The organism is Roseomonas sp. CECT 9278 (assembly GCF_918698155.1).
Taxonomy (GTDB): Bacteria; Pseudomonadota; Alphaproteobacteria; order Acetobacterales; family Acetobacteraceae; genus Neoroseomonas.
In genome coordinates, this window is the sequence record NZ_CAKKLX010000019.1 from 1 (window position 1) to 57,154 (window position 57,154).

The window sequence follows — 57,154 nt, forward strand, 5'->3', positions numbered from 1 at the left end:
GCGCGGGGCACCGGCGGGGGTGCCACGGGGCGCGGTGGCTCGGCGGCGGGCGTGCCTTCGGCGGCCAGGGCGGGCGGCAGCGCGCCGCCATAGACGGCGCGCAGGTGCTGCGTGCGCGACGCCGGGTCGCGCAGCGCGCCAGCCGGTGCCAGGCCCCAGCCGGTCAGCACGGGGCGGTCGTCCAGCGCCAGGATCGAGTCCGGCCCGGCCAGCACCAGCGCCCCGCGCAGCAGCGGGTCGTTCATCAACGGCGCCAGCGCGGCGAGGTCGGCGGCCAGGCGCTGTTCCACCACTGCCCGTCGTGCGGGCGGCAGCGCCGACAGCGGCACCGGGTCGCCTGACGCCTCGGCATACCAGGAGACCGACCCGGCATTCCGCCCATTGCCCCAGGTGACCGTGGGTTCGGCGAACAGCGCCGCGCGGTCGGGGCCGACCAGCGCGCGCAGCCGCGCATCGGCGTCGAGCACATTCGCCCCGCCCACGGCGACGGGCTCCAGCCCCTGGAGGTCGGTCTTCAGGATGAAGCGCGGACTCGCCATGGTGTCGTCGGCTCCGGGGACGGGACTCGCCGCGCCGGAGGGCGTGGCGAGGCGACAGTAACGGCCAGCATGCTGCGCGAGAATGGCCGCAGCGTGGCGGACCGATCCTACGCCCTGCCGCGGCCTGCGCGCTGAACGCCTTCATCGACCCTGCGCCGGCGCACGGCCAGCCCGGGCCGCCGCGCGGCGGCAACCGGACGGGCGCCGTGCGGCGTCAGGCTTCGATCACGACGTAGGAATCCTCGATGCGCACCGGGAAGGTCTCGGCGCGGTGCGGCCCCTCGACCAGCGTCGCCCCGGGTTCCACATGCGCCGGGAATGGCCGCACCTTCACCCGGCGCGGGTCGAACCACGACTTTCCCGTGCGGATGTCGAATTCCCACTGGTGCCAGGGGCAGCGGATGAACTCTCCGGCGCGCGAGAAGCGATACGTCCCCGGCTCCTGCGACTGCGTCAGCCCGCACAGGATCCCGCCCGACAGCGGCCCGCCCTGGTGCGGGCAACGGTCGAGCAGCGCGAAGAACTCGCCATCCAGGTTGAACACCGCGATCCGCTTGCCCGCGGCCTCGACCACCTTGCGCCCGCCGGGCGGGATTTCCGCCACCGGCGCCACCACGTGCCGCGCCATCAGAGGCCGTACAGCCTGCGCGCATTGCCGCCGAAGATCGCCGCGCGCTTCGCCTCGGGGATGAAGGACGGCACCGCCAGGCGCGGGTCGTCGAAATCCCAATGCGGATAGTCCGAGGCGAACAGGATGTTGTCCCAGCCGATCCACTCCATGGTGTCGAGCAGGTGTTCCGGCCGCTCCGGCTCCTCGATCGGCTGGGTCGAGACGAAGACGTGCTCGCGCATGATCTCCGACGGCGCGCGTGTGAGGTGCGGCACCTCGTCGCGCAGCCGCTTCCACGCGCCATCCAGCCGCCAGGCCAGGGACGGCATCCAGCCGAAGCCGCATTCGATCATCAGCACGCGCAGGCCGGGGAAGCGGTCGAAGATGCCCTCGACGACCATGGAGGCCACCTGCGCCTGCGCGCTGGTCGCGTGTTCCTGCACTTCCTCGATGTAGAAGGACGGCCAGCCGCCATTGGTCATGGCATGGCCGGAATAGCCGAAGGCATGGATGCCGACCGGCAGCCCGGCCTCGGCGGCGGCCTGCCAGATCGGCCAGTAGCGCGCGCGGCCGAGGGGTTCGGACGTGCGGCTCATCAGCAGCACCTGGCAGAAGCGGTCGTCGCCGGCCCAGTGGCGGATCTCGGCGGCGGCGGCGGCGGCGTCCTCGTACGGCACCACGATCGACCCGCGCAGGCGGGGTTCGTGGCGCAGCCAGTGCTCGACCTGCCATTCATTGACCGCACGCGCCATCGCCACCGACAGCGGGTCGTTCACATCGCCCTGGCCCGAGGGCTGCAGCGGGTTCAGCACGCCGATGTCGATGCCGTGCTGGTCCAGCAATTGCGCTTGAAGAAACGGCAGGTCGGAGGCCGGCGGCCCGCCCCCCGGCGGCCAGGCATCGCGCCGGCAGGCCAGCGGCGCCGCCTTCGGAAAGGGGTAGCCCTTGGCGAAGCCGTGCCGCGCATGGATGCCGTAGGTGACCAGCCGATGCCAGGCGGCGTCGGACAGGAAGGGCCGGAACTCCGCCAGGTCGCGCACCCGCGGGTGGATGTCGCAATCGAACAGGCCGAGCGTGGCAGCCGCCGGACGGCCCGGCGCGGCGATGGGGCGAACGAGGTTCATGCGCTGGCTCCTTCCCTCACGCGAGAATACGTCGCCAGCGGATTCTCCACCATGATCTTCGGCAGCAGGGCTTCGGGCAGGCCGGGCGGGATGATGGCGTCGCCCTCGAAATGCGCGTGCGGCCAGTCGGTCGACCACAGCAGCATGGCGTCGGATTTCAGGTGGTCCATCAGCCGCGCGATGGTGTCGGCTTGCTCGGGCGCATCCAGCGGGCGGATGGTCAGGCGCACATGGTCGCGCACGATCTCGGCCGGCGGGCGGTCCACCCAGGGCACCTCGAAGCGCACGCCCTTCCAGGACTTCGTCAGTCGCCACAGGAAACCCGGCAGCCAGGACACGCCGGATTCGACCAGCACCACCTTCAACCCCGGATGCTTGCCGAACACGCCCTCGGTCACCAGCGACGCAAGGCTGGCCTGGAAGCCATAGACGTTCGAGGTGTATTCCTCGACATGCCAGGACGGCCAGCCCACCGACGTCGGCGGATGCCGCCAGGCGCTGCCGGCATGGATGCCGAGCGGCAGGCCGTGCTTCTCCAGCGCCGCATGCACCGGCCACCATTCGCGCCGCCCGATCGGGATTTCCCCCATGCACAGCGTCAGCGCCTGCACGAAGCGACGGTCGGGGGCCAGGCGCTCGATCTCCGCCACCGCTTCCTCGATGCCGTTGGGCAGGAGGATAGAAGCGCGCAGCCGCGCGTCACGGTCGAGCCATTCGGCGCGGATCCAGTCGTTCACCGCCCGCGCCATGGCCGCCGACATGTCGCGCGAGAACGGCAATTGCACCGGGAACAACGGGTTCAGGATGCCGGTCGTGGTGCCCCAGCGGTCCAGCGCCTGCGCCTGCAAATCGCCCACGCTGGAGGGCGCCTGCCCCTTCGGCCCGCGCCAATCCGCCCGCACGGTGGATGGCGCATGGGGCGGGTAGGAGGCGCTTTCCAGCACCTCGATCCCGCGTTCCACCAGCGTGTGGCGCCAGTATTCGTCCATGTAGGGCAGCAGGGTGGCCACACCCGGCACGGCGGGATGCAGGTCGCAATCGATGGCCGTCACGTGTCCTCCGCGCCACTGTTTGCGACAGGTTCGGCCGGTTCGGCGCGCTCGGCAATGGCAGCCATGCCCCGCGCGGGGTTGAGCCCCCCGCCGCGCCGCGCCACCCTGGCCGCGCATGGACATCGAACCCCCCTCGCCCGGCCAGGCCCAGGAGATCATCCCGGGCCTGCGCTGGCTGCGCTTCCCCCTGCCCTTCCCGCCGCATGACGTGAATGTGTGGCTGCTGGAGGATGGCGAGGGATGGCTCGCCATCGATGCCGGCATGGGCAATGACGAAACCCGCGCCCATTGGCGCACCGCGCTGGCCGGCGCGGCCACCGGCAACCGCCCGCTCACCGGGTTGCTGGTCACGCATTTCCACCCCGACCATGCCGGGCTGATGGGCTGGCTCGCGGCCGACCACGGCCTGGTGCCGATGATGACGCGCATCGAATGGCTGACGGCGCGATCCCTGTGGTTCGACACCGGGGCCGAGATGATCGACCAGCAGGTGGAATTCGCCCGCATCGCCGGCGCGCCGGCCGACTACGCCGCCTTCCAGCGCGCACGTGGGGCGCTGTACCAGCGGTCGGTCACGCCGCTGCCGCGCGCCTTCCGCGCCATTGCCGATGGCGACACGCTGACCATCGGCGGGCGCGACTGGCGCGTGCTGACCGGCCAGGGCCACGCCCCCGACATGGCCTGCCTGTTCTGCGCCGAGGCGCGTGTGCTGATCGCCGCCGACCAGATCCTGCCGCGCATCACCCCCTATATCGGCCTGCATGCGGGCGAGCCGATGGCCGACCCGCTCGGCGCCTTCCTGGCCACGCTGGAACGCTTCCGCGCGCTGCCGGAGGATACGATGGTGCTGCCCTCGCATGGCGCGCCCTTCGCGCCGCTGCACAGGCGGCTGGATGCGCTGGCGGCGCATCACGCGGATCGCCTGGCCGCGCTGGAGGAAGCCTGCCGCGAGCCGCGCACCACGCATGCCCTGCTGCCGGCGCTGTTCCGCCGCCCGCTCGACCATCGCAGCCTGGGCTTCGGGCTGGGCGAGACGCTGGCGCATCTGCGCCGCCTGGAAGCGATGGGCCGCGTGCAGCGCCTGCCCGATGCCGAGGGTGTCATCGCCTGGGGAAGGACCTAGCCATGCCGCGACCGACCCGCCGCATTCCCACGCCGCGTGCCATGATCGTGGCCCCGCAGCCCGAGGCTGTGGAGGCCGGTGCGGCCGTGCTGGCAGCCGGCGGCAATGCCATGGATGCGGTGGTGGCCTGCGCGCTGACGCAGGGCGTGGTCGACCCGATGATGTGCGGCATCGGTGGGCTCGGCGTGCTCACCATCCATGATCCGCGCAGCGGCACGCAGGTGGTCTTCGACGGCCTGTCCCCCTGCCCCGCCGGCGTGCACGCCGAGATGTGGTCCAACCTGTTCGAGCGCGAATGCACCGATGGCTACGGCTTCGTGCTGCGCGGCGCGGTGAACGAGATGGGGCGCACGGCAGTCACCGTGCCGTCCATCCTGCGCACCTTCGCCGACGCCCATGCGGCGTTCGGGCGGATGCCGTGGGCCGGCCTGTTCGACGGCGCGATCGCCTGCGCGCGCGATGGCTGGATGGTGCGCCCGCACGTCCACACCATGATGGCGATGGACGAGACCGCCTATGGCCGCGTCAACACAGCCGAGAAGCTGAAGCTGACCGCGGATGGCGCGCGGCTGTATCTGCGCGCCGACGGCACGCCGAAGCGACCGGGCGACCGGGTGGTGAACCCGGAGCTGGCGACGACGCTTGGGGTGATTGCCCGCGACGGCGCGGGAGCCTTCTACACGGGCGAGATCGCGCGCCGCATCGCCGCCGACATGGCCGCGCATGGCGGGCTGATCACCGAGGCTGACCTGGCCGGCGTGCGATCCCGCCGCGTGGCACCGTTGCGCGTGGCCTATCGCGGCCGGACGCTGGTGCTGCCGCCGCCGCCCGCGGGCGGTGTGTTCATCGGCGAGGTGCTGCGCATCCTCGAACATTTCGACCTGCCGGCGATGGGCCATAACAGCCCCGCCATGGTCGCCGTGCTGGCCGAGGCGATGAAGATCGCCGGCATCGACAAGGACACGCATGTGGGCGATCCGGACTTCGTCCCGGTGCCGCTCGACCTGCTGCTGGGCGATGCGCATACCGCCGCCGCCGCCGCGCGCATCCGCGCGGGGGAGCGCGCCGACCTCACGCGCGTGGGCGTGGAGCCGAAGGGCACCACGACGATTTCCTGCGTCGATGCCGACGGGCTGGTGGTGAGCGTCACGCATACGCTCGGCGTGCCGTCCGGCGTGGTGGTGCCGGGGCTCGGCTTCATGCTGAACGGGGCGATGAACTGGTACGACCCGCGGCCGGGGCGGCCGACCTCGATCGCGCCGGGCAAGCGGCGCTATTCGTCGATGTCGCCGCTGATCGTGATGGAGGGTGCCACGCCCGTGGCGACGCTGGGCGCGCCCGGGGGGGCCTGGATCGGCGTGGCGCTCGCGCAGGTGCTGGTGAACCTGCTGGATTTCGGCATGGGGATCCAGGAGGCGGTGCTGGCGCCGCGCATCAGCGCGACCAGCGCAACGCTGGATATCTCGCTGCGGGTGCCGCGCGCGGTGGAAGCGGCGCTGGCCGCGGATGGCTACGCGGTGAAGCGCGTGCCCACCACCTACGCCTTCGCCGGCGTGCATGGCATCGCGATGTGGGATGGCGTGCTGGAAGGTGCTGCCGATCCGCAGCGCGACGGCTATGCGGCGGGCGTGGCGTGATGGACCTGGCCGCCTTCTGCCGCGCGCTGCCGAAGGTGGAACTGCACGTCCACCTGCTCGGCGCCATCCGGCTGGAGACGCTGGCCGAGATGGCGGCGCGCCAGGGTGCCGGCTACACGCCCGCGGAGGTCGCGGACCTCGCGCGGCGCGACGCGAAGCCCAAGGGCGTGCTGCACATCCTGCGCGCGCTGGAACAGCGCATCCTGCGCGGGCCCGAGGACCTGCACCGCATCGCCTATGAATACCTGGCCGATGCCGCCGCGCAGGGCGTGCGCCATGCCGAGATCTTCTGGAACCCCACAGGCACGGCGCGCGACAGCGCCATTCCCTATGCCGCCGGCGCCGATGCCATCCTGGCCGGCTTCGACGACGCCAAGCACGACCACGGGATATCCGCGCTGCTGATCCCCTCCATCGACCGCGAGGCCACGCCCGAGGAAGCGGTAGAGATGGTGGGCTGGATGGAAGCCCACCGGCGCGAGCGCATCATCGGCCTGGGCATCGACTACCGCGAGAATGACGGCCCGCCCGAAGCCTTCTGGAAGGCGTATCGCGACGCGAAGCGCGCCGGCTTCCGCCTGACCGCCCATGCCGGCGAATTCGGCTGCCACTGGCGCAACATCGAGACCGCGATCGACCTGCTCGGGGTCGAGCGCATCGACCACGGCTATACCGTGCTGGACAACCCCGCGCTGGCCCGGCGCTGCGCGGATCGCGGCATCGTCTTCACCGTGGTGCCGACCAATTCCTACTACCTGCGAACCCTGCCGCCCGACCGCTGGGCGGCCGATCACCCGATCCGCCGGATGCCCGCCGCCGGGCTTCTCATCCACCCGAACACCGACGACCCGCCGCTGCACCGCATCGACCCGCAACGCTGCTGGTCCATGATGGTCGGGGATTTCGGCTTCACCCTCGACGATCTGCGCGGCTTCATGCTGAACGGCATCGACGCCGCCTTCATCGCGCAGGCCGACAAGCCCGGCCTGCGCGCCACCTTCACCGCCGAATTCGACCGCCTCCGCGCCATACTGGACCAGCCCGCATGAACGCCACCGAGACCATCGCCGCCATCCGCGCCGATGCCCGCTTCGCCACCGCAACCGCCACGCTCGCGGCCGAGCACGAGCGCACCGTCGCCGACGTCATCACGCTGACCGAAATCCCCGCGCCGCCCTTCGCCGAGGAACGGCGCGCCGCGGCCTACCTGGAGATGCTGCGCGCCCATGGCCTGGAGGAAGTCGAGCAGGACGCGATCGGCAACGTGATGGGCATCCGCCGCGGCTTCGGCAATGGCGATGTGCTGGTGGTGGCCGCGCACCTGGACACCGTGTTTCCCGCCGGCACCGATGTGCGCGTGCGCCGCGAGGGAACCAGGCTGTTCGCGCCAGGCGTGTCGGACGACACCTGGTCGCTGGCGGTGAACCTCGCCTTCATCCGCGCGCTCGATGCCGCGGGCATCCGCACGCGCCACGACCTGCTGTTCGTCGGCGATGTGGGCGAGGAAGGGCTGGGCGACCTGCGGGGCGTGCGGCACCTGTTCGCGACATCCCGCCACCGCCCGCGCATCCGTGCCTTCCTGACCGTGGACAGCCCGCAGGTGGACCACATCGTCTCGGGCGGCGTGGGATCGCGGCGCTATCGCGTGACCTTCCGCGGCCCGGGCGGCCATTCCTACTCCGCCTTCGGCCTGGTCAACCCGATGTATGCCATGGCGGAAGCCGCGCGCGCGCTGGCGGCCGTGGAGGTCCCGATCGACCCGCCGACCACGCATTGCGTCAGCGTGGTGTCCGGCGGCACCTCGATCAACGCCATCGCCAATGCGGTGACGATCGAGGTCGACCTGCGCTCCGCCTCCGCGCTGGAACTCGAACGCCTGGACCGGCGCTTCCTGGCCATCGTCGAGCAGGCGGTGGCGGGCGAGAACGCCGCGCGCGCGACCGCGGCCGGCGCCATCACCGCCGAGATCGCACGCGTCGGCGACCGCCCGGCCGGCGAGACGCCCCCCGGGTCGCCGATCCGCGACATCGCCGCCGCCGCGGTGGCCGCGGAGGGCTACGCGCCGGCCTTCGAATTCTCCTCGACCGACGCGAACGTGCCCATGAGCCTGGGCATCCCGGCGCTCAAGGTCGGCGCCGGCGGGCGCGGCGGGCGGGCGCATTCGCTCGAGGAATGGCTCGATGTCGAGCCTGTCGAGAGCCTGCGCGGCATGCGGACCACCCTCGCGGCCATCCTGGCGCTGGCCGGGATGGAGGGGATCGGCTGACGCGGCACGACAGCGGGCTTCCGCAGCCGGTCCACATCGCACTAGGCTTGCCCCAGCCCGCGCCACAAGCGGGCGGGAGGAAGCGCATGAGGTTCTTGCCGACCGTGATGGCCGCGGCGCTGCTGGGCGCGGCGGGGCCTGCCCTGGCGCAGGTCCAGATGCTGGTGAACTTCGCCGCCGGCGGCCCCACCGACATCGTCGCCCGCATGATGCAGAACGAGATGTCCGCCGCACTCGGCCAGCCCGTGGTAGTACGCAATGTCGCCGGCGCCGCTGGCACCATCGGCACCGCGGAAGCGGCGCGCGCCAGGCCTGATGGGCAGACCATCCTGTTCTCGCCGGTCGGCCCGGTGGCCATCCAGCCGCATTTCCGGCGCGGCCTGTCCTACTCGATCGATAGCCTGGCCGCGATCTGCCAGATCGCCGACAGCCCGGTGGTGATGATGACGCCGAAGACGTCCGGGTTGCGGACCGTGGCCGACGTCGTGGCGCGCGGCCGCGCGCAGGGCCAGGGCTTCCCCTTCGCCTCCACCGGCGCGGGCACCATCCCGCACATCGCGCAGGTGGCGCTGATGCGGCTGGCGAACATCGAGATGAACCACGTGCCCTATCGCGGTTCGGGCGAGGTGATGCTCGCCTTCCAGCAGGGCCAGGTGCAGCTGTTCACCGACCAGACGCTGCTGATCCGGCAATACGACCTGCACCCCATCGCCTTCCTGACGCAGGCCCGCAACCCCGACTTCCCCCAGGTGCCGACCATGCGCGAGGCCGGCTACGACCTGGTCTACACGATCTGGTCGGGCCTCTATGCGCCGGCAGGGGTGCCGGAGGCGGTGATGGCGCGGCTGGAAGCGGCCTGCGAACGCGCCATCCGCCACCCCGACGTGGTGGCCGGCATGGCGCGCGTGGCGCAGCCCATCCTGCATCGCAACCGCGCGGACTTCGCCGCCTTCACGCGCAGCGAAAGCGAGAAGTTCCGCGCGCTGATCGAGGCCGCGGGGCTGCGCTCGGCGGAGTAGCCCGCGGCGAGGGAACGCCACACGCGCCCGGTGGCATCAGCGATGCGGCCAAGGCCGGCCGCACCGGTGGCGAAGCGATGCCGCCCGCGTCACGCGTCGGGCGGCAGCGTGTCCGCGCCGTTGATCTCCAGCGCCTCCAGCACGCGCGAGACGCAGTTGTAGCCGGCGATGGTGGCGGTCAGTTCCACCAGCTGGCGCGGCGGAAAAATGTCGCGCACGGCGCGCGCCACGTCGTCGGGCACATGCACCTGCTGCGTCATGGCGTCGCAATAGGCGAGCACGGCGCGGTCGGTGGCGTCGAAGGCGTCGCTGCCCTGCCAGTCCCGCAGCGCGTCGAGCTGCGCCTGGGTGGCACCCTCGGCCAGCGCGATCGGCGCATGCGCTTCCCATTCATAGGACGCGCCGTTGATGGCGGCGATGCGGCAGATCACCAGTTCCCGCAAGCGGCCCGACAGCGTGGACTTCCAGCGGATGGCGTCGAACATCGTGATCCAGCCGGTGGCGATCGGCGGCGCGTGCAGCAGCATCCGGTGCAGGTGGCCGACCTTCTTGCGGGAGGCGCGGATTGCCGCCGCCGCCTCGGCATGGTCGGGATGCTTGGTGTCGGCGTAGGGAATGCGGGCCATGGGATCCTCCGTTGCCGCGCAGTGTGGCGCGCAAGGATGCCCGCGTGAAGTCAGGGGCGTCGGCGCAGCAGGTAGCGCTGGCGGCCCTCCATCACCAGCACGCCCTTCTGGTTGTGCACGGTGCTGCGCAGGCCGAGCACGCCGGTCGTGCGTTGCGGCGTGACTTCATCGACTTCCAGCGCGGCATAGAGCGTGTCGCCGACGAAGACCGGGTGCAGGAAGCGGGAGGATTGTTCGAGGAAGCCCTTCAGGCTGTCCTCGACCAGGTGCGGGAAGATGCCGGCGCCGGCCGCGGTCTGGATCGCCACCTGGAAGCCGTGCGCCAGCATGTGCGGCATACCGCGCGCGCGGCAGTATTCGACATCGTAGTGGACCGGGTGGTTGTCGCCGGAGGCGAGGGCGAAGGCGGCGAAGATCGCCTCGGTCATGGTGCGGCTGGGCAGGATGAAGCGCTCGCCGAGGGTGAAGTCGTCGAACCAGCGCTGGTCCGGGACCATGCGGTGCGCGGCGGGGTCGAAGGTCACGCGCGCTCCCGCGCGACGTAGCCGAGTTCGCTGTCGCGCGCCGCCGCTGCCGGGTCGCGCGCCGCCGGATCGCCGAAGCCGCCGCCGCCCGAGGTCTCCAGCCGCACGATGTCGCCCTGAACCAGCCGCACGCCGTCCGACTTCGGCGCGATCGGCGTCTCGATCCCATCGCGGATGCGCACCAGCCGCCCGAGGCTGCCCGGCCCGCCGCCCGCCAGCCCATAGGGCGGGAAGCGGAAGCGATCCATGTTCGCGGTGAACACCCCGCCAGGGCTGTCGAGCCGCCATTCGCGATACAGCCCAAGCCCGCCGCGATACGCGCCAGCGCCACCCGATCCCGGCAGCAACCCATAACGCGTGATGGTCAGCGGCATCTGGCTCTCGACCATCTCGATCGGGATATTGGCGTTGTTGTGCATGCCGAAGGACCAGGCATTCACGCCATCCTTCGCCGGTGCAGCGCCGGTGCCGCCGATCTCGATCTCGACCAGCACTTCGCGCGATCCGTCCGCGCCCTCGGTCTGGAAGGTGGCGACATAGGAGCCGCCGTAATAGGCCGCGGGCATCCGGTCGGGCAAAGCCTGGTGCAGGCAGCCGAACATGACGTTCGCCAGTCGATGCGACACAGCCACGCGATGCGCGACGGAGGCCGGCGCGCGGCAATTCGTCACGCTGCCTTCGCGGTGCGTGATGCGGATGGGCCGGTAGCAGCCGGCATTGGCCGGCATGGCGCCATCCGTCGCGGCGATGATGGCGTAGAAGACCGCGCAATTCGACATGGCGGGCGTGCAGTTGATGGGGCCGCGCTGCTGGTCCGCGCAGCCGGTCAGGTCCACGGCGATCTCGTCCCCCGCCACGGTGACGACGGCGTGCAGGCGCACGGGCACGCCGGAGACGCCGTCCTCATCGAGGAAATCCTCGAATTCATACCGCCCATCGGGCATGGCGCGGATGGCGGCGCGCATCGCCGCCTCGCTCATGTCGAGGATGCGCGCGGTCGCTTCCACCAGCCCCGCCGCGCCATAGCGCGTCGCGAGCCGCCGAATGGAGGCCGCGCCGACATCGAGCGAAGCCAGCTGCGACTGCAGGTCCCCCAGCATCAGCGCCGGCTTGCGCACATTCTGGCCGATCATCTCCCAGACCGGGCGGTTCAGCCGGCCATTCTCGACCAGTTTCAGTGGCGGGATGCGCAGCCCTTCCTGGAACACCTCGGTGGCGGTGGCGGCGTAGGAGCCCGGCGCCATCCCGCCCATGTCGATGTGGTGGCACAGCGCGCCCACATAGGCGACGCGCCGGCCCTCATGCATCACCGGCTTGAAGACCAGCACGTCGTTGAGGTGCTGGGCGCCGCAATACGGGTCGTTGGTGGCCACCACGTCGTCCGGCCCCCATTCGTCGGCGACGACGAAGCGGTCGAGCAGCGTGCGCAGCGCCGCACCCATCGAATTGAGGTGCTGCGGGATGCGCGCCGATTGCGCGACGTTGTTGCCCTGCGCGTCGAACACGGCGGTCGAGTAGTCGAGCAATTCGCGCACGATGGTGCTGCGGCTGGTGCGCCAGATGGTGATGTCCATCTCGGCCGCCGCGGCGGTCAGCGCGTTGCGGATGACCTCGATCTCGATCGGGCCGAGCGTCATGGCGTTTCCCTCCGCGCGATCAGCGTGCCCGCGGCCCCCAGGCGCGCCGTCCAGCCGCGCGTGATCCAGTGCGTGGCGAAGGCTTCCTCGACGATGGCGGGGCCTTCGATGGTGTCGGTGGCGGCCATGGCTTCGCGGTCCCAGACCGGGATGTCGCGCCAGGCGCCGGCTTCATACGCGCGGCGCGCGCCCTTGCGGGCGGGCCGTTCGGCCGGCGGCGGGTCGCCAGGTTCGGGCTTGTCGAGCAGCCCCGTGGCGATGGCGCGCAGCGTGACCAGTTCGACCGGGTCGCCCGGGTTCGCGTAGGAAAAACGCTGGCGATGCATGGCGTGGAAGCCTTCGACCAGCGCGGCCAGCGCGGCGGCATCGGGTGCGCGCACCTCGCCCCAGGGCACCAGCAGTTCAAACGCCTGGCCGTGGTAGCGCATGTCGACGGCGATGGTGACGCGGCGGCGTTCCGGCGCGATGCCGTCCTGTGCAAGGCGCGCATCGGCTTGTGCGCGAAGGGCCGCGATCGTCTCGGCCAGAACCGGCAGGTTGGCGGCTTCGGCGCGCATCACGCGCGAGCGCGCAATGTCCTGCGTGAGGTCGGAGAACAGGATGCCATAGGCCGACAGCGTGCCCGGCTCGCGCGGGAAGGCAACTTCCGTGATGCCGAGTTCCGCCGCCACATCCGTCGCGTGCAGCCCGCCGGCGCCGCCGAAGGACAGCAGGCAGAAATCGCGCGGATCGAGCCCCTTCTCGAACAGCGACAGCCGGATCGCCGCACCCAGGTTGGCGTTGGTGACGGTCAGCATGCCCTCCGCCGCCTGTTCGACCGACAGGCCGAGCGGTGTCCCCACCCGCGCCTCGAGCGCCGCGCGCGTGGCGGGCATGTCGAGCTTCATCATCCCGCCCAGGAAGAAGTCGGGATCGAGCCGGCCGAGGGCGAGGTTCGCGTCGGTGACGGTGGGTTCGACACCGCCGCGCCCGTACGCGACCGGCCCGGGACGCGCCCCTGCGCTGCGCGGGCCGACCGTGAGCCGCCCGCCCGCATCCACCGCGGCGATCGACCCGCCGCCGGCGCCGATGGTGCGCATCTCGACCATCGGCAGGCGCACCGGCAGGCGGTCGATCTCGCCCTGGGTGATGACCGCCACGCGGCCATCCTGCACGACCGAGACATCGAAGGACGTGCCGCCCATGTCCACCGCGACCATGTTCGGCCGCGACAACAACCCCGCGAGCCGCCCCGCCGCCAGCGCGCCGCCGGATGGTCCCGACAGGAGCAGCCGCGCGGGCTGTTCGGCGGCCATGCGCAGGCTGCACACGCCGCCATTGGACTGCACGAGGAAGACCAGCGGATGGAAGCCGCCCTCGCCGAGCCGCGCTTCCAGCCGGTCCAGATACGCCTTCACCACCGGCACCAGCAGCGTGTTGAGCACGGTGGTGGAGGTGCGTTCGTATTCGCGGATCTCGGGCGAAATATCGGATGACAGCGATACCGGCAGGTCGGGCCGCGCGGCACGCAGCATGGCCGAGACCCGCTGTTCATGCGCCGGGTTGGCATAGGCGTGCAGGAACGAGACCGCGACGCATTCCGCGTTCAACGCCGCGATGCGCGCCAGCAGCGCAGGAATCGCCGCCTCGTCCAGCGGCTGTTCCGCCGTGCCGTCGGCGCGCATGCGCTCCGGCACACCAAGCCGCCGGTCGCGCGGGATCAGCACCGGGAAGGGATCGGGGGCCAGGCCATAGATGTCGCGGCGGACATGGCGGTTGATCTCGAGCACATCCTCGAAGCCCGCCGTGGTCAGCAGCACGCCGCGCGCGAGCTTGCGTTCCAGCACCGCGTTGGTCGCGATGGTGGTGCCATGCAGCAGCAGCCCGACATCGGCCAGCGCGAAGCCGAAGCGTTCGGCCGCCTCGCCCACGCCGCGCAGCAGGCCGATGGACGGGTCCTCCGGCGTGGTCGGTGTTTTCCAGGCGCGCGCGATGCCGGTGCGGGCATCGAGGACCTGCAGGTCGGTAAAGGTGCCGCCGATATCGACGGCGATGCGCACGGGGCGCGATTCATGGTCCACGCGAAGGATTCCCGTTCAGCCCATCAGCGCCGGCAGCCAGAGCGCCAGCCCGGGGAAGATCATGAGCAGGATGACGGCCAGCAGATAGACCCCGAGAAAGGGCATCACCCCGATGAACACGTCGGTGATCGGCCCGGCGCGTTTTCGCATCCCCTGCAGCACGTACATCACCGTGCCGTCGGGCGGGCTGATCTGCGCGATCTCGACCAGCATGGTCACGATCACGCCGAACCAGATCGGGTCGTAGCCGAGTGCGACCACGATCGGGAAGATCACCGGCACGGTGGTGATAATCATGGAGAAGCCCTCCATGAAGGTGCCGAGTGCCACATACAGCATGATGATGCACAGCATGATCCCCCAGGGCGGGATCGGCAGCCCGGCGATCATCCCCGCCAGCGCCTGCGGCACGTTGATGATGGTCAGGATGTAGTTGAGCAGGTAGGCGCCGAACAGGATCAACCCGAGCAGCGCCGTGTTGCGCGCCGTCGCCTCGGCGGAGGCGTTCAGCATCCGGAAGGACAGCTTGCCCTCCAGCGCCGCGAAGAAGGCCGCACCGACCACGCCGAGCGCAGCCGCCTCGGTGGGCGTGGCCAACCCGCCATAGATCGACCCCAGCACCAGCAGGATCAGCAGCAGCGTCGGGATCAAATCCACCAGCGCGCGCAGCTTCATGGACAGCGGCAGGCGCGCGGGCTTCTCCATCGGGTGGCGCAGCCCATGCGCCAGGATCACCAGGATGAACAGCCCAGTCACCAGCAGGGAGGGAATGATCGCGGCGATATACAGCGCGCCGACCGATGTCTCGGTGATCAGCCCATAGATGATGAAGGTGATGCCCGGCGGGATCAGGTTGCCCAGCGCCCCGCCGGCGGCGAGCGAGCCGAGCACCATGCGCTGGCTGTACTTGGTGTCCTGGAAATACGGCAGCGCGACCGATCCCATCGTCGCCGCGGTCGCCACCGACGACCCGCTGATGGCCGAGAACACAGCGCAGGAGACGATGTTGGTGTGCAGCAACCCGCCCGGCATCCGGTTCAGCCAGACGTTCAGCGCCTTGTACAACCGGTCCGACAGGCCCGCGCGCAACAGGATCTCGCCCATCAGCAGGAACAGCGGCACCGCCACCAGTACGAAGTTGCTGGACGGCCCCCACAACGTCTGCCCCAGGAAGGCCCACCACGGCCGGTCGGAGAACATCAGCCCCGTCAGCACGCCGAGCGCGCCCAGCACGGCCGCGATGTAAACGCCCGATCCGAAGAACACGACGAAGACCGCGACCAGCATCAGGATCTCGGCGACCGGCACCGCCTGGCCCGTGGTGGACGCGGCGAAGATGGTCACGCCCAGCAGGCCGATCAGGAAGACGATGGCGATCATCGGCGCTCGCCCTCATGCGCCATGGCCACGGCTTCCAGCGCTTCCTCCGTCTCGTCCTCCAGCGTGCGCGACCCCAGCAGCCCGTCGAGCGTGGCCCCCTGCCCCGCCGCCAGCGCCAGGCAGGCTTCCAGCAGCAGCACGCAGCAGGTCAGCACGAAGGCGGAAATCCCGACCGCCCAGATGCCCTGCGGCCAGACCAGCAGGATGCGCAGCGCCGAATTGTCATGCGCGTCGAACAGCGCGCTTTCGTCCACCAGTTCCCAGGCCGACCAGGCGATCAGCGCGCCGATCGCCGTCAGCATCGCCAGCGACAGGATGTGCAGCGGCGCGCGCAGCCGCACCGGCAGGCGCGTCATGAACACATCCACGCGGATATGCGCGCGGCGGATCAGCGTATGCGACAGCCCCCAGGCGATCCCGCCGGCCAGCATGTAGCCGGTCACCTCGACCGTCGCCTGGGAGGAGAAGCCGAAGAAGGCGCGGGCCACGATGTCGAAGGTGATGAACACCGCGCAGGCCACATAGGTCCAGCCCGCGAGATGCGCCATCACCGACGCCGCGTGCGTCGCCGCGCGCCGCAGCGCGCGGGCCGCCCGCAGCGGCGCCGGGGATGGCGCGACGGCGCCGCTCACCCGCCGAAGCGCACGCCGGAGATGGGCGCGATCACCTCGTTGTAGATCTCCCCGCAGCGCGCGCCGCAGCGGCGCACCCAGCCGGGCAGCACCGTGGCGCCGAAGATCTCGCGCACCCGGGCGATTTCCGCCGGGCTGGTGACCACCTCGGTCATCGGCCGCGATGCCAGGTTGTGGATGCGGCATTCGGCCTGCTTGCCGATGTTGCAGTCGATGCCGTCGCGCGATGCCAGTGCGCCGAGCTCCCATTGCGCGGCGGCGGTCGCCTTGATGGTTTCCTCGACGAAGGCGCGCACCGCGGGGTCAAGCCGGTTCCACCAGGTCACGTTCACGAAGTAGCCCGACACCGCCCAGGACAGCGCGAGGTTCGAGACATGCGTGGTGACTTCCGGCCAGCGCGCCGCGGCACCCGATCCCGACCCGGTGATGGCGCAATCCACCACGCCGCGCTCCAGCGCCGAATAGACTTCCGGGAAGCCGATCGAGGTCGGTTGCGCGCCGATCGCGGTGAAGAAATCCACCAGCGAATTGCCGAAGGTGCGCACGCGCCGCCCGCGCAGATCGGCCAGCGAGGCGAAGGGCGCGCGGCAGAACACCACCTGCGCCGGATAGGGGAACATCGCGATGATGCGCGTATTGAAGCGTTCGAGGTCGCGGTTGGCGACCGGGATCACCGCCTCGGCGATGCGCTGCGCCATCGCCATGTCCGGGCTGAGGCCCGCGAGGTCGACACCATCCAGGATCGGCACGTCGCCCGACAGCGTGGTCAGCGTGCCGCCACCGATCTCCGCTTGGCCCGATCGCACCAGGCGCACGATCTCAGTGCCAGTGAGGTTGCGCTCGGCATGGGTGGACAGCGTGACCTGCACGCGCCCGTTGCTGCGCGCCGCCATGCCGTCGCGCAGGATGGGGATGTCGACGCGCGTGTATTGCGGCTGCGTGGGCAGCGGTTGCGTGACAGCCACGATGCGAACCGGCGGGCCGGCGGGCAGCGTGGTGGTCTGCGCCAGCGCCGCCGGTGCCGCGAACAGCGCGGCGGCCATGGCGAGGCGCGCCTGGGTGAGGAACTGCATCGGTAGCCTCCTGTTGCTTCGCCGGGGTCTGCGCCCCGGTGCCGGTCACAAGTCGATCACGATATTCCCGAAATCGTCCAGTGATGCGCGCGCATTCGGCGGCACCAGGCAGGTCGCGTCGTATTCCTCGATGATGCAGGGACCATGCCGCGCAGTCGCCAGCGCGGACCGACGCAGAACCGGCGTCTCGATCCAGCCCGCATCGGCGCCGAAATACGCGCGGCGCGGGGCCAGCGGCGGGCCTTCAGCCACGGCCGAGAGTCGTTCGGGCATGCGCGGCTTCTCCGCCAGCCCGCGGCCGACCACCTGCAGCCCGACCACCTCGATCGGTTCATCGGCGCCGGCGCGGTGGCCATAGGTGCGTTCGTGCTCGGCGTGGAAGTGTTCTTCCAGCGCCGCGGCGTCGGGCAGGCCGGCCTCGACCGGCACGGCCAGGTCGAAGGACTGGCCCTTGTAGTGCATCAGTGCGGCGCGGCGGATCTCGCGCCGCGCGGCCGCGTAGCCGTCGCGCTCCAGCCGCGCGCCGGCCTCATGCGCCAGGGCGTCGAATGCGGCCTGCATCGCCGCGGCATCGACGCCGCGCAGCATCGCCCGCCAGGTGCGCGACAGATGCACCTCGACATCCGAGCACAGCAGGCCAAGCGCGGAGAACACGCCGGCCGAGGGCGGCACCAGCACGCGCTTCATCCCCAGGCTCTGTGCCATGCCGGCGGCGAACAGCGGTCCGTTGCCGCCGAACGCCACCAGCGCATAGCCGCGCACGTCGCGCCCGCGTTCGGAGGACACCGCCTTGATGGCGCGGATCATATTGCTCGCCGCGACGGCATGCGCGCCATAGGCTGCCTGTTCCGGCGCCACGCCCAGTGGTGCCGCGAGCCGCTCCGCAATCGCGCGATGCGCCGCCGCGGCATCGAGCGCCAGCGCGCCCCCCACCAGCGCGCCCGGGTTGAGATAGCCCAGCACCAGGTTCGCATCGGTCACGGTCGGCTGCTGGTTGCCGCGCCCGTAGCAGACCGGCCCGGGTGTCGCACCCGCGCTTTCCGGGCCCACCACCAGCCCGCCGCCGGCATCCACGCGCAGCAGCGAACCGCCACCCGCGCCCACCTCCGCCAGGTCGATGGCCGGCACCTTCAGAACATACCCCGCGCCGGTCAGCAGGCGCGACCCCACCATGATGCCGGCACCCACCGCGTATTCCGCGGCGCGACCCACTTCGTAGTCCTCGACGATGCCGGCCTTGGCGGTGGTGCCGCCCATGTCGAAGGAGACCACCTGCGGCAGCCCACAACGCAGCGCCAGCGCCCGCGCGCCGACCACGCCGGCGGCGGGGCCGGATTCCACCGCATGCACGGGGCGCGAGGCCGCTTCCTCCGCCCCCATCAGCCCGCCGCTCGACTGCATGATCATCAGCGGCGCGGCAATGCCGTCGGTGCCGAGCCGCGCCGCGAGGCTGTCGAGGTAGCGCGCCAGGATCGGGCGGATGTAGGCGTTGATGACGGTGGTGGAGGTGCGTTCGTATTCCTTCCGCTCCGGCAGCACCTCGTGCGACAGCGACACACTGATGTGCGGCGCGATTCGGCGCGCGATGTCGCCGATCGCGCGTTCATGCGCGGGGTTGGCATAGGCGTGGATCAGGCAGACGGCGATCGCCTCGACCCCGGCATCGACCAGGGCGACGACGGCGCGTTCGGCCTCGGCCACATCCAGCGGGATGCGGATGGCGCCATCGGCCGCCAGGCGCTCCGTCACCTCCAGACGCAGGTCGCGTTCCACCAGCGGCGGCGGCTTCTCCCAGCGCAGGTCGTACAGGCGCGGCATGCGCAGCGTGCGGATCTCCAGCACGTCGCGGAAGCCGCGCGTGGTGATCAGCCCGGTGCGCACGCCCTTGCGCTCCAGGATGGCGTTGGAGCCGATGGTGGTGGCGTGCAGCACCTCGGCCACGGCGGCCGGCGACAGCCCGGCCTGCGCGAAGGCCGCGGCAAGCCCCTCGGCGATGGCGCCCGCGTGGTCGGCGTCGTTGGTCGAGACCTTGCGCGTGGAAAGCTGCCCGGAATCATCCAGCAGCACGATGTCGGTGAAGGTGCCGCCGATATCGACGCCGACGCGAAAGCCCCTCATGGCGTCGCTCCGTAGTCGCGCGCGGCGACCCCGGGGCTGAGCAACCCGTTTCGCAGGTCTCGCGCGACCGCCGCCGGATCGCGCGCCGCCGGATCGCCCCAGCCGCCGCCGCCCGCCAATTCGTGGCGGAACACGTCGCCCTTGAGGAAGGGGATGCAGAACTTCGACGGCAGGTCCTGCCACTGGCCGCCACGCAACAGGTAGTTGCGCGACGCGGCGCCCGGCTTGCCGCCAGCCAGCGCGAAGGGCGGGAAGACGCGGCGGTCCGAACGGACCTGCAGCACGCCCTCCTCCTCGAGCATCCGGTACTCGCGCGCGAAGGGCACGCCGCCGCGGAACTGCCCCGCGCCCGCGCGGTCGGGGACGAATTCGTAGCAGAGGATCTCGATCGGCTGCTCGGCCTCGACCACCTCGATCGACGGGCAGGCCATGTTGGCAAACATATGCGAATTGCCGTCCAGCCCATCGGCCCAGGGCCGCCCGCCCCAGGCGCCGCAGGTGAAATCCACGTAGATGTAGGGCTTGCGCCGTGCATCGTAGCCACCGATCGACACGCCGGTATTGCCACCATCGCCGGCCGCGCCGACGCGGTCGGGCAGCATCTGCGCCAGCGCGCCGAACAGCGTATCGACCATGCGGAAGCCGGTCAGCCCGCGCGCCGCGACGGCGGCCGGCAGCACGGCATGGGTGATGGTGCCCGGCGGCGCGATCACCTCGATGGCGCGGAAATAGCCCTCGTTGTTCGGGATGCCGGTCGGCAGGATGGACCGGATCGCGCAATAGGACGCGCTGCGCGTGAAGGAGAAGGTCGAATTGATCGCCCCCTTCACCTGCGCCGAGGACCCGGTCCAGTCCACCGTGATCCCGTCGCCCTGCTTGGTCACGCGCACGCGCAGCGGGATCGGCTTGCCGACTTCCACGCCGTCATCGTCCATGAAGTCCTCGAAGGACCATTCGCCGTCGGGCAGATCGGCGATGGCCGCGCGCGCCAGGCGCTCGGCATAGTCCAGCACGTCGTTCATGTAGGCCGTGGTGTCCGCGGCGCCGAAGCGGCCGACCAGCTCGGCGAAGGCGCGCTCGGCGATGGTGCAGGCGGCCAGCTGCGCGCGCAGGTCGCCCATCACCATCGCCGGCACGCGCACATTGCGTTCCAGGATGCCGAAGAAGACCGGGTCGTGCACGCCGCGCGAAATGATGCGCAGCGGCGGGATGCGCAGGCCTTCCTGGTAGATCTCGGTGCTGTCGGAGGCGTTCGACCCCGCCACGCGCCCGCCCACATCGGTGTGGTGGCAGATGGTCGCCGCGATCGCCATGCGAACGCCATCCACAAAGATCGGCTTGAAGACAAAGATGTCGGGCAGGTGCATCCCGCCTTCGAAGGGATCGTTCAACGCGAAGACGTCGCCTTCGTGCATGTCGTCGCCATAGCGGCGCATCACCGCCGCGAGCGCCTCGGGGATCGAGCCCAGATGCGAGGGCAGCGTGAGCCCCTGCGCCACCAGCCGCCCCTGCGCGTCGCAGAAGGCGGTCGAATAATCCATGTTGTCCTTGAGCACCGCCGAATAGGTCGTGCGATGGATGGTTAGCGCCATCTCGTCCGCGATCGAGAACAGCGCATTGCGGAACAGCTCGAAGGCGATGGGGTCGCGCTGGCGCGCGGAACCCTCGGGTGCACTCGCCTCGGCCATGTCACCATCCCATGCTGCGCCACGAAACGCTGCGGCCGTTCCGCGACGGCTGTCAATGCCGCACGGCGTGCGGTTTGCACCATCCGCCGCATGGGGGCTTTCGGCGCGCCGATGGACGCGCCATCCTCCGTCCACCAACGGAGCAATGCGCATGCGCATCCCTCGTCGCGGCCTGATCGCAGCCGCCCTGGCGCTTCCCTCCACGGCGCGCGGCCAGGCGGCGCGCCCGATCCGCCTGATCGCGCCCTTCCCGCCCGGCGGCGGCGTCGACCTGACGGCGCGGCTGCTGGCCGAGCCGCTGTCGCGCGAACTGGGCCAGCCCGTGGTGGTGGAGAACCGCGGCGGCGCCGGCGGCGTGATCGGCGTCGAGGCCATGAGCCGCGCCGCAGCCGATGGCCTCACGCTGTCGCTGACCGGCGCGGGCACCATCACCGCGGGGCCGCATCTGCGCGCGCTGCCCTATGATGCGCTCGGCCTCGCGCATGTCACGCGGCTGGTGCGGATGCCCTTCATCGTGGCGGTGCGGACCGACCTTCCCGCGCGCACGCTGGCGGAGTTCCTCGACCTCGCGAAGCGGCAGGAGCTGCGCTACGCCTCCGGCGGCGCGGGCACCAGCCAGCACCTGACCGGCGAGCTGTTCAACCAGATGGCCGGGCTGCGGATGCTGCACATCCCCTATCGCGGGACCGGGCCGGCGCTGAACGACCTCGCGGCGAAGGTGGTGGATGTCTATTTCGGCGACCCGGCGACGCTGGCGGTGATCAACGGCGGCAATGCGCGCGCCATGGCGGTGACCTCGCCCGCGCGCTGGCCGCTGCTGCCCGATGCGCCGGCGGTGGCCGAGGGCGTGCCGGGCTACGAGAGCGAGAACTGGTACGGCCTGGCCGCCCCGCCCGGCACGCCGCCTTCCATCCTGCGCCCGCTGCATGCGGCGGTGGTGAAGGTGATGCGCGACCCCGCCACGGCGCGGCGCTTCGACGAGGCCGGGCTGCACCCGGCGGTGATGGAACTGGACGACTACGCGGCCTTCCTGCGCGCCGATTCCGCGCGGTGGGAAGGCGTGGTCCGCAGGGGGAATATTCGTATCGATGGGTGAGTCACGCCTGGCCGTCGACATCGGCGGCACCTTCACGGACCTGGTGTTGGAAACACCCTCCGGCACGCATGAGATGAAGCTGCTGACCACGCCCGAGGCGCCGGAACGCGCGGTGCTGGAGGGCGCGCGTGCCATCCTGGCCGCCGCCGGCTGCGCGCCGGGCGACATCGCGCTGGTGGTGCATGGCACGACGCTCGCGACCAATGCGCTGATCGAACGCAAGGGCGCGCCGACCGCGCTGCTGACCACCGAGGGCTTCCGCGATTCCGTGGAGATGGCCTACGAACACCGCTTCGAACAATACGACCTGTCGATGCAGCGGCCGGAACCCCTGGTGCCGCGCGACCTGCGCCTGGGCGTGCCGGAACGCATCGCCGCCGATGGGTCGGTGCTGCTGCCGCTCGATGAGGATGCGCTGCGCGCCACGGCACGCACGCTGCGCGCGCGCGGCATTGGGGCGGTGGCCGTCTGCTTCCTGCATTCCTTCACCAACCCGGCGCATGAACGCCGCGCCGGCGCCATCCTGGCGGAGGAAATGCCCGACGCCGCCATCACCCTGTCCTGCGAGGTCGCACCCGAGATCCGCGAATACGAACGCGCCAGCACCACCATCGCGAATGCCTATGTGCTGCCGCTGATGGGGCGGTATCTCGCGGCGCTGGAAGCCGGGCTGAAGGATGCGGGCATGGGCTGCCCGCTGCTGCTGATGATGTCCTCGGGCGGGGTCACCACCGTGGACACCGCGAAGCGGTTTCCGGTCAGGCTGGTGGAATCCGGCCCGGCCGGCGGTGCCATCCTGGCGCAGGCGGTCGCGGCGGAGAACGGGCTCGACGCCGTGCTCGCCTTCGACATGGGCGGCACCACGGCGAAGCTCACGCTGATCGACGCGCTGGAATTCCAGCGGTCGCGATCCTTCGAGGTGGCGCGCGCCTACCGCTTCATCCAGGGCAGCGGCCTGCCGGTGCGCATCCCGGTGATCGAACTGGTCGAGATCGGCGCCGGCGGCGGGTCCATCGCGCGGGTCGATGCGCTGGGCCGCATCCTGGTGGGGCCGGACAGCGCGGGATCCGTGCCGGGGCCGGCCTGCTACGGGCGCGGCGGGACGCAGCCGACTGTGACGGATGCGGATGCGGCGCTCGGGCGGCTTGATCCGTCGCGCTTCGCCGGTGGTTCGATCGGGCTGGACGTCGCGCGCGCGGAAGCGGCGGTGGGCAGTGCGATCGCCGGCATGGCCCCGCGCCAGGGCGCGGTCGGCATCGCCGAGATCGTCGACGAGACCATGGCGAACGCCGCGCGCGTCCACGCGGTGGAGAACGGCAAGGACACCGCCGGGCGCGCCATGATCGCCTTCGGCGGCGCCGCACCGCTGCATGCGGCGCGGCTGGCGGCGAAGCTCGGCATCGCGAAGGTGGTGGTGCCGGTGGGCGCGGGCGTTGGTTCCGCGCACGGCTTCCTGCGCGCACCGATCGCCTATGAGGTCGTGCGCAGCCGGCATATGCGCCTCGATGGCTTCGACGCGGCGATGCTGAACGCGCTGTTCGCCGAGATGCGCGCGGAAGCGGAAGCCGTCGTGCGGATGGGCGCGCCGGAGGCCACGCTGACCGAAACGCGCACCGGCTTCATGCGCTATCGCGGCCAGGGGCACGAGATCGCGGTGGCGCTGCCCGCGCGCGCCCTGACCGTCGATGACGCCGCCACGCTGCGCGCGGGCTTCGAGGCCGCCTATACCGCGCTGTTCGGCCGCGTTATCCCGCGCCTGGAAGTCGAGGCGATGACTTTCGCGCTGTCGCTGTCCGCGGCCCGTGCGCTGCCCTCGCGCGCTGCCGATCCGCCGCCGCGCGCCGCGCCCGCCGCGGCCGGCACGCGCGACGTGACCGACCCCGCGACCGGCGCCACCGAACCCGCCGCGGTGCACGAACGCACCGCGCTGGCGCCGGGCATGGCCCTGCCCGGCCCCGCGCTGATCGTCGAGGACGGCACCACCACCGTGGTGCCGCGCGGCATGCGCGCCCGCATCAACGCCCTGCACCAGATCGTGCTGGAGACCAGCGCATGACCGCCATCGCCGCCACCGATATCCGCAAACAGGTGATGTGGAATCGCCTGCTCTCGGTCGTCGAGGAACAGGCCCGCACGCTGGTGCGAACGGCGTTTTCGACCTCGGCGCGCGAGGCCGGCGACATCTCCGCCGGCGTCTTCGACCTGGACGGCCGGATGCTGGCGCAGGCCGTCACCGGCACGCCCGGCCATGTGAATTCCATGGCGCGCAGCGTCGTGCATTTCATCCGGGAATTCCCGGTCCACACCATGAAGCCGGGCGACCACTACATCACCAACGATCCGTGGAAGGGCACCGGGCACCTGTACGATTTGGTGGTGACCTCGCCGGCGTTTCACGACGGCAAGCTGGTCGCGCTGTTTTCGTCCACGACGCACCTGGTCGATATCGGCGGCGTGGGGCAATCCGCCGAGGGCAAGCAGGTCTTCCACGAAGGCCTGTTCATCCCGCTGATCCCGCTCGCCCGCGAAGGCGTGGTGGACGAGACGGTCATGCGCATCATCCGCGCCAATGTGCGCGAACCCGTGCAGGTGGAAGGCGACGTCTTCGCGTTGATGGCCTGCAACGAGACCGGCGAGCGCCGCCTGTCCGCCATGATGGCGGAACACGGCCTCGCGGACCTCGATGCGCTGGGCGAGTACATCATCACGCGATCCCGCGCAGGCATGACCGCCGCCATCCAGAAGCTGCCCAAGGGCACCTGGAAGTCCCACATGCGCATCGACGGCGTGACCGACCCGATCGACCTGCACGCCACCGTCACCATCGCCGACGACCACATCGCGGTGGACTATGCCGGCACCTCCGCCGCCGTGCCCTTCGGCATCAACTGCCCGCTCTGCTACACTGAGGCCTATACCGCCTTCGGCGTGAAGTGCCTCGTCGGCGCCGAGATCCCGAACAACGCCGGCACGCTCGATGCCGTCATCGTCACCGCGCCGGAGGGGTCGATCGTCAACGCGCCCTTCCCCTTCCCCGTCACCGCGCGATCGACCATGGGGCACATGCTGCCCGACGTGGTCTATGGGGCGCTGGACCAGGCGATCCCCGGCCGGGTGCCGGCCGAGGGCACGTCCAACCTGTGGAACCTCAAGCTCGGCGCGGGGCCGGGCTATACCGGGCCGACCGGGCCGGCCTTCATGGTCACGTCCTTCCATTCCGGCGGCACGGGGGCGCGGCCGAACCTCGATGGGCTGTCGGCCACGCCCTTCCCCTCGGGCGTGCGCAACGTGCCGGTGGAAGTGACGGAAGCGATCACGCCGCTGGTCATCTGGAAGAAGGAATTGCGCGAGGGCTCGGGCGGTGCGGGGCGCTTCCGCGGCGGGCTCGGCCAGGTGATCGAGGTCGGGCGGCGCGACGGCGAGCCCTTCGGCATCTTCGCCACCTTCGAACGGGTGAAGCACCCGGCGCGCGGACGGGCCGGCGGCGCGGACGGCGCACGCGGGCGGCTGTCGCTGAGATCCGGTGCGGACCTCAAGCCGAAAGGCTTCCACGTCGTGCCGGCCGGCGACCGCCTGGTGGTGGAGATGCCCGGCGGCGGCGGCCATGGCGACCCGGCGGAGCGCGACGCCACCGCGGCGCGGCGCGACGCGGCGCTGGGCTACACGCGCGACTGACCGGGCACGGTTGCGCGCCCGGAATCACCATGCGAGCCTTGGCCGTGCCGGTCGAACACGCGGGAGACGCAGCATGAAACCGCTCATCATCGCGGCCCTTGGCCTTGCCGCCATCGCCACGGCGCCGCCGGTGCAGGCGCAGGGCGCGGCGGCCTTCGACGGCACCTGGGGTGGCACCGGCCGGCTCACCCAGAACCGCGGCACCGGCACCGCCTGCGGGCCGGAGACCATGGACCGCCGCTTCACCATCCAGGGCGGGCGCATCGCCTTCCCCTACGACCCGCGCACCGGCATCGACTTCAACGGCCCGATCGGCGCCGATGGCCGGTTCGAGATCGTCAACGGCCCCAACCGCTTCTCCGGCCAGGCGACGGGGTCGACCATGACGGCCACCTTCAGCGGGCGCGTCTGCGAACGGCAGTTCCAGTTCCGCCGCCGCGCCGGCGCCGGCTGACGCGGCCGCTCAGCAGGGGTTGGTCCGCACGCGGTCGGTCGGGCCGATCAGCCGGAAGGTCCAGGGATCGGCGGCGGCGGGATCGACCTCGATGACCACCGCGCGCGTGTCCTCGGCACCGGGGACCATGATGCGCGTGAGGTTCGGCGCCTGCGGCACCGGGCGGTCCTGCAGCCAGGTGTGGATGTCGCCATGCACCAGCAGGACGGGGCGCGCGAAGGAAGCGGCCTCGCGCGCCAGCGCCTCGCGCAGGTCGCGGAAGCCGCTCACCTGGCCGCGGCCGCAACGCTCGGCGAAGTACATCTCGGCCTGGATCGCCAGCACCACGGCGCGCGCATCGCTCCGCCGGGCCTCGGCGAAGGTCGCGCCCAGCCAGGCGAGGTTGGCCGCATTGCGCGCGGCGAATTCCTCGCGCGCGCCTTCGGGCGGGCGGGATGGCGGGGTCTCGCCAGGTTCGGTCGGCAGGTTGTTGTTGCTGCCGGTCACGTGCAGCGTCGCGAACACCACCCCGTCCCGCGCCCAGCGCGCATTCTCGACGAACAGGCGATGCGCCGCGTCGGCATCGGCCTGGCGCGTCAGCGGCATCGGCCGGCGGCCCAGGCTGGCGGCATCGCGGAAGAAGCGCGCGCGGATCAGCGCCAGGCGCTCGAGCGGATCGAAGCGCCCGCCGCGATCCTGCCAGCAATCGGTCCATTCATTGTCGCCGGGCGTATAGACCAGCGGGTGGTTCGCCAACGACATCCAGGCGAAGGCGCGCAGCACCGTGGCGTCGGTGCAGACCTCCGACCCGCCCTTGGTGTCGCCCACGAAGATGCTGAAGGCCGGGCTGGCGGCGTTGATCTCGCGCATCAGGGCGGCGACGCGGCCTTCCTCGGCCGGGCAGTCCTGCGGCCGCGCCGGACTGCAATAGGGCATGTCGCCGAAGGCGACGAAGCGGAAGGGCTCCGCCGCGGCGGGGGCGGCGACCAGCAACAGCAGGGCAAGGAACAGGCGCATCGCGGGACTCCGGCGGGGCAATGGGCCAGCATCGCGCGGCCGGCGCCGCCCCGCCATCACGGCTCCATGACAGCGGCGGTTGCGCCGGCGCGCCCCAGGCGGTACGGCCCCCCCGCCGTGCCCGACGCCGCCGCCCCGCTCCGTACCGCGGATTTCGACTTCCACCTGCCCGAGGACCTGGTCGCCCAGGCCCCCGCGCGGCCGCGCGATGCCGCGCGCCTGCTGGTGGTGCGCCCCGATGGCCTGGCCGATGCCGGCGTGCGCGACCTGCCATCCCTGCTGCGCCCCGGCGACATCATGGTGGTGAACGACACGCGGGTGATCCCCGCGCGGCTGCGCGCGCGCCGCGGCGCCGCGCGCATCGAGGTCATGTTGAACCGCGCCGAGGCCGGTGGGGTGTGGCACGCACTGGTCCGCAATGCGCGGCGGCTGCGTGCCGGCGACATCATCACGATCGACGGCGCGCCCGGCTGTTGCGCGACCGTGCTCTCGGCGCCGCAGGACGGCGCGGTGATGCTGGATTTCGGCCCCGACCAGGCGGCGCTGGCCGCGGCGCTCGACCAGGCCGGCGAGATCCCGCTGCCGCCCTACATCACCCGCGCCGAGGGCCCGCGCGCCGAGGACGCGGCCGACTACCAGACCATCTTCGCCGAACGCCCCGGCGCCGTTGCCGCGCCCACCGCCAGCCTGCACTTCACGCCGGCGCTGATCCAGGCGCTGGACGCGCGCGGCGTGCGGCGCGCGACCGTCACGCTGCATGTCGGCGCCGGCACCTTCCTGCCGATGCGCACGGACGACCCGCGCGCGCACCGCCTGCACGCCGAATGGGGCGAGGTCACGGACCAGGCCGCCACCGCCATCAACGCCGCGCGCGCAGCGGGCGGGCGCGTGGTCGCGATCGGCACCACCGCGCTGCGCCTGCTGGAATCCGCGGTGGACCAGGACGGGACGGTGCGGACCTTCCGCGGGTTGACCGACATCTTCCTGCTGCCCGGCCACGTCTTCCGCAGCGCCGACCTGCTGATGACCAACTTCCACCTGCCGCGCAGCACGCTGTTCATGCTGGTCTGCGCCTTCGCCGGCACGCGGCGCATGACGGCGGCGTATGACCATGCCGTAGCGCAGCGGTATCGCTTCTATTCGTATGGCGATGCGTCGCTGCTGGGGCGCGCGGATTGCCGCGCGACGCTGGAGCGCGCGGACAACCGCGCGATGCTGGAGCGCGCGGACAACCGCGCGACGCTGGAGCGCGCGGACAACCGCGCGACGCTGGAGCGCGCGGACAACCGCGCGACGCTGGAGCGCGCGGACAACCGCGCGACGCTGGAGCGCGCGGACAACCACGCGACGCTGGAACGCGCGGACAACCACGCGACGCTGGAGCGCGCGCCATGACGCTGCACTGGACCCGCGCCGCGACCGACGGCGCCGCACGCGCCGGGGTGCTGCACACCGCGCATGGCGAGGTGCCCACGCCGGTCTTCATGCCGGTCGGCACCGCGGGCACGGTCAAGGCGATGACCGCGGATGCGGTGCGGTCCACCGGCGCGCGCATGGTGCTCGGCAACACCTATCACCTGATGCTGCGCCCGGGTGCCGAGCGCGTCGCGCGCCTGGGTGGCCTGCACCGCATGATGGACTGGCACGGCCCGATCCTGACGGATTCCGGCGGCTTCCAGGTCATGTCGCTGTCCGGGCTGCGCAAGATGGACGAGGACGGCGTGACCTTCCGCAGCCATGTGGATGGGTCGAAGCACCGCCTGACGCCGGAGCGCAGCATCGAGATCCAGCGCCTGCTCGGCGCCGACGTGACGATGTCCTTCGACGAATGCACGCCCTTCCCCGCCACCGAGGCGCAGGCCGCGACATCGATGCGGCTGTCGATGCGCTGGGCGGCGCGCGGGCGGGAGGCGTTCACCCCGCGCGACGGCCACGGGCTGTTCGGCATCGTGCAGGGCGGCGTATTCCCGGCGCTGCGCGCGGAAAGCGTGGAGGCACTCACCCGCATCGGCTTCGAGGGATACGCCGTGGGCGGGCTGGCCGTTGGCGAAGGCCAGCAGATGATGTTCGGCGTGCTGGACAGCACCGTACCGCTGCTGCCGGTGGGCAGCGCGCGCTACCTTATGGGCGTGGGAACGCCGGCCGACCTGGTGGGCGCGGTGCGCCGCGGCATCGACATGTTCGACTGCGTGATGCCCACCCGATCGGGCCGCACCGGGCGGGCCTATACCCGGCGCGGCGTGATCAACATCCGCAACGCCCGCCATGCCGAGGATGACCGCCCGCTCGACCCCGATTGCGCCTGCCCGGCCTGCGCGCGGCATTCGCGTGCCTATCTGCATCACCTGTTCAAGGCAGGGGAGATGCTCGGGCCGATGCTGCTGACCTGGCACAATATCCAGTACTATCAGGACCTGATGGCCGAACTGCGCGCGGCGATCCTGGCCGGGACGTTCGAAGCCACCGCGGCGCGCATCGACGCCGCCTGGAGCGAGGAGAAGGCCGCATGAGCGAGGATTATTCCGGCCTGACGCAGCTCGGCCAACCCACCGCCCTGCCGCGCAGCCCCGAGGACGCGGTGTTGGAACGCGTCCCCGCGCCGCACCAGGGGTTGCGATACTGCGTGCGCTTCACCGCGCCGGAATTCACCTCGCTGTGCCCGCTCACCGGCCAGCCGGATTTCGCGCATCTGGTGATCGACTACGTGCCGGGCGAATGGATCGTCGAGAGCAAGTCGCTCAAGAACTACCTGGCGTCCTTCCGCAACCACGGCGCCTTCCACGAAGCCTGCACGCTGGATATCGCGCAGCGGCTGGTCGCGCTGCTGGCGCCGGTGTGGCTGCGGATCGGCGGCTACTGGTATCCGCGCGGCGGGATTCCGATCGACGTGTTCTGGCAATCCGGCGCGCCGCCGGATGCGGTGTGGATCCCGGCGCAGGAGGTCCAGCCTTATCGTGGGCGCGGCTGACGCCATTCGCGCGGAGGCGCTGTCCATCGGCTTCGATGCCGTGGGGTTTGCGCGCGCGCATCTCGGCGCGGAAGTCCGGGAACGGCTGATGCATTTCCTGGCGGAAGGCCGCCACGGGTCGATGGGATGGATGGCGGATCGCGCGGAACAGCGCGCGCATCCGCAGGCGTTGTGGTCGGAGGCGGTGTCCGTCGTCGTGCTCGGCCTGAACTACGGGCCGGACTCCGATCCATTGGAAACGCTGGCGCAGCGCGACCGCGCCACCGTCAGCGTCTATGCGCGCAACCGCGACTATCACGACGTGCTGAAGAAGCGGCTGAAGGCGCTGGCGCGCTGGATGGTGGCGCGCTGGCCCGACGCCGGGGTGAAGGTGTTCGTCGATACGGCGCCGGTGGCGGAGAAGCCGCTGGCGCAGGCGGCGGGGCTGGGCTGGCAAGGCAAGCATACCAACCTGGTGTCGCGCGGCCTGGGGTCGTGGCTGTTTCTCGGCGAAGTCTTCACCACGCTGGACCTCGGCGCCGGCGAGGCGGAGCGCGACCATTGCGGGTCGTGCCGCGCCTGCCTCGATGCCTGCCCGACCGCGGCGTTTCCGGCGCCGTATGAGCTGGATGCGCGGCGCTGCATTTCCTACCTGACGATCGAACACCGCGGACCGATCGATGTCGCGCTGCGGCCGCTGATGGGCAATCGCATCTATGGCTGCGACGACTGCCTGGCGGTGTGCCCGTGGAACAAGTTCGCGCAGGCGCATAGCGAACCAGCCTTCGCGCCGCGGGATGCCTTGCGCGCGCCGTTGCTGGCGGACCTCGCGGCGCTGGATGATGGCGCGTTCCGGGCGATGTTCTCGGGCAGCCCGGTCAAGCGCATCGGGCGCGACCGCTTCGTGCGGAACGTGATGGTGGCGGTGGGCAATTCGGCGGATGCGTCGCTGCGCGAAACCGCTCAGGCGCTGTGCGAGGATGCCGACCCGGTGGTGGCCGAGGCCGCGCGCTGGGCGGCGGAACGGCTGGAGGGCCTGCGATGAGGGATGACGCCGCGCTGGTGCTGTTCTCCGGCGGGCAGGATTCCGCGACCTGCCTCGCCTGGGCGCTCGATCGCTTCGCGCATGTGGAAACCCTCGGCTTCGACTACGGCCAGCGGCACCGCGTGGAGCTCGATGTGCGCGACGCCTTCCGCGCGGCGGTGCCGTCCGCGCGGCTTGGGCCTGACCACCTGCTGCGGCTCGATGCGCTGGGTGCCATCTCCGACACCGCGTTGACGCGCGAGGCGGAGATCGCCATGGGCGCCGAGGGCCTGCCCAATACCTTCGTGCCCGGGCGCAACATCGTGTTCCTGACCTTTGCGGCGGCGCTGGCCTATCGGCGCGGGCTGAAGCACATCGTCGCCGGCATGTGCGAGACGGATTACTCCGGCTATCCGGATTGCCGCGACGACACCATCAAGGCGTTGCAGGTGGCGCTGAACCTGGGGATGGAACGCCGCTTCGTGCTGCACACGCCGCTGATGTGGCTGACCAAGGGCGATACCTGGCGGCTGGCGGAGACGCTCGGCGGGCGAGCGCTGGTGGATGCGGTGGTCGAGCATACGCACACCTGCTACCTGGGTGACCGGACCCATCGTCATCCCTGGGGCTATGGCTGCGGCACCTGCCCGGCTTGTGATTTGCGCGCCAGGGGTTGGCAGGATTTCGTGTCGGAGCGGCTATGAAAGTGACCCCGCGTGGCGAGGGCGTGCTGGCGCTGATCGGCTTCGGGCTGTGCATCCCGTTGGCGAATTGGCTGATCGGGAATGTCGGGACGTATTGCGTGCCTGGTGGGCCCTGCCTGGTGCCTGTGGCGCCGGGGCTGATGGCACCGTCGGGCGTGTTGATGATCGGGTTGGCGCTGGTGTTGCGGGATCTGGTGCAGCGGCGGCTTGGCGTGGGCTGGGCGGCGCTGGCGGTGCTGGCCGGTGCCGCGCTGTCGGGCTTCGTGGCGCCGCCGGCCTTGGTGGTGGCTTCGGCGGTGGCGTTCCTGTTGAGCGAGTTCGCTGACCTTGCGGTGTTCACGCCGTTGCAGCGGCGGGGCCTGGTGATGGCGGTGGCGGCGAGCAGCGTGGTTGGCCTGGTGGTCGACAGCGTGGTGTTCCTGTGGCTGGCCTTCGGCAGCCTGGAATTCCTGTCGGGCCAGGTGGTGGGCAAGGCGTGGATGGTGCTGCTGTCGTTGCCCTTGGTGGCGTTGTTGCGTCGCCGTGATGCCTTGCGGGGTGTTTTGCCTGTGTAACCGCGGTCCAGGGGGCCGCAGCCCCCTGGCGGGGGTCGAGGGGGCGGAGCCCCTCGCCTTTATGCGCGCCGTACGTTCCAGAAGGTCGCGAAGCCTTCCAGGATTCCGGTGATATTGCTGCGATACGCCGTCGGCTGCAGATACTGCCCCGCCGGGTAATAGGGCACTTCCTTCATCGCTTCGAGCTGGATGTCGCGGCAGATTGCCTGCTGGGCGGCCTGGTCGGGGGCGCGGAACCAGGCGTCGCGCAACTCCTCGATGCGCGGCATGGTCGCCCAGCCGGCGTATCCGGCCTCGCCATTGCCGCGCAGCGCGATGTGGCCGGCGGGGTTGAGCCAGTCGGTGCCGGCCCAGTTGGTCATGAAGGCGGACCAGCCGCCGTCGCTGACCGGCCCCTTGCGGTTGCGGCGCTGGAGCATGGCGTTGAATTCGACCGAAAAGATCTCGACGTCCATGCCCGCCTGGCGGAACTGGTCTTCCATCACCGCGCCCATGGCGGCGTTGGGGGCGGAGGTTGAGGGGATCATGAAGACCACCTTCTCGCCGCGGTAGCCGGCGGCGCGCAGGTCGGCGCGCACCTTCGCGTAGTCGCGCGGGCCGCGCAGCACGTCGAGGCCGGCGTCCGACGCCATCGGCGTGCCTGGCGCGAAGAAGCCGAGCGGGACGTGCATCAGGCTGGTGTCGCTGCCGACCAGGGACTGCATGCAGGCGGTCTGGTCGATGGCACCCCACAGCGCGCGGCGGATGGCGGGGTTGTCGAAGGGTGGCTGGAGGTGATTGACGCGCACCATGCCCACGAAGCCCGAGGTATCGAGCACGCGTATCGTGACGTTGCGCGCGCGGCGCAGCTGCGGCAGCAGGTCGTGATAGGCGTATTCCTGCCAGTCGCGCTCACCCGCCACCAGCGCGTTGGTGGCGGTGCTGGAATCCGGCATGACGTGCCATTCGACGCGGTCGAAATGCACGACCTTGGGGCCCGAGGTCCAGGCCAGCGCGCCGTCGCGCCGCGGCACGTAGCCTTCGAACTTCGTGTAGACATTCAGCGCGCCGGGGACGCGTTCATCCGCCTTGAAGCGGAAGGGGCCGGAGCCGACCATCTCGCTCACCTGGCGGAACGGGTCGGTGTTCGCCAGCCGCTCGGGCATCATGGCGCAGACCGGGACCGACGCCTTGCCGAGCGCGATCGGCAGCAGCGGGAATGGCTGCTTCAGGCGGAAGCGGATGGTGCGGTCGTCGGGGGCGGAGAGCTCGTCCGTCGCTTCCATCAGCGTCGCGCCGAAGGGATCGCGGCGCGCCCAGCGGCGGATCGACGCCACGCAGTCGCGCGCCAACACGCGCTCGCCGTCGTGGAAGCGCAGGCCTTCGCGCAACGTCAGGTTCCATAGCCTGCCGTCATTCTCGATGGTGTGGCCGTCCACCATCTGCGGCGTCGCCTGGTAGGCGGCGTCCATGCCGTACAGCGTGTCGAACACCATGTAGCCGTGGTTGCGCGAGACATAGGCGGTGGTGGTGACGGGATCGAGCGTCACCAGGTCCTGCTGCGGCGTGAAGCGCAGCGTGCTGGCGGATTGCGCGCGGACCAGCGCGGGTCCGCCGAGGAACGCGGCGCCGGTGGCCGCGAGAAGCGAGCGTCGCTGCATGGCAGGGGTCTCCGTCCGGGGCGATGCGCATGGAAGCCTGCGCGCATCGCTCGGGATCAGCAATCCCCGTGCCGCGGAGCTGCAGACTAGGAATGTGCCGCGGAGCGGCAGACGACGAATGTGCCGCGGAGCGGCGATGACCGCACCCTGCCGCGAAGCGGCGCAGGCCGCGCGTCAGTCCGCGCGGATGTTGTTCTCGCGCACCACCGCACCCCACTTCGCCACCTCGCGCTGCACGAAGGTGCCGAGCTCGGTGGGGGAGGACATGATCAGGCGCGCCTGCTGCACATCCTGCATGGTGGTGCGGACGCGCTCCTCGGACAGCGATTCCTTCAGCGCGGCGTTCATGCGCGCGACAGCATCCTGCGGCGTGCCATGCGGCGCGAACACGCCCCACCAGGCCTCCGCCTCCAGCCCCTGCAGGCCGGCTTGCGCCACGGTCGGCAGGTCGGCCAGCGCGGGCAGGCGCTGCGGGCCGAACTGCGCGAAGGTCCGCAGCGTGCCCGACCGCGCATGTGGATGCACCACCGCGGCCGAGCCGATCATCATGTCGACATGCCCGGCCACGGTGTCGTTCACGGCAAGGCCGCCGCTGCGATACGGCAGATGCGTCATGCGCGTGCGGGTCTGGCCCTGCAGCAGGACCATGGTGAGGTGGCCGATCGTGCCATTGCCGGTGGACCCGAAGGACACCGCATCCGGCCGCGCACGCGCCGCGTTCACCACATCGGTGATCGACTGGAACGGCTTGTCCGGCTTGGACGCCAGCACATAGGGCGCGCCGCCGATCAGCATGACGGGATCGAGGTCGCGATCCGGATTGAACGGCAGTTGCGGGATCAGCGCCGCGAGCGTCGCGTGGCTGTCGAAGGTGAGCAGCCAGGTCTGGCCATCCGGGCGCGCCTTCGCCACGGCATCGGTGCCGATCGACCCGGCGGCGCCGCTGCGGTTCTCGATCACCACGGGGGCACCCAGGCGCTGCGTCAGCCCCGGTGCCACCAGCCGCGCGACGGCATCGGTGGACCCGCCCGGCGCGAAGGGCACGACGATGCGGATGGAGGCCCCCTGCGCGCGCACGGCAGGCGCGGCGAGGATGGCGGCGGCGCCAAGAACGGCACGGCGGGTCAGGCGGGTCATGGGCGTTCTCCCGGTGGAATTGCGCCAGTGATGAGGCGCGCGCGCCGCCAGGGCAAGCCTTCAGGCAACGTCGGCAAGCTCCAGCACCGAAGGGTGGAACAGCGCCTCGGGCGGGATCGCCTGCGCCGCGAGCCCATCGGCCACGGCGTAGCGGATCATCGCCGCGATCTCCTCGCGATTGCGCGCGAAGCCATAGGGCCAGGGGTTGCCACCCATGGCGGCGATCTGCGCCTCGGCCTCGGCGGCGATCCAGGGCAGCGAGACGCGCAGCACGTTGACCAGCCGCAGTTCGGCGATGGAGGCGGCCTTGGCCGCGGCGAAGGCGCGGAACAGTTCGACCGGCAGCCACGGGTGGCGTTCCACCACGTCGCGCCGCACCGCGAGGCAATGCATGATCGGGAAGAAGCCGGTACTGCCGAACCAGGCCTGTTCCTCCGCGCGTGTGTCAGGCCACAGGCGGTCAACCGGCGCGGAACGCTCCAGGAAGCAGCGCGGCGGCCGCGGGCCGATCAGCGCATCGATCTCGCCGGCTTCCAGCGCCGCCTCCAGGTCACGGCCCAGCGGCTGCACGTCGAAGCCCGCGGGCAGCGTGATCGCCACCCGCTCGCCGCCGGTGCGCCAGGCGATGCCCTTCGTGTCCACGCCATAGTGCTCGCGCAGGAAGCCGCGCACCCAGAGCGCGGCCGTCTGCTGGTATTCCGGCAGGCCGATGGTGCGGCCAGCAAGGTCGGCGGCCGATCGGATGCCGCGGTCGGTGCGGATATAGACGGCGGAATGGCGGAAGGCGCGCGACAGGAACACCGGCACGCCGACATACGGGCTGTCGCCGCGCGCGGTGGTGACGATGTGGCTGCCCATCGACAGTTCCGACACCTCGAAGGCGCGGTCGCGCAGCGCGCGGCGGAAGATGTCCTCCGGCTCGCCGGGGATGAAGGTGATGTCGCAGCCATTCACGCGGAAGCGGCCGTCCATCAGCGGCCTGGTGCGGTCGGAGGCCGTGCAGGCAAGGGTCAGCGGGATCATGAGGCCGCGAGGTTCTCCGGCGTGAAGGGCATGGCGCGCGGACGGATGCCGAGCGCATCGTGGATGGCATTCGCGATGGCGGCGATGGTCGGCGCGAGCGACGCCTCCCCGGCCCCCAGCGGCTTCTCCTCGGGTCGCGCGATCAGCCGCGTCTCGACCTGCGGCACCTCGCTGAAGCGCAGGATCGGGTAGCTGTCCCAGTCGGTGCTGGTGACCATGCGGGCATCGAAGGCGACCGCCTCGTGCAGCGCCATCGACACGCCGTGGATGGCGCCGCCCTCATACTGGTTGGCCACGCCGTCGGGGTTGATGACCTCGCCGACATCGGCGGCGATCCACAGGCGGCGGCAGACCACGCGGTCCAGCGCCTCGACCTCCGCAGCCACCGCGCACAGCGCGCCGGTGTGCTTGTAGCGCGCGTAGGCCAGGCCCATGCCGAAGCCCTCGCGCCGCGCGCGTCCGCGCCAGCCGGCCATCCCGGCGGCCAGCGCCAGCACCTCCCGCGCGCGCGGGTCATCCAGGTGGCGCAGGCGGAAATCGAGCGCGTCCTCCCCGTTCAGCGCCGCCAGCCCGTCCATCACGGATTCGATGGCGAAGACATTCGCCGGCGCCCCCAGCCCGCGCAGCGCCGAGACGCGCAGCGGCATCCGCGCGATGTGCTTGACCCCGATGGTCAGCTTCGGGATGCGATAGGCCGGCACCGCGTTGCGCTGCGCCCCGCCGCCCGAGGCCAGCGGCGGGTTCATCGCATTCGGGATCTCGCGCGGCGGGTCCATGTATTCCACCGCCAGCAGGGTCGGCAGCGCGCCGCGCCCGGGGCGGGAGGAATGGCCGTGGCTGATCACCTCCTCGCGCCATTCGGCGATGCTGCCGGTGGCGTCCAGCGTGGCCTCGATGTCGACCAGCATGGCCGAGGACACCGGCCCCCAGCCGAGTTCCTCCGCCCGTGACCACAGCAGCCGCACCGGCCGCCCCGGTGCCGCGCGCGCCGCCAGCGCGGCATCCAGCGCCACATCGTCCGCGCCGTTGTGGCCGTAGCAGCCGGCACCCTCCATGTGACGGACCAGGATGTCGTCCTCCGCCATGGAGAGCGCCTTCGCGAGATCCGCGCGCAGGTTGTAGACGCCCTGCGAATGGGTCCAGACCTCCAGCGTCGTGCCCTGCCAGCGCGCAACGGCGCAACACGTGCCGATCGACGCATGCGTGACATAGGGGCGCGAGAAGCTCGCGCGCAGCGTCCTGGCCGGCGCGCCCGCGGGTTCGTCGCGCTCCAGCACCACGGCGCGGTCGCCGGGCGCGGCGCGCAGCCAGTCGGCCAGCGCGTGCTGCGGCGGCAGGGTGTCCTCGGCGTCCCAGCGGCAGCGCGCGGCGAGGTGCGTCGCGGCGCGCTCGGCAGCGTGCTCCGTCGCGGCGACCACCGCGAGGAAGGCGCCGTCGCGCGCGATGCCGGCGCCGCCAGGCAGCGCGTCGTCGGGCAGCGTGACCAGCCGCGCCCGGCGGGCCGGTGGACGCACCACGCGGGCATGCAGCATGCCCGGCAGGCGCAGGTCGTGCAGGAAGCGCGCCGCGCCGAACACCTTGTCCGGCAGGTCGATGCGCGCCGCCGAGGTGCCCGCCACGCGCCGCGCGCCCGGCGGCTTGGCGCGCACATCGGCCGGCGCCTCGCAGGCCAGCAGCGCGGCATCGGCCTGCGACCAGTAGGACGCGACAACGCGCCCATCCGGCGCCAGGAAGGCGCCGTCCTCGACCCGCAGCGCCTCGACCGGCACGCCGCTGCGCTGCGCCGCCACTTCCAGATGGATGGCGCGCGCCGCCGCCGCCGCATGGCGCAGCGCCATGCCGCTGTCCTGCACGGACAGGCTGCCCGAGGTCACCCCTTCATTCGGGCTGCCCGGCGTGCTGGCCGCGGAAACGCGCACGCGCGGCAGCGCGACATCCAGCTCCTCCGCGACGATCTGCGCCAGCGCGGTCAGGATGCCCTGGCCGAGCTCCACCTTCCCCGGCGTGACCGTGACATGCCCCTCCCGCGCGAAGGCCAGCCAGCGATCGAGCCGCGGGGTCGCCGCCAGGCTCCCCGGCAGCTTCCCCGGCGGCGCGGCGCGGCGGTCGAGGTCGCTCATGCGCGCATCTCCGCCGCCGCGCGCCGCACCGCGCGGACGATCCGGTTGTGGCTGCCGCAGCGGCACAGATGCGGGTCGAGCGCCGCGCGGATCGCCGCGTCGTCCGGGTCGGGATCGCGCGCCAGCAGCGCCACGGCCGCGACCAGGATGCCGGACAGGCAGAAGCCGCACTGCCCCGCCTGCTCGTGCAGGAATGCGCGCTGCAATGGATGCGGCGCGGCGGGCGTGCCAAGCCCTTCCACCGTCGTCACGCTGCGCCCCGCGACCGCTTGCGCCGGCAGGGTGCAGGCATGGGCCGGCGCGCCATCCACCAGCACCACGCAGGCGCCGCAGGCTTCCGCGCCGCAGCCCAGGCGCGGGCCGGACAGGCCGAGCTCCCCGCGCAGCACATGCAGCAGCGGCGCGCCGTCGTCGGCCACCGACACCGCCGCGCCGTTGAGCGTGAAGGCGACCATCAGTTCGCGGTGATGCGGGCGATGCGGATGCCCTCGGCCTGGCGGGCGATGTCCTCGCGCAGGAAGCGGTCGAAGGCCTCGACCGACATCGGGTTGACCAGCGCGCCGGCGCGGGTCTGCGCCTCGCGCGTCGCGGGCAGGCCCATGATGCGGTTGACCTCGGCGGCGATGCGTTCGCGGATCGGCAGCGGCGTCGCCGCCGGCGCCATCAGGCCGAGCCAGATGCTGGCCTCGTAGCCCGGCAGCACCTCGGCCACCGTCGGCGCATCCGGCAGCAGCGGGCTGCGCTGCGGGCCGGTGGTGGCCAGCGCCCGCACGCGCCCGCCGCGCGCCTGTTCGGCCATGGTGGGAATGGCGTCGAACATCATCGGCACCTGGCCGGCGATCAGCGCGGTGCGCGCCTCGTTCGACCCGCGGAAGGGGATGTGGGTCACCTGGATATCCGCCATGGCGCGGAAGATCTCGCCCGCCACGTGATAGGGCGTGCCGGGGCCGGAGGAAGCGTAGTCGAGCCGCCCGGGATTCGCCTTCGCATAGGCGATCAGTTCCGGCAGCGAGTTCACGCCGAGTGAGGGATGCACCACCAGCACGTGATGCGCCACGTTGATGAAGGCCACCGCGGACAGGTCGCGCATCAGCACATAGGGGCGGTTGGGCAGCAGCGTTTCGTTCGCCGTGTGCGTGTTCGACATCAGCAGCAGCGTGTGGCCATCCGGGGCGGCCTTGGCCACCGCATCGGCGCCGATGGTGCCGCCGGCGCCGGGGCGGTTCTCGATCACCACCGGCTGGCCGAAGGCCTGCTGCAAAGGTTCCTGGAGGAAGCGCCCGGCGACATCGGCCGACCCGCCAAGGCCGAAGGGCACCACGATGCGGATGGGGCGCGTGGGCCAGGCCTGCGCCGCGGCGCCGCGCCCGCCCGCCAGTGCTGCGGCGCCCAGCGCCAGCACCGTCCTGCGGTCCACCATGCTTCGTTCCTCCCGTTCGTGTCGCGCATTAGGGGCGGCGACGCGCCCCCACGCAAGGGTCACACCCAGTCGGGCACCGACATCGCCGCATAGGCGTCGCGCAGCGCGCGTTCCCAGCCTTCGCGCACCAGGCGGAAATACGGCTCGTCCTCGGTGATGCGCTTGCGAAGCGCCACGCGCTGCGTGCCCGCGCGCACCACCAGCAGGTCGAGCGGCATGCCGACCGTGAGGTTGGACCGCAGCGTGCCGTCCATGCTGATCAGCGCCAGCTTCACGCCATCGGCCAGCGAAATGCCGGGCGTCACGGCGCGATCGAGGATCGGCTTGCCGTATTTGTGCTCGCCGATCTGCAGGAACGACGTATCGGCGGTCGCCTCGACGAAATTGCCGGCCGCATAGACCATGTACAGCCGGTGGGGCTGCCCGGCGATCTGCCCGCCCAGCAGCAGCGCCACGTCGAAGCCGATGCCCTGCGCGCGCAGCGATGGGCCGTCGGCGTCGAACACCGCGCGCACCGCGGCGCCGACCAGCTGCGCGGCGCGGAACATGGTGGGCACGTCGCGCAGCGTGTGGCGTTCGCTGTCCAGCCACACGCCTTCCTGCAGGCGGTTCCACACGGCCTGGCTGATCGCCAAATTGCCCGAGGACAGCATGGCCAGCATGCGCTCGCCGGGCACTTCCTCGACATGCATCTTCGAGAAGGTGGAGATGTGGTCGACACCCGCATTGGTGCGCGTGTCCGACAGCAGGACCAGGCCTTCGTCCAGGAACAGCCCGACGCAATAGGTCATCGCGGCCTCGCGTTCAGGAATGCAGGTAGAAGCCCGCGATCTCGCGGCCAAGGTCGATGTTGCGGTCGATCTTGCGGGTCAGGAAGTCGTGCAGCCCGCCGGCCATGATGTCCTCGATGCGGGCGAAGCGCAGCCGGGCATGGACCTCGCCGGCCAGGCGGTGGCATTCGCCGCGCTTGCCGCCATGCGATGCCGCCAGCGCGTCCAGCGTTTCCTCGATGCGCGCATAGCAGGCGATCATCGACCGCGGCAGTTCCGGGCGCAGCAGCAGCAGTTCCGCGATCCGCCGCGGCTCGAGCCGCGCGTGATAGACCCATTGATAGGCGCGCAGCGCCGAGACCGAACGCAATATCGCCTGCCATTGCAGGTAGGCGACCGCGCCGCTTTCCTCGACATCGCCCAGCGCATGGTGGTGCACGTCCAGCACGCGCGCCGTGTTGTCGGCGCGTTCCAGCATGGTGCCCAGGCGCACGAAGCGCCAGGCCTCGTCACGCAGCATGGTGTCGGCATAGGCGCCGTTGAACAGCACCGTGCGCGACTTCACCCAGTCGAGGAAATCGGGCAGCCGGTCGGGCGTGAAGGTCTCGTCCGAGCACCGGCGCGCCTGCGACCAGGTCTCGTTCACCGCCTCCCACATGTCGACCGTCAGCGCGGTGCGCACGGCGCGCCCGTTGCGCCGCGCCGCCTCGATGCAGGACATGATCGACGACGGGTTCTCGGGATCGGCGGCCAAATAGCGGACCACGTTCTCCTGCGTCAGCGGGATGTCCTTGGCGATGAAGCCGGGCTCGCAGCCCGAGGCGATCAGCAGCGCGCGCCAGGCGCTGTCGCGCTGCGCCACCGCGCCGGTCAGCGACACCATCCGCAGCGCCACCTGCAAGCCGCGCGCATTGTTGCCCGCGCGCTCCACATAGCGGCCGAGCCAGTACAGGCTGGCGGCGGTGCTGCTCAGCATCCCGCACCCCCGTGGAACTGCGACTGGCCCTGCGACCCCGACCCTGACGGCGACTGGGACTGCGATTGCGTCTGCGACCGGCTGGGCGGCGCGATGTCGGCGGGGTCGTCCTCCAGCACCCAGGTATCCTTGGTGCCGCCGCCCTGCGAGGAATTCACCACCAGCGATCCCTCCCGCAGCGCCACGCGCGTCAGGCCGCCGGGCACCACGCGGACCTCCTTGCCCGACAGGATGAAGGGGCGCAGGTCGACATGGCGCGGCGCGATGCCCTTGTCGGTCAGCGTCGGCACGGTGGACAGCGCCAGGGTCGGCTGCGCGATGTATTCGGCCGGGCTGGCCTTGATGCGCCGGGCGAAGTCGGCGCGCTGTTCGGCGGTGCTGTGCGGGCCGACCAGCATGCCGTAGCCGCCCGACCCATGGGTCAGCTTCACCACCAGTTCGTGCAGGTGGTCCAGCACATAGGCGCGGTCGTCGGCGCGCTCGCACAGGAAGGTCGGCACATTGGCCAGCAGCGGTTCCTCGTTCAGGTAGAAGCGGATCATCTCCGGCACATAGGGATAGATCGCCTTGTCGTCGGCGATGCCGGCACCCGGCGCATTGGCCAGCGCGACATTGCCCGCCTTGTAGGCCGCCATCAGCCCCGGCACGCCGAGCACGCTTTCGGGCCGGAACACCCTGGGGTCCAGGTAGTCGTCGTCGATCCGGCGATAGATCACGTCGACGCGCCGCGGGCCGGTCGTGGTCCGCATGAAGACAACGTCGTCCTCGACGAACAGGTCGGGGCCTTCGACCACCTCCACGCCCATCTCGTCGGCCAGGAAGCAGTGTTCGTAATACGCGCTGTTGTAGGACCCCGGCGTCAGGATCGCGACGCGCGGGGTGCCGCGGCAGCCTTCCGGCGCCACCGATTTCAGCGTCTCGAGCAATTCCTCGGGGTAATGGCCGACCGAGGCGATGCGGTGCGTGGCGAAGATGCCGGGGAACAGGCGCAGCATCGCCTCGCGCCCCTCCAGCATGTAGGACACGCCCGAGGGCGTGCGGCAATTGTCCTCCAGCACCCAGAACTCGCTGGGGCTGGTGCGGACCACGTCGATGCCGGCGATGTGGGTATAGACGCCGCCGGGCGGGGTGAAGCCGGCCATCTCGGGGCGGAAGGCCTCGTTGTCGCGCACCAGCGCCGCGGGGATGCGCCCCGCCCGCAGGATCTCCTGCTTGCCGTACACATCCGCGAGGAAGCGGTTCAGCGCCGTGACCCGCTGCACCAGCCCGCGCGACAGCGCATCCCATTCGGCGCGCGCCAGGATGCGCGGAATGATGTCGAAGGGGATCAGCCGTTCGGGATCGCCGCCCTCGCCATAGACCGCGAAGGTGATGCCGATGCGCTTGAACAGCAGTTCGGCCTCGTGCCGGCGATGTTCCAGCGCGGCGCGCGGCGTGGCGGCGAGCCATCGCGCGATCTCGGCATAGGGGCCGCGGATCAGGCCGTCGGCCGACATTTCGTCGAAGGCAGGGGTGGTCATGGTCACCGGCGCGAGATCCTCCGATGCCCAGCCTTGCCGAGCCATGCCCCCGCGCGCAAGCCCGGCCTGCCCGATGAGGCCCCGAACGATCACCGTTCTGCCCAGCAAGCAGGCTGTCGCTGCCCCCCGATGGGCAGCACGGAGCATCGCGCCTATGGTCCGCGCCCCCTTGCCGGAGAGCCCGCATGCCCGACGCCACCACCGCCGCCGACGCCCTGGCCGCCGCCTTCGCCGCGGCCGGCACGAAGCGCATCTACGGTGTGCCGGGCGGTGGTTCGAGCCTCGACCTGATCGCCGCCGCCCGCGCGCGCGGCATCGATTTCGTGTTGGCGCGGCACGAGACCTCGGCGGTCATCATGGCGGCGAGCGAGGCGGAACTTGCGGGCACGCCGGGCGTCGCGCTGTGCACGCGCGGGCCTGGCGTGGGCAATGCGGCGAACGGCATGGCGCATGCCGCGCTCGACCGCGCGCCGGTGGTGCTGGTGGCGGACGGCTTCGCCCCCGCCGAACGCGCCTTCGCCACCCACCAGTATTTCGACCATGCCGCCATGCTGGCGCCGGTGACCAAGGTGCAGCTCGCGGTCGGCCAGATGGCGGCCGGCGACGCTGCGGTGCAGGCGATCGGCGCGGCCATGGCAGCCCCGCGCGGTGCGGCGCTGATCGAGCTGTCGGGCAGCGTGGCGCGCCAGCCGGCGGCGTTGCCCGCGGCGCAGCCCAGCGCCGCCCTGCCCGCCCCCGATGCCGCCGCCATCGCCGCCGCGCGCCGCGTGCTGGCGGCTGCCAGGCGCCCCGTCGTGATCGCCGGCCTGGAGGCCGTGACGGCCGCCGGACCGCTGCGCGCGCTGGTCGCAGCCCTCGGCTGCCCGGCGCTGGTCACCTACAAGGCGAAGGGCGTGGTGGCGGATGCCGATGTGCATTTCGCCGGCATCTTCACCTGCGGCGCGGCCGAAGGCCCGGTGCTGGATGGTGCCGATGCCGTCATCATGGTCGGCGCCGACCCGGTCGAATTCATCCCCAAGCCGTGGCGCTGGAACGTGCCGGTGATCGAGGTCGCGACCTCGGCCCGCACCCTGCCCTATGCCGCGCCGGCGGCGGCGCTGACCGGCGATGTCGCGGTGGCGCTGCGCGCGCTGGCCGAGGGCGCGGCCCGGTCGGACTGGCAGGCCGCGACCATCGCCGCGCTGCGCGCCGACTGGCTGCGCGCGCTGGCCAACGACCCGCGGCGCGGCAGCGGCATCGGCCCGCAGCGCCTGGTCGAGGTCACCCAGGCCGCCGCGCGCGCCGCCGGCTTCGACCCGCGCGTGGCGGTCGATGCCGGCGCGCACATGTTCCCCGCCACCACCTTCTGGCAGTGCGAACGCCCGGGCGACCTGCTGATCTCGAACGGCCTGGCGACCATGGGCTTCGCGGTGCCGGCGGCGATCGCGGCGGCGCTGCACGACCCCGCGCGCGGCGCGCTGGCCTTTACCGGCGATGGCGGGCTGCTGATGGGGCTCGGTGAATTGGCCACCGCCGCGGTGCTGGGCGTGAAGCTGGTGGTGGTGGCGTTCAACGACGCGACGCTGTCGCTGATCGACATCAAGAAGGATGCGCGCGACCTGCCGGCGGGCGCGCTGGGCTGGCCGCGCGCCGACCTGGCGGCGGCGATGCGCTCGATGGGCGGCATCGGGCTGACCGCGACCACCGAGGCCGAACTGGCCGCCGCGATGGCCGAGGCCTGCGCGGCGACCGGGCCCGTGCTGATCGACGTGGCGGTGGATCCCTCGGGCTATCCGGCACAGATCAAGGCGCTGCGGGGATAGCCGGCACCCGCGCGTGCCAGTCGGTCTCGCGCTGGTAGGCATCCGCTACCGCCAGCGCGCGGCCTTCCGCGAACGGCCGCGCGGCCAGTTGCAGCCCCATCGGCAGCCCGCGATCGTCGAAGCCGCAGGGCAGGCTGACGGTCGGGATGCCCAGGTAGTTGAACGGCCGCGTATTGGCCGAGATCGCCATGTGCCGCGCCCAATTCGCCGGGTCGGCATCGATGCTGGTCTCGGCCAGGGTGGGCACGCGCATCCGCAGCGTCGGTGTCGCGACGATGTGATGGCCGGCGAAGGCCTCCCGGCAGAATTGCCGCAGCAGCGCGCCGCGGCGCGACAGCGCCTCCAGGTAATGCGTGCCGGGAATGGCGTAGCCGCCATACAGCCGGCCCGACAGGTGGATGGCGTAGTCGCCCGGGTGCTCGCGCATCCAGTTGGCGTGGATGGTGGCACCCTCGACGCGGCTGACCACGGCGACATAGGCGCCGATGGCGCGCAACGAGGGGCAGGCGACATAGGTCACGGACGCGCCGCGCGCCTTCAGCACCTCCAGCGCCGCCTCGAAGCCGCGCACCACAACGTCGTCCGCGCCGTCGAAGAACCATTCGCGCGGCACCGCGACCGACACCCCGCGCAGGTCGCCGGTCAGCGCGGCCTCGTAGTCCGGCACCGCCTCGGGCGCGCTGGTGGGATCGCGCGGGTCGTGGCCGGAGATCACCGTCATCACCCGCGCCGCGTCGCGCGCGGTGCGCGTCAGCGGCCCGACATTGTCCATGGAAAAGGACAGCGGCATCACGCCGGTGCGCGGCACGCGGGTCTGCGTGCCCTTGATGCCGGTCACGCCGCAAATCGACGCCGGCAGGCGGATCGACCCGCCGGTGTCCGAGCCCAGCGCCGCGGCAAAGAAGCGCGCCGCCACACCCGCGCCCGAACCGGATGACGACCCGCCCGTGCAATACGGCAAGCCCCACGGATTGTGGCAGTCGCCGAAATGCGCGTTGTGGCCGGTCGGGTTCTGCGCGAACTCCGCCATGTTCAGCGTGCCCATGTCGATCGCGCCGGCGGCGTCCAGCCGATGCAGCACCGTCGCGGTGACGGCGGGCCTGAAGTCGCCGCGGATTTTCGACCCGCAGCTGCTCACGCGCCCGGCGCGGTAGTACATGTCCTTGTGCATCATCGGCACGCCTGCCAGCGGGCCCAGCGCCACGCCCCCGGCGCGCGCCTTGTCCTGCGCGCTGGCGGCTTCCAGCGCGGCCTCGCGATCAAGGCGGATCACGGCATTCACCTGCGCGTCATGCGCGTCGATGCGCGCGAGGGACGCGCGCACCAGGGCCTCGGCGCTGGCCTCGCCCTTCGCGAAGGCATCGGCGGCGTCCGTCACGGACAGCAGGGCGAGGTCGGTCACGCCTGCGGCTCCTGCTCGGCGCGCAGCGCGGCGTCGAAGGCGGGGGGTTCGTCCTCGAACAGCATGGTGCCGCGCAGCGCCTCGAACTCGGCGATCAGGGCGGGGAAATCCTCCAGGGCGCGCGCCCCGGCGGGGTTGGGGCAGTCCACGCCGGACCACAGGCGGATCGCCGCCATCATCTCGGGGGTCGGGTCGGTCGGCATGGGGCGGGTCCTCCGGCGCTGTCGGCGCGTCATCCTTGCGCCGCGACGATGGTTTGCAAACCCCGTGCCCCGGCAGCGATCCCGCGGCATGATCCGTTCGCAAGGCGCACGGCACCTGCACGCGCCACCGGCCGTCGCGAGCATTCCCGTCCGTCCCGCCGGCTCCGGCCGGATGGATGACGCGCCAGTGTCCCGATTCCGAAGTCCTGCCGGCTTCATCGTCGGCCCGCCAGCCATGGTTTTCAGTGGCCTGCTTGTCCGCCGCGTGCATGGCGAACCCCAAGCGCGCAGCGGGCAGGACACTAGCCAAGCCCCGCCGTGATCACCGCATCGGGCATGATCACCTGCACGACGCGCGGGCCGGCGGCTTCGGGCGCGACCATGCCGAAGGCGCCTTCGGGGAATTCCGCCTGGGCCAGGATGCGCCCGAAGACCGCCGGCCCGAACACATGGATGTGCCCGACCAGAAGCGCGTTGCTGCCCGCCGGCGGGGCCGTGCCCATCGCGCGGCGGGCCGAGGCGATCGCGCCCGGCACATCCTGCGTGTAGTCGTCCGCCACCAGGTCCATCGTGACATCCACCGCCGCGCCGCGCGCCATGATCGCGGCGGTATCGGCGGCGCGGAACACCGGGCTGGAGCAGATCGGGCGCAGCGGGATCGCCAGCCGCGCCATCGCCTCCGCCAGTGCGCGCGCCTGCGCCACGCCCGCCGCCGAGAGGTTGCGCTGCCCGGCGCGATCCCCCAGCCGCCCGGTATCCGCCTGGCTGCGGTCGGTGATGGCATGGCGCATGTACAGCACGAAGCCGCCGGCGCGCAGCGTGGCGACCCAGGCCGGCGTGCTGGCCAGCGCCGGCGCGGCCAGCAGCAGCGCGGGCAGCGCGCGTCGCGCGATCCTCATGCGATCTCCCGGATCAGCTTGGCGCGCATCGCACGCGCGAAATCGGCGCGCGTCTCGGCCGCGATGACGAAGGCGCCGGGGCCGCCGATCACGTCGTGTTCGTAGTGCCGGCGCAGCGGTTCGCCGAAGCGCGTGACGGGCGCGACCTCGATCGCCAGGCCATTCACCGTGATGCCGCGCGCCACCGCCGCGTCGCGCGCATCCGTCGCGGGCGTGAAGGACCGCATGTCCGGCCCGTCCCCGGCCACGTCGATCACCAGGTCCTCGCTGCGGAAGGGCGCGGCGGCGATCAGCGCGGTGCTGTGCGCGATGGCATCGCCGATCGCGTTGTAGGATTGGCGCGAGCGTGGCGCGGCGATGATGGCCTCGGCCAGCGCGCGGGCGGATGGCGCATCGCGCACCGCCATCCAGTCCACCGCCGTGACCGCGCCGCCCGGGCTGCCCCATTCCACCATGGCGATGCCGATCGCGCCGTTCGGCCGGGACGCGATGGCGGCGAGGATGGCGGGATGCGTGACGCTCTCCGCCAGCCCTTCGCGCTGCAGGCGGAATTCATCGGCGTCGATGGAGCCCGAGGCGTCCATCGCCAGCACCAGCAGCAGGTCCAGCGCCGGCGCGGCCTGTGCCGCGGCGGCACCGGGCGCCGCGGTCAGGGCCAGCACGCTGCGACGCCGCATCGCGGTTCCATCCATGCGCCAGGACATAGCGCGCGGCGCGGCGCCGGCAAGACGCACGCGGCGGCGGCATCGGCAGCCAGGTCGCGCGCCGAAAGCGCCCCGCCGGCCGCCGACGACGCCCTGACGATGCCGCGCAGCCGGCGCCATCGCAGCCGCGACGGCACGCCTCAATGCTGCCGCGCGCACCAGTCGCGCCACATCGCCCGCCACGCCGCCTCCAGCCCCCGCGCGAAACCGGCCGCATCGCGCAGCGGCGCCGGCGAGACACGCGCGCGCGCCGCCGCCAAGGCCGCCGGGTCGCGCCCCATCCGCACCGCCATGGCGACGTAGGAATCCACATCCGCGGCCACCCAATCCGCCATGCCGGTCTGCGCCAGCAGGGTCTCGGCGCTGCGGGTCATCATGCCGCCGCGCCCGCGCAGGCCCAGGGTCGGCACGCCGGCATGGATGGCCTCGACCGTCCCGGTGCAGCCGCCATAGGGAAACGGGTCGAGCATCAGGTCCAGATCGGCGAAGCGCGCATGGTGGTGCGTCGCCGGCAGGTGCCCTTCCAGGTCGAGCCGCGCCGCATCGCCACCCTGCGCGGCGAAGCGCGCGCGCAGCGCCGCCGCCGTCTCGGCCTCGCCCAGCGCGCGTGTCTTCACCAGGATGCGCGCGGTGGGCAGCGCGGCCAGGATGCGCGCCCAGGCCGCCAGCACCGAATCGTTGATCTTCGCCAGCCCGCCGAAGCAGCCGAAGGTGGCATGCCCGCGCGCGACCATCGGCGGCGGGCCGCCAGGCGCGCCCGGCAACGGCGCACCGTAGCACAGGTAGCAGCCCGGCAGGCGCATCACCCGCTCGGCGTAGAGCGGCTCGTCCTGCGGCGGCAGCACGGTCGGGTCGGCGATGATCCAGTCCATCGCGGCCAGCCCCGTGGTCTGCGGATAGCCGATCCAGGCCACCTGGACCGGCGCGGGCCGCCGGGCGAAGGCCGCGATGCGCGTGCCGCCGGTATGCCCCGACAGATCGACCAGGATGTCGATGCCATCCGCACGCACCGCCGCGGCCAGCGCCGCGTCATCCAGCGCGAGCACCTGGCGCCAGCCATCGAGATGCGCCCGCAGCCGCGCCGACACCGCATCCTCGGTGCCCTGGTTGGCATAGGCGAAGAGCGCGAAGCCGGCCTGGTCATGCGCGGCGACCACGCCGTCGAGAAACTGGCCGACCGGATGGGTGCGCAGATCGCCCGAGACGAAGCCGATGCGCAGCCGTCGGCCGGGATAGGCCGTATTCGCCGGCGGCGCCATGGCCGGGATGCGCGCGGCGATCCGCGCACCGAAGCGCCGGTGCTCCTCGGCGATCGCCGCCGGCGTGACCTCCGGCAGGTAGTTCAGCGCCAGAAGGCGATTGTGCCAGGCCGGCCAGCAGTCCGGATCGGCGTCGAGAGCGGCGCCGCAGGCGGCCGCGGCCTCCGCCGGGCGCCCGGACGCCATCAGCGCATGCGCAAGGTTGACCTGCACTTCCGTGCGCCCCGGCAGCAGCGCCGCGGCGGCGCGCAATTCGCCGATCGCCTCACTCGGACGGCCGCAGGCCATCAGCGCATTGCCGAGGTTGTTGTGCACGACGGCCTGGTCCGGCCCGCCGGGTGCCACGGCGCGCAGCAGCGCCACGACACGATCCGGGCGGTTCATCGTCCCGTGCAGGCCGGCCAGGCGGATGCGCAGCGGATCGGGATCGGGGCTGAGCGGTATGGCCGCCGCCAGCGCCTCGGCCGCCTCGGGCAGGCGGTTCAGCGCCTCGGCCGCATCAGCCCGCCCGAGCAGCGCGCGCAGGTAGTCCGGGCGCTGGCGCAGCGCCTCGGCATACTGCGCGAGCGCGGCCTCCGGCTGGCCCAGCAGGCGCAGCGCATGCGCGAGGTTGTTGCGCAGTTCCGGCGTATCGAGCCCCCCGGCGAGCGCCGCCTGGTAGCCGGCGACCGCCTCGCGGAACCGTCCCGCCGCGTGATGCGCAATGGCGTCCGCGACGGGCCCGTCAGCCGGCGATGGCATAGGCCGGGCGGCGCGGATCGGCGCCGGCGCGCACCAGGCCGGCCTTGGGGTCGGACAGCACCGCCTCGACGCAGCCGGCGAGCCAGGTGACGTCGTCCCAGGCCTTCACCTCGTGCCCGCGCGCGGCCAGGTCGTCGCGCACCGATTGCGGGATGCGGCCCTCCGCCGCCACGCGGCCGGGGAAATAGTCGAAGGGCGCGAAGGAGGACGGGAAGGCGTAGGAGGCGATGCGCGGCGCCTCGATCGCCTCCTGCAATTCCATGCCGAAGTGGAAGACGTTCAGCATCACCTGCAGCATGGCCTGGATCTGCACGTCGCCGCCGGGCGTGCCGAAGGGCATCACGCCGCCGTCTTCCGTGGCGACCATCGCCGGGTTGGGCGTCAGCCGCGGCCGCTTGCCCGGCGCGACGCCGGACGGGTGCGCCGGGTCCGGCCGCGACTGGCTGCCGCGATTGGACGGGATCAGCCCCAGCCCGGGCACCACCGGCGAATTCCACGACCCGTCCGACGGCGTGGCGCTGAACGCATTGCCCCAGCGATCCACCACCGCGACGTAGGACGTATCGGCCTCGACCTTCGGCAGGTCGGCGCGCACCGGGCCATCGGCCGGCGTGCCCATGCCCAGCAGCGGTTCGTACATCGACGGATGCGCGCGGTCCGGGTCGATCCGGCGCAGCCGCGCGTCGAGGTGTTCGGGCGACAGCAGCGCGTCCAGCGGCACCGTCGTGAACAGCGGATCACCAAAGTGGTATTCGCGGTCGGCCATCGCCGCCTTCACGCATTCGGTCAGCAGATGCAGGTAGTCGGCGGAATTATGCGCCATGCCGTCGAAGCCGGCGCGCTCCATCAACAGCAGCGCCTGCGCCAGCGCCGGCCCCTGGCACCAGGGGCCGCAGGTCAACAGCGTATGGCCGCGCCAGCGGCGCGCGACGGCGGGTTCCAGGCGGGACCGGAAGCCGGCCATATCCTCCATGGACAGGAAGCCGCCCTCGGCCTGGATGAAGCGGGTGATCTCGCGCGCGATGTCGCCGCGGTAGAAGGCGGCATGCGCGGCGGCGAGGCCCGCGAGGCGCCCGCCGGTCGCGCGCTTTTCCTCATCCACCATGTAGGTCAGCGTGCGCGCCAGGTCCGACTGCACGAAGCGCGTGCCGACCACCGGCGGTTCGCCGCCCGGCAGGAAGATCGCGGCATTGGAGGGCCAGCGGGCGTATTCGTCGCGATGCGCCGCCACCGTCTCGGCCAGCAGCGGATAGACGGCGTAGCCCTCCCCGGCATAGCGGATGGCGTATTGCGCGACATCGCCGAAGCCCATGGTGCCGTGGCGTTCCAGCGCGGTGATCCAGGCATCGGGCGCGGCCGGCACCACGGTGCGGCGCACGCCGTTCGGGATCTTCCCGCCATGTTCGCGCATGAAGATGTCGGGCGGCAGGGAGCGCGGCCAGTGGCCCAGGCCGGCGATGGTCTCGACCGTGCCATCCGCCAGGCGGATCATGATGGGCGCGACGCCCGCCACGTTCACCAGGTCCGGCAGCAGCACGCCCAGCGCCATGCCGGCCGCGCAGCCGGCGTCGATCGCGTTGCCGCCGGCCTCCAGCACCGCGATGGCGGCGGTCGAGGCCAGGTAATGCCCGGCCGAGACGCCATGGCGCGGGCCGGACAGCGTGGGGCGGGTGGCATACATGCGGCGGGGCTCCCGGGTCAGGCGGCGGAGGGTCGGCGCGCGGCGGCCATGCGTCAACAACATGCCGGCGGAACCTCGTCTTGGCGTGCTGCGGCGGAGCGCCGAGGATGCGGCGACGTCGAAGGGAACCCCGCCATGTCCGACCCCGTCCTGCTGTCAATCGATGCCCGCGGCATCGCCACCGCCACGCTCAACAAGCCCGCCAAGGGCAATGCCTATGACGAGGACCTGCTCGGCGCGATGATCGCCGGCCTCGACAAGCTGCACGATGACGACAGCGTGCGCGCCCTGGTCATCCGCGGCGCCGGCAAGCACTTCCAGGCGGGTGCCGACCTCGACTGGCTGGCGCGTGCGGCGACCTACGGGCCGGAGCAGGCCTATGCGGCGTCCATGGCGACCACCACCGCCATGCAGAAGCTGAACGAATTCCCCAAGCCGACCTTCGCCCTGGTGCATGGCGCCTGCTTCGGCGGCGGCTGCGGCGTGGTGTGCTGCGTCGATGTCGCGCTCGCCACGCCGGCCGCGATCTTCGGCCTGACCGAGGTGCGCGTCGGCGTCGCCCCCACCCCCATCAGCACGCACATGGTCCATGCCATGGGGCTGCGCCACACGCGCCGCTATGCATTGACCGGCGAACGCTTCGGCGCCGAGGAAGCCCTGCGCATCGGCCTGGTCCACGAGGTGGTGGCGGCCGAGGCCGCCGAGGCGCGACTCGCCGAGATCATCGACCAGACGATGCTCTCGGCGCCCAGCGCGATCGCCATGACGAAGGAGTCGTTCCTTGGCGCGAACGGGCTGACGCTCTCGGCGCGCGAGATGTCATTGCTGGCCCATGAATCCTGGATGCAGCGGGCCAGCGCCGAAGGGCGCGAGGGGCTGGCGGCCTTCCGCGAAAAGCGCCGCCCCGGCTGGTATCGGTAGCGCGCCATCGCCTCGGACGGACTCTTGTGAGCCGGTAAATAGGCGCGCAAAAACAATAGTGTAGGGAGCGTGACGTAAGCGCTGGCGAGCGGCAGGCACTCCGGCCGCAAGCCCTTGATCTTCCTGCCGCGCAACCGTGGCGCGCGCGGCAGGACAGCCTCGACAACCGGCTGACTTGTAGCCCACCCCGTCATCGAACCTTCACATTTCTGCAATCGGGAGGACTTCCGGGGCTCCTAGAAGCGCGCCAGTGGCGTCCCTGCCGGGGCGGGCACCGCAGAAACACGCGACGGAGATTACCCAGATGAACAGGCGGACCATCCTTCTCGGCGCCGGTGCGGCGCTGACCCTGCCGGCCTTCGGCGCTCGCGCGCAGGCCGCGGCCGTCACGGGCGCCGGCGCGACCTTTCCCAACCCGGTCTACCAGAAGTGGGCAGAGGCGGCGCGCAGCGCCATCAACATCCAGGTGAACTACCAGTCGGTCGGCTCGGGCGCGGGCATCAACCAGATCCGCAACCGCACCGTCGATTTCGGCGGCACCGACGCGCCGCTGAACGCGACGCAGCTCACCGAAGGCAACCTGCTGCAGTTCCCGACGGTGATGGGCTCGCTGGTCGCCATCGTGAACATCCCGGGGGTCGAGAACGACCAGCTGAAGCTGACCGGCCCGATCCTGGCCGACATCTACCTGGGCAAGATCACCCGCTGGAACGATGCGCGCATCACCGCCATCAATGCCGGCCTGACGCTGCCGAACCTGGCGATCGCGCCGGCCTATCGCGCCGACGGGTCGGGCACGACCTTCGTGTGGGTCTCCTACCTCTCGGACGTCAGCGAGGAATTCAAGACCCGCGTGGGCGTGGGCACCTCGGTGCGCTTCCCCGCCGGCACCGGCGCGCGCGGCAATGAAGGTGTTGCCGGCACGGTGCGCCAGGTGCGTGGCGCGATCGGCTATGTCGAGAACGCCTATGCCATCACCAACCGCCTGGTGACGACGCAGATCCAGAACAAGGACGGCAACTTCGTGAAGCCGGAGCACGCCACCTTCATGGCGGCCGCCGGTGCGGCCGACTGGTCGGTGCCGGGCTTCGCGGCGAACGTGGTCAACACCCCGGGCGCGCAGTCCTGGCCGATCGTGGCGCCGACCTTCATCCTGCTGCCGACCAACCCGACGGATGCGGCGCGCAGCGCCAATGTCCGCCGCTTCTTCGACTGGGCCTTCAAGGAAGGCGACCGCCTGGCGCAGGAGCTGGAGTACATCCCGCTGACCCAGGCGACCAAGGACGCGGTGCGCGCGGCCTGGAACCGCCAGTTCGGCGCCTGACGACCCCTGGGGGCCTGGCACGCCGCCGGGCCTCCTCCTTCTTCCTCCTGACGGGCAGACACAGTGAGCCAGGCCGCGACCGCCTCCCCCCCGGCCCCGGCGCGCACGGCGCGCGGCGCGGGCAATACCGGCGACATCATCTTCGAATGGGCCTGCAGGGGTGCGGGCGTGCTCGTGCTGATCCTGCTGGGCGCCATCATCGTCGAGCTGTTCATCGCCGGCCTGCCGGCCTTCCGCGCCTTCGGTGTGGGCTTCGTCTGGTCGACCGAATGGGACCCCGTGCAGGAGGTCTTCGGCGCCGGCGTTTCCATCTACGGCACCATCGTGACCGCCGTGCTGTCGGTGCTGCTGGCGGTCCCGCTGGCCTTCGGCGTGGCCTTCTACCTGACCGAACTGGCACCGCCCTGGCTGCGCCGCCCGGTCGGCACCGCGGTCGAGCTGCTGGCCGCCGTGCCGTCGATCATCTACGGCATGTGGGGCTTCTTCGTCATCGTGCCGGCCTTCGCGACCTATATCCAGCCGACGCTGATCGACACGCTGGGCGAATTGCCGGCCATCGGCTTCCTGTTCCAGGGCGCGCCCTTCGGCACCGGCATCTTCACCGCCTCCTTCATCCTCGCGATCATGATCCTGCCCTTCATCGCCGCCACCATGCGCGACGTGTTCGAACAGGTGCCGCCGGTCTACAAGGAAAGCGCCTACGGGTTGGGTGCCACCACCTGGGAAGTGATGCGCGGCGTGGTCATTCCCTATACCCGCGTCTCGGTGGTGGGCGGCATCATGCTGGGGCTGGGGCGCGCGCTGGGCGAAACCATGGCGGTGACCTTCGTCATCGGCAACGCCAACCGCATCACGGGTTCGCTGTTCGGGCCAGGCAATACCATCGCCTCGCTGGTCGCGCTCGAATTCGGCGAGAGCGAGACGGGCAGCCTGAAGCTGTCCTCGCTGCTGGCGCTGGGCTTCATCCTGTTCGTGCTGTCCTTCATCGTCCTTGCCACCTCGCGCTACCTGCTGCGCTCGCGGCTGAAGGCCTGATCCCCATGAGCAGCATCACGCTCTCCGCCGGCGCCGTGCCCGGCCCGCGCAAGGACCCCGAGGTCGCGCTGCGGCTCGGCCGGCGGCGCAAGACCACCGACGTCGTCATCCGCATGCTCTGCGTGATAGCGACGCTGATCGGGCTGATCTTCCTCGCCTCGATCCTGGCGACGCTGTTCTATCGCGGCTTCGAGGCGATGAACCTGCGCGTCTTCACCCACAACATGGCGCCCCCGGGCTCCGAGGGCGGGTTGCTGAACGCCATCGTCGGCAGCCTGATCCAGGCGACGCTCGGCACCGCGATCGGCACGCCGATCGGCATGCTGGTGGGCACCTACCTGGCGGAATACGCCCGCGGGTCGAGGCTCGGCGACGTGGTGCGCTTCGTCTCGGACATCCTGCTCTCGGCGCCCTCCATCCTGATCGGGCTGTTCGTCTACCAGATCCTGGTGCTGCCCTTCGGCGGCTTCTCGGGCTGGGCGGGCGTGGTGGCGCTGGCGATCATCGTCATCCCGGTGGTGGTCCGCACCACCGAGGACATGCTGACGCTGATCCCCAACACCCTGCGCGAGGCGGTGATCGGCCTGGGTTCGCCCAAGTGGAAGATGATCGTCTTCGTGTGCTGGAAGTCGGCCATGTCGGGCATCATCACCGGCATCCTGCTGGCGGTGGCGCGCGTGGCCGGCGAGACCGCCCCGCTGCTGTTCACCTCGCTGGGCAACAATGCCTGGTCGACCGACCTGACCAAGCCGATGTCCAGCCTGCCTCTCGCGATCTACGCTTTCGCCGGTTCGCCCTTCGAGGACTGGATCGCCCTGGCCTGGGCCGGCGCCCTGCTGATCACGCTGAGCGTGCTGCTTCTCAACATCCTGGCGCGCACGCTGCTGCGCGGCCGCAAGTGAGCGGAAGGAACGACACCATGTCGACCACCACCGAAACCGGCCCCGCCGACACCGCGACCCAGGGCTTCGGCGGCGTGCAGGCGCGCTCCGGCGCCGCGCTGAACGCCCCGCGCATCGCCATCAAGAACCTGGATTTCTTCTACGGCGACAATCGCGCCCTGAAGGCGATCGACTTCAACATCCCCGATCGCCAGGTGACCGGCATGATCGGCCCGTCGGGCTGCGGCAAGTCCACGCTGCTGCGCGTGCTGAACCGGATGTACAGCCTGTATCCCGGCCAGCGCGCCACCGGCGAGGCGATGCTCGATGGCATGAACATCGTGGCCCCCGATGCCGACCTGAACGCGCTGCGCGCCAAGATCGGCATGGTGTTCCAGAAGCCCACGCCCTTCCCCATGACCATCTTCGACAACATCGCCTTCGGCATCCGCCTGCACGAGAAGCTGTCCAAGGCGCAGATGGACGAACGGGTGGAATGGGCGCTGACGCGCGCGGCCATCTGGAACGAGGTGAAGGACCGCCTCGATGCCTCCGCCCTCGGCCTGTCGGGGGGGCAGCAGCAGCGCCTGTGCATCGCGCGCACGATCGCGGTCCGCCCCGAGGTCATCCTGTTCGACGAACCGACCAGCGCGCTCGACCCGATCAGCACGCTCAAGATCGAGGAGCTGATCGACGAGCTCAAGCGCGACTTCACCATCGTGATCGTCACGCACAACATGCAGCAGGCGGCGCGCTGCGCCGACCAGGTCGCGTTCTTCTACCTGGGCGAACTGATCGAGGTGTCGGCCGCCGCGGCGATGTTCACCGCGCCCAAGCACCCCAAGACCCAGGAATACATCACCGGCCGCTTCGGCTGAGCCGGGGAAGGACACGACCATGCCCACCGAACACATCGTGCGTTCCTACGACGAGGACCTGCGCAAGCTGCGCGACCTGACCGCCCGCATGGGCGGCCTGGCCGAACGCCAGGTCTCCGACGCCACCCGCGCCCTGGTGCGCCGCGACACCGAACTGGCCGCCGAGGTGGTCAGCCGCGACACGCAGATCGACGCGCTGGAACGCGAGATCGAGGCCTTCTGCGTCCGCCTGCTGGCGCTGCGCCAGCCCATGGCCGCCG

49 protein-coding genes and 2 pseudogenes (1 of these 51 cut by a window edge) are annotated in these 57,154 nt (G+C 71.4%); 22 read left to right on the plus strand and 29 right to left on the minus strand.

Annotated features, from left to right (window positions below; genetic code table 11):
- The 4 genes and pseudogenes from LQ222_RS13680 to LQ222_RS13695 form a co-directional block, all read right to left on the minus strand.
- Positions 1-539: pseudogene (locus tag LQ222_RS13680) on the minus strand (hypothetical protein); the annotation flags it as partial.
- 214 nt (positions 540-753) lie between these two features.
- Entirely contained in the window at positions 754-1,167 is a 414-nt protein-coding gene (locus tag LQ222_RS13685; RefSeq protein ID WP_230167166.1) for a Rieske (2Fe-2S) protein, read from the minus strand.
- The gene (locus tag LQ222_RS13690; protein WP_230167168.1) at positions 1,167-2,273 is read right to left on the minus strand and encodes an amidohydrolase family protein; all 1,107 of its coding nucleotides are present in this window, start codon (positions 2,271-2,273) and stop codon (positions 1,167-1,169) included. Before LQ222_RS13690 ends, LQ222_RS13685 begins: the two co-directional genes overlap by 1 nt.
- Positions 2,270-3,325 carry an amidohydrolase family protein gene (locus tag LQ222_RS13695; protein ID WP_230167170.1) on the minus strand — a complete coding sequence of 352 codons (1,056 nt, stop codon included), beginning with the start codon at positions 3,323-3,325 and terminating at the stop codon, positions 2,270-2,272. The genes LQ222_RS13690 and LQ222_RS13695 overlap by 4 nt, the downstream gene beginning before the upstream one ends.
- A 115-nt stretch (positions 3,326-3,440) precedes the next feature.
- On the opposite strand from LQ222_RS13695, the gene LQ222_RS13700 reads away from it, so the two are divergent.
- From LQ222_RS13700 to LQ222_RS13720, 5 genes are all read left to right on the plus strand, one after another.
- Entirely contained in the window at positions 3,441-4,448 is a 1,008-nt protein-coding gene (locus LQ222_RS13700; RefSeq protein ID WP_230167172.1) for an MBL fold metallo-hydrolase, read from the plus strand.
- A gap of 2 nt (positions 4,449-4,450) precedes the next feature.
- Positions 4,451-6,085, plus strand: coding sequence for a gamma-glutamyltransferase family protein (locus LQ222_RS13705; protein WP_230167174.1), 1,635 nt, complete (start codon positions 4,451-4,453; stop codon positions 6,083-6,085).
- Positions 6,085-7,134 (plus strand): adenosine deaminase, encoded by a 1,050-nt coding sequence (locus LQ222_RS13710; protein ID WP_230167176.1) that lies wholly within the window; start codon positions 6,085-6,087, stop codon positions 7,132-7,134. The genes LQ222_RS13705 and LQ222_RS13710 overlap by 1 nt, the downstream gene beginning before the upstream one ends.
- On the plus strand, positions 7,131-8,351 hold the full coding sequence (locus LQ222_RS13715; RefSeq protein WP_230167177.1) for a M20/M25/M40 family metallo-hydrolase: 1,221 nt from the start codon (positions 7,131-7,133) through the stop codon (positions 8,349-8,351). The genes LQ222_RS13710 and LQ222_RS13715 overlap by 4 nt, the downstream gene beginning before the upstream one ends.
- Before the next feature lie 86 nt (positions 8,352-8,437).
- Positions 8,438-9,370, plus strand: a complete 933-nt coding sequence (locus tag LQ222_RS13720) for a tripartite tricarboxylate transporter substrate binding protein (RefSeq protein ID WP_230167179.1) — start codon at positions 8,438-8,440, stop codon at positions 9,368-9,370.
- 89 nt (positions 9,371-9,459) lie between these two features.
- On the opposite strand, the gene LQ222_RS13725 is transcribed toward LQ222_RS13720, so the two are convergent.
- Genes LQ222_RS13725 through LQ222_RS13765 form a run of 9 tightly spaced genes read right to left on the minus strand, consistent with a single transcriptional unit; the run spans position 9,460 to position 21,108 of the window.
- Positions 9,460-9,996 carry a carboxymuconolactone decarboxylase family protein gene (locus LQ222_RS13725; protein WP_230167181.1) on the minus strand — a complete coding sequence of 179 codons (537 nt, stop codon included), beginning with the start codon at positions 9,994-9,996 and terminating at the stop codon, positions 9,460-9,462.
- Positions 9,997-10,046: 50 nt separating this feature from the next.
- The gene (locus LQ222_RS13730) at positions 10,047-10,520 is read right to left on the minus strand and encodes a MaoC family dehydratase (protein ID WP_230167183.1); all 474 of its coding nucleotides are present in this window, start codon (positions 10,518-10,520) and stop codon (positions 10,047-10,049) included.
- Complete coding sequence (locus tag LQ222_RS13735; RefSeq protein WP_230167185.1) at positions 10,517-12,157, minus strand: hydantoinase B/oxoprolinase family protein; 1,641 nt, start codon at positions 12,155-12,157, stop codon at positions 10,517-10,519. The genes LQ222_RS13730 and LQ222_RS13735 overlap by 4 nt, the downstream gene beginning before the upstream one ends.
- Positions 12,154-14,217, minus strand: a complete 2,064-nt coding sequence (locus LQ222_RS13740) for a hydantoinase/oxoprolinase family protein (RefSeq protein WP_230167187.1) — start codon at positions 14,215-14,217, stop codon at positions 12,154-12,156. Before LQ222_RS13740 ends, LQ222_RS13735 begins: the two co-directional genes overlap by 4 nt.
- A 15-nt stretch (positions 14,218-14,232) precedes the next feature.
- Positions 14,233-15,597 carry a TRAP transporter large permease gene (locus tag LQ222_RS13745; RefSeq protein ID WP_230167189.1) on the minus strand — a complete coding sequence of 455 codons (1,365 nt, stop codon included), beginning with the start codon at positions 15,595-15,597 and terminating at the stop codon, positions 14,233-14,235.
- Positions 15,594-16,229: a TRAP transporter small permease subunit gene (locus LQ222_RS13750; RefSeq protein WP_230167191.1), complete on the minus strand. Its 636-nt coding sequence runs from the start codon at positions 16,227-16,229 to the stop codon at positions 15,594-15,596. The genes LQ222_RS13745 and LQ222_RS13750 overlap by 4 nt, the downstream gene beginning before the upstream one ends.
- Positions 16,226-17,302 (minus strand): TRAP transporter substrate-binding protein, encoded by a 1,077-nt coding sequence (locus LQ222_RS13755; protein WP_230167193.1) that lies wholly within the window; start codon positions 17,300-17,302, stop codon positions 16,226-16,228. Before LQ222_RS13755 ends, LQ222_RS13750 begins: the two co-directional genes overlap by 4 nt.
- Positions 17,303-17,347: 45 nt before the next feature.
- Complete coding sequence (locus LQ222_RS13760) at positions 17,348-19,420, minus strand: hydantoinase/oxoprolinase family protein (protein ID WP_230167195.1); 2,073 nt, start codon at positions 19,418-19,420, stop codon at positions 17,348-17,350.
- A complete protein-coding gene (locus LQ222_RS13765; RefSeq protein ID WP_230167197.1) occupies positions 19,417-21,108 on the minus strand; it encodes a hydantoinase B/oxoprolinase family protein in 1,692 nt (563 codons plus the stop codon). The genes LQ222_RS13760 and LQ222_RS13765 overlap by 4 nt, the downstream gene beginning before the upstream one ends.
- 151 nt (positions 21,109-21,259) lie before the next feature.
- Here LQ222_RS13765 and LQ222_RS13770 point away from each other — a divergent pair, with 151 nt between their 5' ends.
- The 4 genes from LQ222_RS13770 (at position 21,260) to LQ222_RS13785 (ending at position 26,333) form a co-directional block, all read left to right on the plus strand.
- Positions 21,260-22,204: a tripartite tricarboxylate transporter substrate binding protein gene (locus LQ222_RS13770; protein WP_230167200.1), complete on the plus strand. Its 945-nt coding sequence runs from the start codon at positions 21,260-21,262 to the stop codon at positions 22,202-22,204.
- The gene (locus LQ222_RS13775; protein WP_230167202.1) at positions 22,197-24,260 is read left to right on the plus strand and encodes a hydantoinase/oxoprolinase family protein; all 2,064 of its coding nucleotides are present in this window, start codon (positions 22,197-22,199) and stop codon (positions 24,258-24,260) included. Before LQ222_RS13770 ends, LQ222_RS13775 begins: the two co-directional genes overlap by 8 nt.
- Positions 24,257-25,879, plus strand: coding sequence for a hydantoinase B/oxoprolinase family protein (locus LQ222_RS13780; RefSeq protein ID WP_230167204.1), 1,623 nt, complete (start codon positions 24,257-24,259; stop codon positions 25,877-25,879). Before LQ222_RS13775 ends, LQ222_RS13780 begins: the two co-directional genes overlap by 4 nt.
- A gap of 73 nt (positions 25,880-25,952) precedes the next feature.
- On the plus strand, positions 25,953-26,333 hold the full coding sequence (locus tag LQ222_RS13785; RefSeq protein ID WP_230167205.1) for a hypothetical protein: 381 nt from the start codon (positions 25,953-25,955) through the stop codon (positions 26,331-26,333).
- Positions 26,334-26,342: 9 nt separating this feature from the next.
- Here the strand turns inward: LQ222_RS13785 and LQ222_RS13790 are convergent, their stop codons facing one another.
- On the minus strand, positions 26,343-27,329 hold the full coding sequence (locus LQ222_RS13790; RefSeq protein ID WP_230167207.1) for a hypothetical protein: 987 nt from the start codon (positions 27,327-27,329) through the stop codon (positions 26,343-26,345).
- 66 nt (positions 27,330-27,395) lie between these two features.
- On the opposite strand from LQ222_RS13790, the pseudogene queA reads away from it, so the two are divergent.
- From queA to LQ222_RS13820, 6 genes and pseudogenes are all read left to right on the plus strand, one after another.
- Positions 27,396-28,502, plus strand: a pseudogene (gene queA, locus LQ222_RS13795) (tRNA preQ1(34) S-adenosylmethionine ribosyltransferase-isomerase QueA); the annotation flags it as partial.
- 218 nt (positions 28,503-28,720) lie between these two features.
- Positions 28,721-29,839, plus strand: coding sequence for a tRNA guanosine(34) transglycosylase Tgt (tgt, locus tag LQ222_RS13800; RefSeq protein WP_230167208.1), 1,119 nt, complete (start codon positions 28,721-28,723; stop codon positions 29,837-29,839).
- Positions 29,836-30,297 (plus strand): preQ(1) synthase, encoded by a 462-nt coding sequence (gene queF, locus LQ222_RS13805; protein ID WP_230167210.1) that lies wholly within the window; start codon positions 29,836-29,838, stop codon positions 30,295-30,297. The genes tgt and queF overlap by 4 nt, the downstream gene beginning before the upstream one ends.
- Positions 30,245-31,321, plus strand: coding sequence for a tRNA epoxyqueuosine(34) reductase QueG (gene queG / locus LQ222_RS13810; RefSeq protein WP_230167212.1), 1,077 nt, complete (start codon positions 30,245-30,247; stop codon positions 31,319-31,321). The genes queF and queG overlap by 53 nt, the downstream gene beginning before the upstream one ends.
- Positions 31,318-32,004, plus strand: a complete 687-nt coding sequence (gene queC, locus LQ222_RS13815; RefSeq protein WP_230167214.1) for a 7-cyano-7-deazaguanine synthase QueC — start codon at positions 31,318-31,320, stop codon at positions 32,002-32,004. The genes queG and queC overlap by 4 nt, the downstream gene beginning before the upstream one ends.
- A complete protein-coding gene (locus tag LQ222_RS13820; RefSeq protein ID WP_230167215.1) occupies positions 32,001-32,558 on the plus strand; it encodes a VUT family protein in 558 nt (185 codons plus the stop codon). The genes queC and LQ222_RS13820 overlap by 4 nt, the downstream gene beginning before the upstream one ends.
- Before the next feature lie 59 nt (positions 32,559-32,617).
- Here the strand turns inward: LQ222_RS13820 and LQ222_RS13825 are convergent, their stop codons facing one another.
- From LQ222_RS13825 to LQ222_RS13865, 9 genes are all read right to left on the minus strand, one after another.
- A complete protein-coding gene (locus LQ222_RS13825; protein WP_230167217.1) occupies positions 32,618-34,198 on the minus strand; it encodes an ABC transporter substrate-binding protein in 1,581 nt (526 codons plus the stop codon).
- Between the two features lie 174 nt (positions 34,199-34,372).
- Positions 34,373-35,335 carry a tripartite tricarboxylate transporter substrate binding protein gene (locus LQ222_RS13830; protein ID WP_230167219.1) on the minus strand — a complete coding sequence of 321 codons (963 nt, stop codon included), beginning with the start codon at positions 35,333-35,335 and terminating at the stop codon, positions 34,373-34,375.
- A gap of 60 nt (positions 35,336-35,395) precedes the next feature.
- A complete protein-coding gene (locus LQ222_RS13835) occupies positions 35,396-36,358 on the minus strand; it encodes an ABC transporter substrate-binding protein (RefSeq protein ID WP_230167221.1) in 963 nt (320 codons plus the stop codon).
- Entirely contained in the window at positions 36,355-38,478 is a 2,124-nt protein-coding gene (locus LQ222_RS13840; protein ID WP_230167222.1) for a xanthine dehydrogenase family protein molybdopterin-binding subunit, read from the minus strand. Before LQ222_RS13840 ends, LQ222_RS13835 begins: the two co-directional genes overlap by 4 nt.
- Positions 38,475-38,933 (minus strand): (2Fe-2S)-binding protein, encoded by a 459-nt coding sequence (locus LQ222_RS13845; RefSeq protein WP_230167223.1) that lies wholly within the window; start codon positions 38,931-38,933, stop codon positions 38,475-38,477. The genes LQ222_RS13840 and LQ222_RS13845 overlap by 4 nt, the downstream gene beginning before the upstream one ends.
- Positions 38,933-39,898: a tripartite tricarboxylate transporter substrate binding protein gene (locus LQ222_RS13850; RefSeq protein WP_230167225.1), complete on the minus strand. Its 966-nt coding sequence runs from the start codon at positions 39,896-39,898 to the stop codon at positions 38,933-38,935. Before LQ222_RS13850 ends, LQ222_RS13845 begins: the two co-directional genes overlap by 1 nt.
- Positions 39,899-39,957: 59 nt before the next feature.
- Entirely contained in the window at positions 39,958-40,689 is a 732-nt protein-coding gene (locus LQ222_RS13855) for a peptidase (protein WP_230167227.1), read from the minus strand.
- A 13-nt stretch (positions 40,690-40,702) separates the two neighbouring features.
- Positions 40,703-41,644, minus strand: coding sequence for an alpha-E domain-containing protein (locus tag LQ222_RS13860; protein WP_230167229.1), 942 nt, complete (start codon positions 41,642-41,644; stop codon positions 40,703-40,705).
- The gene (locus LQ222_RS13865; RefSeq protein WP_230167324.1) at positions 41,638-43,164 is read right to left on the minus strand and encodes a circularly permuted type 2 ATP-grasp protein; all 1,527 of its coding nucleotides are present in this window, start codon (positions 43,162-43,164) and stop codon (positions 41,638-41,640) included. The genes LQ222_RS13860 and LQ222_RS13865 overlap by 7 nt, the downstream gene beginning before the upstream one ends.
- A gap of 185 nt (positions 43,165-43,349) precedes the next feature.
- Between LQ222_RS13865 and LQ222_RS13870 the strand changes: the two genes are divergently transcribed.
- On the plus strand, positions 43,350-44,966 hold the full coding sequence (locus LQ222_RS13870) for a thiamine pyrophosphate-dependent enzyme (RefSeq protein ID WP_230167230.1): 1,617 nt from the start codon (positions 43,350-43,352) through the stop codon (positions 44,964-44,966).
- Here the strand turns inward: LQ222_RS13870 and LQ222_RS13875 are convergent.
- The 6 genes from LQ222_RS13875 to LQ222_RS13900 form a co-directional block, all read right to left on the minus strand.
- A complete protein-coding gene (locus LQ222_RS13875; protein WP_230167232.1) occupies positions 44,947-46,368 on the minus strand; it encodes an amidase in 1,422 nt (473 codons plus the stop codon). The two genes, LQ222_RS13870 and LQ222_RS13875, sit on opposite strands and share 20 nt — an antisense overlap.
- Positions 46,365-46,571, minus strand: a complete 207-nt coding sequence (locus tag LQ222_RS13880) for a hypothetical protein (protein ID WP_230167234.1) — start codon at positions 46,569-46,571, stop codon at positions 46,365-46,367. The genes LQ222_RS13875 and LQ222_RS13880 overlap by 4 nt, the downstream gene beginning before the upstream one ends.
- A 302-nt stretch (positions 46,572-46,873) precedes the next feature.
- Complete coding sequence (locus LQ222_RS13885; RefSeq protein ID WP_230167236.1) at positions 46,874-47,470, minus strand: histidine phosphatase family protein; 597 nt, start codon at positions 47,468-47,470, stop codon at positions 46,874-46,876.
- Positions 47,467-48,147, minus strand: coding sequence for a DUF1194 domain-containing protein (locus LQ222_RS13890; protein WP_230167237.1), 681 nt, complete (start codon positions 48,145-48,147; stop codon positions 47,467-47,469). Before LQ222_RS13890 ends, LQ222_RS13885 begins: the two co-directional genes overlap by 4 nt.
- A gap of 167 nt (positions 48,148-48,314) precedes the next feature.
- Positions 48,315-50,174 carry a tetratricopeptide repeat protein gene (locus LQ222_RS13895; protein WP_230167239.1) on the minus strand — a complete coding sequence of 620 codons (1,860 nt, stop codon included), beginning with the start codon at positions 50,172-50,174 and terminating at the stop codon, positions 48,315-48,317.
- Positions 50,158-51,855, minus strand: a complete 1,698-nt coding sequence (locus tag LQ222_RS13900) for a gamma-glutamyltransferase family protein (protein ID WP_230167241.1) — start codon at positions 51,853-51,855, stop codon at positions 50,158-50,160. Before LQ222_RS13900 ends, LQ222_RS13895 begins: the two co-directional genes overlap by 17 nt.
- 135 nt (positions 51,856-51,990) lie before the next feature.
- Here LQ222_RS13900 and LQ222_RS13905 point away from each other — a divergent pair, with 135 nt between their 5' ends.
- The 6 genes from LQ222_RS13905 to phoU all read left to right on the plus strand — a co-directional run.
- The gene (locus LQ222_RS13905) at positions 51,991-52,776 is read left to right on the plus strand and encodes an enoyl-CoA hydratase-related protein (protein WP_230167243.1); all 786 of its coding nucleotides are present in this window, start codon (positions 51,991-51,993) and stop codon (positions 52,774-52,776) included.
- 304 nt (positions 52,777-53,080) lie between these two features.
- Complete coding sequence (pstS, locus tag LQ222_RS13910; RefSeq protein WP_230167244.1) at positions 53,081-54,100, plus strand: phosphate ABC transporter substrate-binding protein PstS; 1,020 nt, start codon at positions 53,081-53,083, stop codon at positions 54,098-54,100.
- 63 nt (positions 54,101-54,163) lie between these two features.
- Positions 54,164-55,135 carry a phosphate ABC transporter permease subunit PstC gene (gene pstC / locus LQ222_RS13915; protein ID WP_230167246.1) on the plus strand — a complete coding sequence of 324 codons (972 nt, stop codon included), beginning with the start codon at positions 54,164-54,166 and terminating at the stop codon, positions 55,133-55,135.
- A gap of 5 nt (positions 55,136-55,140) precedes the next feature.
- The gene (gene pstA / locus LQ222_RS13920) at positions 55,141-56,037 is read left to right on the plus strand and encodes a phosphate ABC transporter permease PstA (protein WP_230167248.1); all 897 of its coding nucleotides are present in this window, start codon (positions 55,141-55,143) and stop codon (positions 56,035-56,037) included.
- A 17-nt stretch (positions 56,038-56,054) separates the two neighbouring features.
- Complete coding sequence (gene pstB, locus LQ222_RS13925; RefSeq protein WP_230167250.1) at positions 56,055-56,894, plus strand: phosphate ABC transporter ATP-binding protein PstB; 840 nt, start codon at positions 56,055-56,057, stop codon at positions 56,892-56,894.
- A 19-nt stretch (positions 56,895-56,913) separates the two neighbouring features.
- On the plus strand, positions 56,914-57,154 hold the 5' portion of the coding sequence (gene phoU, locus LQ222_RS13930) for a phosphate signaling complex protein PhoU (protein WP_230167252.1). The gene runs 476 nt beyond the window's last position; the window shows 241 of its 717 coding nt (coding positions 1-241); the start codon lies at positions 56,914-56,916; its stop codon lies off the right edge, out of view.

Coding starts and splice junctions, on each gene's coding strand:
- LQ222_RS13685 (WP_230167166.1), bottom strand. CDS start 1,167: ATGGCGCGGCACGTGGTGGCGCCGGTGGCGGAAATCCCGCCCGGCGGG.
- LQ222_RS13690 (WP_230167168.1), bottom strand. CDS start 2,273: ATGAACCTCGTTCGCCCCATCGCCGCGCCGGGCCGTCCGGCGGCTGCC.
- LQ222_RS13700 (WP_230167172.1), top strand. CDS start 3,441: ATGGACATCGAACCCCCCTCGCCCGGCCAGGCCCAGGAGATCATCCCG.
- LQ222_RS13705 (WP_230167174.1), top strand. CDS start 4,451: ATGCCGCGACCGACCCGCCGCATTCCCACGCCGCGTGCCATGATCGTG.
- LQ222_RS13710 (WP_230167176.1), top strand. CDS start 6,085: ATGGACCTGGCCGCCTTCTGCCGCGCGCTGCCGAAGGTGGAACTGCAC.
- LQ222_RS13715 (WP_230167177.1), top strand. CDS start 7,131: ATGAACGCCACCGAGACCATCGCCGCCATCCGCGCCGATGCCCGCTTC.
- LQ222_RS13720 (WP_230167179.1), top strand. CDS start 8,438: ATGAGGTTCTTGCCGACCGTGATGGCCGCGGCGCTGCTGGGCGCGGCG.
- LQ222_RS13725 (WP_230167181.1), bottom strand. CDS start 9,996: ATGGCCCGCATTCCCTACGCCGACACCAAGCATCCCGACCATGCCGAG.
- LQ222_RS13735 (WP_230167185.1), bottom strand. CDS start 12,157: ATGACGCTCGGCCCGATCGAGATCGAGGTCATCCGCAACGCGCTGACC.
- LQ222_RS13745 (WP_230167189.1), bottom strand. CDS start 15,597: ATGATCGCCATCGTCTTCCTGATCGGCCTGCTGGGCGTGACCATCTTC.
- LQ222_RS13755 (WP_230167193.1), bottom strand. CDS start 17,302: ATGCAGTTCCTCACCCAGGCGCGCCTCGCCATGGCCGCCGCGCTGTTC.
- LQ222_RS13760 (WP_230167195.1), bottom strand. CDS start 19,420: ATGAGGGGCTTTCGCGTCGGCGTCGATATCGGCGGCACCTTCACCGAC.
- LQ222_RS13765 (WP_230167197.1), bottom strand. CDS start 21,108: ATGGCCGAGGCGAGTGCACCCGAGGGTTCCGCGCGCCAGCGCGACCCC.
- LQ222_RS13770 (WP_230167200.1), top strand. CDS start 21,260: ATGCGCATCCCTCGTCGCGGCCTGATCGCAGCCGCCCTGGCGCTTCCC.
- LQ222_RS13775 (WP_230167202.1), top strand. CDS start 22,197: ATGGGTGAGTCACGCCTGGCCGTCGACATCGGCGGCACCTTCACGGAC.
- LQ222_RS13780 (WP_230167204.1), top strand. CDS start 24,257: ATGACCGCCATCGCCGCCACCGATATCCGCAAACAGGTGATGTGGAAT.
- LQ222_RS13785 (WP_230167205.1), top strand. CDS start 25,953: ATGAAACCGCTCATCATCGCGGCCCTTGGCCTTGCCGCCATCGCCACG.
- LQ222_RS13790 (WP_230167207.1), bottom strand. CDS start 27,329: ATGCGCCTGTTCCTTGCCCTGCTGTTGCTGGTCGCCGCCCCCGCCGCG.
- tgt (WP_230167208.1), top strand. CDS start 28,721: ATGACGCTGCACTGGACCCGCGCCGCGACCGACGGCGCCGCACGCGCC.
- queF (WP_230167210.1), top strand. CDS start 29,836: ATGAGCGAGGATTATTCCGGCCTGACGCAGCTCGGCCAACCCACCGCC.
- queG (WP_230167212.1), top strand. CDS start 30,245: ATGCGGTGTGGATCCCGGCGCAGGAGGTCCAGCCTTATCGTGGGCGCG.
- queC (WP_230167214.1), top strand. CDS start 31,318: ATGAGGGATGACGCCGCGCTGGTGCTGTTCTCCGGCGGGCAGGATTCC.
- LQ222_RS13820 (WP_230167215.1), top strand. CDS start 32,001: ATGAAAGTGACCCCGCGTGGCGAGGGCGTGCTGGCGCTGATCGGCTTC.
- LQ222_RS13825 (WP_230167217.1), bottom strand. CDS start 34,198: ATGCAGCGACGCTCGCTTCTCGCGGCCACCGGCGCCGCGTTCCTCGGC.
- LQ222_RS13830 (WP_230167219.1), bottom strand. CDS start 35,335: ATGACCCGCCTGACCCGCCGTGCCGTTCTTGGCGCCGCCGCCATCCTC.
- LQ222_RS13835 (WP_230167221.1), bottom strand. CDS start 36,358: ATGATCCCGCTGACCCTTGCCTGCACGGCCTCCGACCGCACCAGGCCG.
- LQ222_RS13840 (WP_230167222.1), bottom strand. CDS start 38,478: ATGAGCGACCTCGACCGCCGCGCCGCGCCGCCGGGGAAGCTGCCGGGG.
- LQ222_RS13845 (WP_230167223.1), bottom strand. CDS start 38,933: ATGGTCGCCTTCACGCTCAACGGCGCGGCGGTGTCGGTGGCCGACGAC.
- LQ222_RS13850 (WP_230167225.1), bottom strand. CDS start 39,898: ATGGTGGACCGCAGGACGGTGCTGGCGCTGGGCGCCGCAGCACTGGCG.
- LQ222_RS13855 (WP_230167227.1), bottom strand. CDS start 40,689: ATGACCTATTGCGTCGGGCTGTTCCTGGACGAAGGCCTGGTCCTGCTG.
- LQ222_RS13860 (WP_230167229.1), bottom strand. CDS start 41,644: ATGCTGAGCAGCACCGCCGCCAGCCTGTACTGGCTCGGCCGCTATGTG.
- LQ222_RS13865 (WP_230167324.1), bottom strand. CDS start 43,164: ATGACCACCCCTGCCTTCGACGAAATGTCGGCCGACGGCCTGATCCGC.
- LQ222_RS13870 (WP_230167230.1), top strand. CDS start 43,350: ATGCCCGACGCCACCACCGCCGCCGACGCCCTGGCCGCCGCCTTCGCC.
- LQ222_RS13880 (WP_230167234.1), bottom strand. CDS start 46,571: ATGCCGACCGACCCGACCCCCGAGATGATGGCGGCGATCCGCCTGTGG.
- LQ222_RS13885 (WP_230167236.1), bottom strand. CDS start 47,470: ATGAGGATCGCGCGACGCGCGCTGCCCGCGCTGCTGCTGGCCGCGCCG.
- LQ222_RS13890 (WP_230167237.1), bottom strand. CDS start 48,147: ATGCGGCGTCGCAGCGTGCTGGCCCTGACCGCGGCGCCCGGTGCCGCC.
- LQ222_RS13895 (WP_230167239.1), bottom strand. CDS start 50,174: ATGCCATCGCCGGCTGACGGGCCCGTCGCGGACGCCATTGCGCATCAC.
- LQ222_RS13900 (WP_230167241.1), bottom strand. CDS start 51,855: ATGTATGCCACCCGCCCCACGCTGTCCGGCCCGCGCCATGGCGTCTCG.
- LQ222_RS13905 (WP_230167243.1), top strand. CDS start 51,991: ATGTCCGACCCCGTCCTGCTGTCAATCGATGCCCGCGGCATCGCCACC.
- pstS (WP_230167244.1), top strand. CDS start 53,081: ATGAACAGGCGGACCATCCTTCTCGGCGCCGGTGCGGCGCTGACCCTG.
- pstA (WP_230167248.1), top strand. CDS start 55,141: ATGAGCAGCATCACGCTCTCCGCCGGCGCCGTGCCCGGCCCGCGCAAG.
- pstB (WP_230167250.1), top strand. CDS start 56,055: ATGTCGACCACCACCGAAACCGGCCCCGCCGACACCGCGACCCAGGGC.